The sequence below is a fragment of the Bacillus sp. AFS037270 genome, assembly GCF_002585305.1.
In genome coordinates this window covers 50,274-107,944 of sequence record NZ_NUNF01000028.1, presented here as the reverse complement: position 1 = coordinate 107,944, position 57,671 = coordinate 50,274, and the positions used below count along the sequence as shown (strand labels likewise).

63 protein-coding genes (1 of these 63 only partly in view) are annotated in these 57,671 nt (G+C 42.8%); 16 read left to right on the top strand and 47 right to left on the bottom strand.

Going from position 1 to position 57,671, the window contains the following annotated elements; genetic code table 11:
* Nucleotides 1-45 carry the 5' end (the start) of an MFS transporter gene (locus COD92_RS14395; protein WP_098527843.1) on the bottom strand. It extends 1,122 nt beyond the left edge of the window, so the window shows 45 of its 1,167 coding nt (coding positions 1-45); its start codon is at nt 43-45; its stop codon lies beyond the left edge, outside the window.
* Between the two features lie 519 nt (nt 46-564).
* Between COD92_RS14395 and COD92_RS14390 the strand changes: the two genes are divergently transcribed.
* Nucleotides 565-1,569, top strand: coding sequence for a peptidoglycan recognition protein family protein (locus tag COD92_RS14390; protein ID WP_098996425.1), 1,005 nt, complete (start codon nt 565-567; stop codon nt 1,567-1,569).
* A gap of 253 nt (nt 1,570-1,822) precedes the next feature.
* A complete protein-coding gene (locus COD92_RS31590; protein WP_141561108.1) occupies nt 1,823-2,041 on the top strand; it encodes a spore germination protein in 219 nt (72 codons plus the stop codon).
* Nucleotides 2,042-2,232: 191 nt separating this feature from the next.
* Here the strand turns inward: COD92_RS31590 and COD92_RS14380 are convergent, their stop codons facing one another.
* Nucleotides 2,233-3,399, bottom strand: a complete 1,167-nt coding sequence (locus tag COD92_RS14380) for a 3D domain-containing protein (protein WP_098527840.1) — start codon at nt 3,397-3,399, stop codon at nt 2,233-2,235.
* A gap of 201 nt (nt 3,400-3,600) precedes the next feature.
* Entirely contained in the window at nt 3,601-4,032 is a 432-nt protein-coding gene (locus COD92_RS14375) for a hypothetical protein (RefSeq protein ID WP_098996424.1), read from the bottom strand.
* Between the two features lie 217 nt (nt 4,033-4,249).
* On the opposite strand from COD92_RS14375, the gene COD92_RS14370 reads away from it, so the two are divergent.
* Nucleotides 4,250-4,663: a helix-turn-helix domain-containing protein gene (locus tag COD92_RS14370; RefSeq protein ID WP_098527838.1), complete on the top strand. Its 414-nt coding sequence runs from the start codon at nt 4,250-4,252 to the stop codon at nt 4,661-4,663.
* Nucleotides 4,664-4,925: 262 nt separating this feature from the next.
* Here the strand turns inward: COD92_RS14370 and COD92_RS14365 are convergent, their stop codons facing one another.
* A complete protein-coding gene (locus tag COD92_RS14365; RefSeq protein ID WP_098527837.1) occupies nt 4,926-5,150 on the bottom strand; it encodes a hypothetical protein in 225 nt (74 codons plus the stop codon).
* Nucleotides 5,137-5,511: a single-stranded DNA-binding protein gene (ssb, locus tag COD92_RS14360; protein WP_098527836.1), complete on the bottom strand. Its 375-nt coding sequence runs from the start codon at nt 5,509-5,511 to the stop codon at nt 5,137-5,139. Before ssb ends, COD92_RS14365 begins: the two co-directional genes overlap by 14 nt.
* 245 nt (nt 5,512-5,756) lie before the next feature.
* Between ssb and COD92_RS14355 the strand changes: the two genes are divergently transcribed.
* Together COD92_RS14355 and COD92_RS14350 are read left to right on the top strand one after the other, a co-directional pair.
* Nucleotides 5,757-6,188, top strand: coding sequence for a YwpF family protein (locus tag COD92_RS14355; protein ID WP_098527835.1), 432 nt, complete (start codon nt 5,757-5,759; stop codon nt 6,186-6,188).
* 93 nt (nt 6,189-6,281) lie between these two features.
* Nucleotides 6,282-6,542: a hypothetical protein gene (locus COD92_RS14350; protein ID WP_098527834.1), complete on the top strand. Its 261-nt coding sequence runs from the start codon at nt 6,282-6,284 to the stop codon at nt 6,540-6,542.
* 32 nt (nt 6,543-6,574) lie between these two features.
* On the opposite strand, the gene COD92_RS14345 is transcribed toward COD92_RS14350, so the two are convergent.
* From COD92_RS14345 to spoIIID, 5 genes are all read right to left on the bottom strand, one after another.
* Complete coding sequence (locus tag COD92_RS14345) at nt 6,575-6,907, bottom strand: hypothetical protein (RefSeq protein WP_098527833.1); 333 nt, start codon at nt 6,905-6,907, stop codon at nt 6,575-6,577.
* Between the two features lie 105 nt (nt 6,908-7,012).
* Nucleotides 7,013-7,447: a 3-hydroxyacyl-ACP dehydratase FabZ gene (fabZ, locus tag COD92_RS14340; RefSeq protein WP_098527832.1), complete on the bottom strand. Its 435-nt coding sequence runs from the start codon at nt 7,445-7,447 to the stop codon at nt 7,013-7,015.
* A gap of 74 nt (nt 7,448-7,521) precedes the next feature.
* Nucleotides 7,522-7,824 carry a DNA-directed RNA polymerase subunit beta gene (locus tag COD92_RS14335; RefSeq protein ID WP_098996423.1) on the bottom strand — a complete coding sequence of 101 codons (303 nt, stop codon included), beginning with the start codon at nt 7,822-7,824 and terminating at the stop codon, nt 7,522-7,524.
* A gap of 260 nt (nt 7,825-8,084) precedes the next feature.
* Complete coding sequence (gene mreB / locus COD92_RS14330) at nt 8,085-9,086, bottom strand: rod shape-determining protein (protein WP_098527830.1); 1,002 nt, start codon at nt 9,084-9,086, stop codon at nt 8,085-8,087.
* 265 nt (nt 9,087-9,351) lie between these two features.
* Nucleotides 9,352-9,624, bottom strand: a complete 273-nt coding sequence (gene spoIIID / locus COD92_RS14325) for a sporulation transcriptional regulator SpoIIID (protein ID WP_040207082.1) — start codon at nt 9,622-9,624, stop codon at nt 9,352-9,354.
* Between the two features lie 648 nt (nt 9,625-10,272).
* Between spoIIID and COD92_RS14320 the strand changes: the two genes are divergently transcribed.
* Together COD92_RS14320 and COD92_RS14315 are read left to right on the top strand one after the other, a co-directional pair.
* A complete protein-coding gene (locus COD92_RS14320) occupies nt 10,273-10,584 on the top strand; it encodes an MGMT family protein (RefSeq protein ID WP_098527829.1) in 312 nt (103 codons plus the stop codon).
* Nucleotides 10,585-10,973: 389 nt separating this feature from the next.
* On the top strand, nt 10,974-14,039 hold the full coding sequence (locus COD92_RS14315) for a rhamnogalacturonan lyase family protein (protein WP_098996422.1): 3,066 nt from the start codon (nt 10,974-10,976) through the stop codon (nt 14,037-14,039).
* A 413-nt stretch (nt 14,040-14,452) separates the two neighbouring features.
* Here the strand turns inward: COD92_RS14315 and COD92_RS14310 are convergent, their stop codons facing one another.
* The 4 genes from COD92_RS14310 to spoIID all read right to left on the bottom strand — a co-directional run bounded on the left by COD92_RS14310 (nt 14,453) and on the right by spoIID (nt 20,634).
* Nucleotides 14,453-16,438, bottom strand: coding sequence for a penicillin-binding transpeptidase domain-containing protein (locus COD92_RS14310; RefSeq protein ID WP_098996426.1), 1,986 nt, complete (start codon nt 16,436-16,438; stop codon nt 14,453-14,455).
* Between the two features lie 350 nt (nt 16,439-16,788).
* Complete coding sequence (spoIIQ, locus tag COD92_RS14305; RefSeq protein ID WP_483295675.1) at nt 16,789-17,604, bottom strand: stage II sporulation protein SpoIIQ; 816 nt, start codon at nt 17,602-17,604, stop codon at nt 16,789-16,791.
* A 545-nt stretch (nt 17,605-18,149) separates the two neighbouring features.
* A complete protein-coding gene (locus COD92_RS14295; protein WP_176541058.1) occupies nt 18,150-19,121 on the bottom strand; it encodes an NERD domain-containing protein in 972 nt (323 codons plus the stop codon).
* Nucleotides 19,122-19,593: 472 nt separating this feature from the next.
* A complete protein-coding gene (gene spoIID, locus COD92_RS14290) occupies nt 19,594-20,634 on the bottom strand; it encodes a stage II sporulation protein D (RefSeq protein WP_098527823.1) in 1,041 nt (346 codons plus the stop codon).
* On the opposite strand from spoIID, the gene COD92_RS31970 reads away from it, so the two are divergent.
* Nucleotides 20,612-20,773 carry a hypothetical protein gene (locus tag COD92_RS31970; RefSeq protein ID WP_176541056.1) on the top strand — a complete coding sequence of 54 codons (162 nt, stop codon included), beginning with the start codon at nt 20,612-20,614 and terminating at the stop codon, nt 20,771-20,773. The genes spoIID and COD92_RS31970 overlap by 23 nt on opposite strands.
* Before the next feature lie 156 nt (nt 20,774-20,929).
* Here the strand turns inward: COD92_RS31970 and murA are convergent, their stop codons facing one another.
* The 5 genes from murA to COD92_RS14265 form a co-directional block, all read right to left on the bottom strand.
* A complete protein-coding gene (gene murA / locus COD92_RS14285) occupies nt 20,930-22,240 on the bottom strand; it encodes a UDP-N-acetylglucosamine 1-carboxyvinyltransferase (protein WP_098527822.1) in 1,311 nt (436 codons plus the stop codon).
* A 32-nt stretch (nt 22,241-22,272) separates the two neighbouring features.
* Nucleotides 22,273-23,139 carry a YwmB family TATA-box binding protein gene (locus tag COD92_RS14280; protein ID WP_255286536.1) on the bottom strand — a complete coding sequence of 289 codons (867 nt, stop codon included), beginning with the start codon at nt 23,137-23,139 and terminating at the stop codon, nt 22,273-22,275.
* A gap of 254 nt (nt 23,140-23,393) precedes the next feature.
* Complete coding sequence (locus COD92_RS14275) at nt 23,394-23,627, bottom strand: DUF1146 family protein (RefSeq protein WP_098527821.1); 234 nt, start codon at nt 23,625-23,627, stop codon at nt 23,394-23,396.
* A gap of 185 nt (nt 23,628-23,812) precedes the next feature.
* Nucleotides 23,813-23,992 carry a hypothetical protein gene (locus COD92_RS14270; protein WP_098527820.1) on the bottom strand — a complete coding sequence of 60 codons (180 nt, stop codon included), beginning with the start codon at nt 23,990-23,992 and terminating at the stop codon, nt 23,813-23,815.
* Between the two features lie 66 nt (nt 23,993-24,058).
* Entirely contained in the window at nt 24,059-24,385 is a 327-nt protein-coding gene (locus tag COD92_RS14265) for a YflT domain-containing protein (protein ID WP_098527819.1), read from the bottom strand.
* Between the two features lie 144 nt (nt 24,386-24,529).
* Between COD92_RS14265 and COD92_RS14260 the strand changes: the two genes are divergently transcribed.
* On the top strand, nt 24,530-24,877 hold the full coding sequence (locus COD92_RS14260) for an IDEAL domain-containing protein (RefSeq protein ID WP_098527818.1): 348 nt from the start codon (nt 24,530-24,532) through the stop codon (nt 24,875-24,877).
* Nucleotides 24,878-24,954: 77 nt separating this feature from the next.
* The gene (locus COD92_RS14255; RefSeq protein ID WP_098527817.1) at nt 24,955-25,209 is read left to right on the top strand and encodes a GlsB/YeaQ/YmgE family stress response membrane protein; all 255 of its coding nucleotides are present in this window, start codon (nt 24,955-24,957) and stop codon (nt 25,207-25,209) included.
* 72 nt (nt 25,210-25,281) lie between these two features.
* Here the strand turns inward: COD92_RS14255 and COD92_RS32825 are convergent, their stop codons facing one another.
* The 4 genes from COD92_RS32825 to COD92_RS14240 all read right to left on the bottom strand — a co-directional run bounded on the left by COD92_RS32825 (nt 25,282) and on the right by COD92_RS14240 (nt 30,746).
* Nucleotides 25,282-25,413: a hypothetical protein gene (locus COD92_RS32825; protein ID WP_255286535.1), complete on the bottom strand. Its 132-nt coding sequence runs from the start codon at nt 25,411-25,413 to the stop codon at nt 25,282-25,284.
* Nucleotides 25,414-25,509: 96 nt separating this feature from the next.
* On the bottom strand, nt 25,510-27,009 hold the full coding sequence (gene cls, locus COD92_RS14250; protein WP_098527816.1) for a cardiolipin synthase: 1,500 nt from the start codon (nt 27,007-27,009) through the stop codon (nt 25,510-25,512).
* Nucleotides 27,010-27,096: 87 nt separating this feature from the next.
* Entirely contained in the window at nt 27,097-27,960 is an 864-nt protein-coding gene (locus COD92_RS14245; protein WP_255286534.1) for a CheR family methyltransferase, read from the bottom strand.
* Complete coding sequence (locus COD92_RS14240) at nt 27,957-30,746, bottom strand: CHASE3 domain-containing protein (RefSeq protein WP_255286532.1); 2,790 nt, start codon at nt 30,744-30,746, stop codon at nt 27,957-27,959. The genes COD92_RS14245 and COD92_RS14240 overlap by 4 nt, the downstream gene beginning before the upstream one ends.
* 212 nt (nt 30,747-30,958) lie before the next feature.
* On the opposite strand from COD92_RS14240, the gene COD92_RS14235 reads away from it, so the two are divergent.
* The gene (locus COD92_RS14235; protein WP_098527814.1) at nt 30,959-31,414 is read left to right on the top strand and encodes a Dps family protein; all 456 of its coding nucleotides are present in this window, start codon (nt 30,959-30,961) and stop codon (nt 31,412-31,414) included.
* Between the two features lie 376 nt (nt 31,415-31,790).
* Here the strand turns inward: COD92_RS14235 and COD92_RS14230 are convergent, their stop codons facing one another.
* The 4 genes from COD92_RS14230 to COD92_RS14215 form a co-directional block, all read right to left on the bottom strand.
* Nucleotides 31,791-32,936, bottom strand: coding sequence for a PP2C family protein-serine/threonine phosphatase (locus COD92_RS14230; RefSeq protein WP_098527813.1), 1,146 nt, complete (start codon nt 32,934-32,936; stop codon nt 31,791-31,793).
* Between the two features lie 73 nt (nt 32,937-33,009).
* Complete coding sequence (gene sigB, locus COD92_RS14225; protein ID WP_098527812.1) at nt 33,010-33,792, bottom strand: RNA polymerase sigma factor SigB; 783 nt, start codon at nt 33,790-33,792, stop codon at nt 33,010-33,012.
* A complete protein-coding gene (gene rsbW / locus COD92_RS14220) occupies nt 33,758-34,240 on the bottom strand; it encodes an anti-sigma B factor RsbW (protein WP_098527811.1) in 483 nt (160 codons plus the stop codon). The genes sigB and rsbW overlap by 35 nt, the downstream gene beginning before the upstream one ends.
* A gap of 14 nt (nt 34,241-34,254) precedes the next feature.
* The gene (locus COD92_RS14215) at nt 34,255-34,569 is read right to left on the bottom strand and encodes an anti-sigma factor antagonist (RefSeq protein WP_098527810.1); all 315 of its coding nucleotides are present in this window, start codon (nt 34,567-34,569) and stop codon (nt 34,255-34,257) included.
* A gap of 200 nt (nt 34,570-34,769) precedes the next feature.
* On the opposite strand from COD92_RS14215, the gene COD92_RS31965 reads away from it, so the two are divergent.
* A complete protein-coding gene (locus COD92_RS31965) occupies nt 34,770-34,940 on the top strand; it encodes a hypothetical protein (protein ID WP_176541055.1) in 171 nt (56 codons plus the stop codon).
* A 115-nt stretch (nt 34,941-35,055) separates the two neighbouring features.
* Here the strand turns inward: COD92_RS31965 and COD92_RS14210 are convergent, their stop codons facing one another.
* Nucleotides 35,056-35,538, bottom strand: a complete 483-nt coding sequence (locus COD92_RS14210) for a hypothetical protein (protein ID WP_098527809.1) — start codon at nt 35,536-35,538, stop codon at nt 35,056-35,058.
* 187 nt (nt 35,539-35,725) lie between these two features.
* On the bottom strand, nt 35,726-36,661 hold the full coding sequence (locus COD92_RS14205; protein ID WP_098527808.1) for a magnesium transporter CorA family protein: 936 nt from the start codon (nt 36,659-36,661) through the stop codon (nt 35,726-35,728).
* Between the two features lie 121 nt (nt 36,662-36,782).
* On the opposite strand from COD92_RS14205, the gene COD92_RS14200 reads away from it, so the two are divergent.
* Nucleotides 36,783-37,049, top strand: coding sequence for a hypothetical protein (locus tag COD92_RS14200; RefSeq protein WP_255286531.1), 267 nt, complete (start codon nt 36,783-36,785; stop codon nt 37,047-37,049).
* A 147-nt stretch (nt 37,050-37,196) separates the two neighbouring features.
* Nucleotides 37,197-37,919, top strand: a complete 723-nt coding sequence (locus tag COD92_RS14195) for a TrkA C-terminal domain-containing protein (protein ID WP_098527807.1) — start codon at nt 37,197-37,199, stop codon at nt 37,917-37,919.
* Nucleotides 37,920-37,969: 50 nt separating this feature from the next.
* Here the strand turns inward: COD92_RS14195 and COD92_RS14190 are convergent, their stop codons facing one another.
* From COD92_RS14190 to COD92_RS14150, 9 genes are all read right to left on the bottom strand, one after another.
* Nucleotides 37,970-38,647, bottom strand: coding sequence for a transaldolase family protein (locus COD92_RS14190; protein ID WP_098527806.1), 678 nt, complete (start codon nt 38,645-38,647; stop codon nt 37,970-37,972).
* Between the two features lie 93 nt (nt 38,648-38,740).
* Entirely contained in the window at nt 38,741-39,106 is a 366-nt protein-coding gene (locus COD92_RS14185; protein WP_098527805.1) for a PTS glucitol/sorbitol transporter subunit IIA, read from the bottom strand.
* A 129-nt stretch (nt 39,107-39,235) separates the two neighbouring features.
* Nucleotides 39,236-40,249, bottom strand: a complete 1,014-nt coding sequence (gene srlE, locus COD92_RS14180) for a PTS glucitol/sorbitol transporter subunit IIB (RefSeq protein ID WP_098527804.1) — start codon at nt 40,247-40,249, stop codon at nt 39,236-39,238.
* 19 nt (nt 40,250-40,268) lie between these two features.
* Entirely contained in the window at nt 40,269-40,820 is a 552-nt protein-coding gene (srlA, locus tag COD92_RS14175; RefSeq protein ID WP_098527803.1) for a PTS glucitol/sorbitol transporter subunit IIC, read from the bottom strand.
* A 16-nt stretch (nt 40,821-40,836) separates the two neighbouring features.
* The gene (locus tag COD92_RS14170; RefSeq protein ID WP_176541054.1) at nt 40,837-41,286 is read right to left on the bottom strand and encodes a transcriptional regulator GutM; all 450 of its coding nucleotides are present in this window, start codon (nt 41,284-41,286) and stop codon (nt 40,837-40,839) included.
* Between the two features lie 24 nt (nt 41,287-41,310).
* Nucleotides 41,311-43,236 carry a BglG family transcription antiterminator gene (locus COD92_RS14165; RefSeq protein ID WP_098527802.1) on the bottom strand — a complete coding sequence of 642 codons (1,926 nt, stop codon included), beginning with the start codon at nt 43,234-43,236 and terminating at the stop codon, nt 41,311-41,313.
* A gap of 138 nt (nt 43,237-43,374) precedes the next feature.
* Nucleotides 43,375-44,175, bottom strand: a complete 801-nt coding sequence (locus tag COD92_RS14160) for an SDR family oxidoreductase (protein WP_098527801.1) — start codon at nt 44,173-44,175, stop codon at nt 43,375-43,377.
* A 156-nt stretch (nt 44,176-44,331) separates the two neighbouring features.
* Nucleotides 44,332-45,639, bottom strand: coding sequence for a hemolysin family protein (locus COD92_RS14155; RefSeq protein ID WP_098527800.1), 1,308 nt, complete (start codon nt 45,637-45,639; stop codon nt 44,332-44,334).
* 225 nt (nt 45,640-45,864) lie between these two features.
* Nucleotides 45,865-47,373 carry a mechanosensitive ion channel gene (locus COD92_RS14150; RefSeq protein WP_098996421.1) on the bottom strand — a complete coding sequence of 503 codons (1,509 nt, stop codon included), beginning with the start codon at nt 47,371-47,373 and terminating at the stop codon, nt 45,865-45,867.
* A 138-nt stretch (nt 47,374-47,511) separates the two neighbouring features.
* On the opposite strand from COD92_RS14150, the gene COD92_RS14145 reads away from it, so the two are divergent.
* Both COD92_RS14145 and COD92_RS14140 read left to right on the top strand, forming a co-directional pair.
* The gene (locus COD92_RS14145) at nt 47,512-47,748 is read left to right on the top strand and encodes a hypothetical protein (protein ID WP_098527798.1); all 237 of its coding nucleotides are present in this window, start codon (nt 47,512-47,514) and stop codon (nt 47,746-47,748) included.
* Between the two features lie 44 nt (nt 47,749-47,792).
* A complete protein-coding gene (locus COD92_RS14140; protein ID WP_098527797.1) occupies nt 47,793-47,963 on the top strand; it encodes a CsbD family protein in 171 nt (56 codons plus the stop codon).
* 203 nt (nt 47,964-48,166) lie between these two features.
* Here COD92_RS14140 and nuoN read toward each other — a convergent pair whose 3' ends face one another.
* The 9 genes from nuoN to COD92_RS14095 all read right to left on the bottom strand — a co-directional run.
* Nucleotides 48,167-49,654 carry an NADH-quinone oxidoreductase subunit NuoN gene (gene nuoN / locus COD92_RS14135; protein WP_098527796.1) on the bottom strand — a complete coding sequence of 496 codons (1,488 nt, stop codon included), beginning with the start codon at nt 49,652-49,654 and terminating at the stop codon, nt 48,167-48,169.
* Nucleotides 49,655-49,660: 6 nt separating this feature from the next.
* On the bottom strand, nt 49,661-51,169 hold the full coding sequence (locus COD92_RS14130; RefSeq protein WP_098527795.1) for an NADH-quinone oxidoreductase subunit M: 1,509 nt from the start codon (nt 51,167-51,169) through the stop codon (nt 49,661-49,663).
* Nucleotides 51,166-53,037 (bottom strand): NADH-quinone oxidoreductase subunit L, encoded by a 1,872-nt coding sequence (nuoL, locus tag COD92_RS14125; RefSeq protein WP_098527860.1) that lies wholly within the window; start codon nt 53,035-53,037, stop codon nt 51,166-51,168. Before nuoL ends, COD92_RS14130 begins: the two co-directional genes overlap by 4 nt.
* A gap of 141 nt (nt 53,038-53,178) precedes the next feature.
* Nucleotides 53,179-53,493: an NADH-quinone oxidoreductase subunit NuoK gene (nuoK, locus tag COD92_RS14120; RefSeq protein WP_098527794.1), complete on the bottom strand. Its 315-nt coding sequence runs from the start codon at nt 53,491-53,493 to the stop codon at nt 53,179-53,181.
* The gene (locus COD92_RS14115) at nt 53,490-54,011 is read right to left on the bottom strand and encodes an NADH-quinone oxidoreductase subunit J (protein ID WP_098527793.1); all 522 of its coding nucleotides are present in this window, start codon (nt 54,009-54,011) and stop codon (nt 53,490-53,492) included. The genes nuoK and COD92_RS14115 overlap by 4 nt, the downstream gene beginning before the upstream one ends.
* A complete protein-coding gene (gene nuoI / locus COD92_RS14110) occupies nt 54,008-54,427 on the bottom strand; it encodes an NADH-quinone oxidoreductase subunit NuoI (protein ID WP_098527792.1) in 420 nt (139 codons plus the stop codon). The genes COD92_RS14115 and nuoI overlap by 4 nt, the downstream gene beginning before the upstream one ends.
* A gap of 106 nt (nt 54,428-54,533) precedes the next feature.
* Nucleotides 54,534-55,538, bottom strand: a complete 1,005-nt coding sequence (gene nuoH, locus COD92_RS14105; protein ID WP_098527791.1) for an NADH-quinone oxidoreductase subunit NuoH — start codon at nt 55,536-55,538, stop codon at nt 54,534-54,536.
* Complete coding sequence (locus COD92_RS14100; RefSeq protein ID WP_098527790.1) at nt 55,538-56,638, bottom strand: NADH-quinone oxidoreductase subunit D; 1,101 nt, start codon at nt 56,636-56,638, stop codon at nt 55,538-55,540. Before COD92_RS14100 ends, nuoH begins: the two co-directional genes overlap by 1 nt.
* A 3-nt stretch (nt 56,639-56,641) precedes the next feature.
* Nucleotides 56,642-57,671 (bottom strand): NADH-quinone oxidoreductase subunit C (locus tag COD92_RS14095; RefSeq protein ID WP_255295276.1); only part of this gene is annotated, 1,030 nt, incomplete at its 5' end.

Genomic DNA, 57,671 nt, shown 5'->3' with positions numbered 1-57,671 from the left:
TACTACAAAAGACACAATGGCTAAAATATATACTCTAAAATTCAACTAACCAAACCTACCTTTCACGAAATTATCAATTGGTTACTACCACAATAGTAACCTCTATTATATTCTTAATGCAAGAACTTTTTTTCTATATCTAAAAAGAAAAACCAGCTGAGTGCAGCCGGTCCGTTGTTGATAAAATAAAGTTATAGTTACAATCTTAGGTGTCACTTCAAGCAGTCAATGCAGTAAGAATCAATACTATTTTTCATTAACCAAGTTGCTGGCTAAATTCCTTCTCCTGAACCAATTCGCGCATCCTTCTAATATTTTTATATAAGCTTAATGATTTGTTCATAGTTTGTTCATCTATGGGGTGTAAGATAAACCTATGAAATTGATTTTACCTCTTTTTCATAAATGACCCCCTTTTAATATATTTTTTGGATCCAGCTGCTCGTCGGCTGGATTTTTTTTGCCCATTTGACCAAGCATTCTCCTGTGGTTGCCAGGTAGCCATGCACCGCCCACTCAAAATTGCATAGTTTAACATATGTTGATTAAAGGAGTGGAAAACAAATGGCATTTGAAATTCTCACGGTTGACCAAGTTATTCAAAGGTTAAAGGGCAGGAAGTACAAATATACTCAGGTACATCACACTTGGGAACCTAGTCATAATGATTTTAACGGCAAGAACCATCTCCAATTACAACAATCTATGAGGAATTACCATGTTAACACGCGTGGTTGGGATGACATTGGACAACATGTCACACTCATGCCAGATGGTTTATTTGTCACTGGCAGACCTTTTAATGAAACACCTGCAGGTATCGCAGGCTACAATGAAGGGGCATTTATGACCGAGATGTTAGGTAACTTTGATATCGGCCATGATGTACTAGAAGGCGCCCAGCTGAATTCAATGTTAAAATTGCAGCATTATCTTGTGACTGCCTGCGGGGCTAAAATTATGTTCCACCGCGAGCATGCTAGTAAGACGTGCCCTGGAACATCGATCAACAGAGACGAGTTTGTTAGCCGGGCAATCAATTATGATACCCTTCATCCTACCCTTGTTGCCGCTGCACATACGGAAGTACCATCATCCACATCGAGAACCACATCGAAAGCCACATCAAGAACCACTTCAAGCCCCAATCTGTTAAACTTAGGCGATAATGGGCCTGATGTAAAAAAACTGCAACAGTACCTGATCAAAGCTGGGGAAAAGCTCCCGAAATATGGGGCAGACGGTGATTTCGGAAAAGAAACAGAGGCTGCAGTAAGATCGTTTCAAGCAAAGCATGGGCTTGCTGTCGATGGAATTATCGGTCCGAAGACGAAGGCCAAACTTGAAGCAGCGGGGACTGCGGCGGCAAACCGTCCTTTTCCAGGTCACCTCATTAAAAGGGGCTCAAACGATGCCGTGAATATAAAACTGATTCAAAAAAGAGTTGGAGTAGCCCCAGATGGGATTTTCGGTCCTAAAACTGAAGCAGCCGTAAAGGCTTATCAAAAGAGCCATGGTTTAGCAGCGGATGGAATTGTCGGTCCTAAAACCTGGTCGGTTATGTTTTAGGGAGGAATTATATACTGTCAGCTTGTTGGAAGGCTGATAGATAGAGAAAAGACCTGCTGAAGCCGCAGGTCTTTAGTTATTTTATTTCTATAGGCATTTGATACATAGGTCCATTTTGTCGGGTCAATCACAACCAAGTAGTTCTTACTTCGTTTTTTACAAAAATTAAATAGGTCTTACCATTCTTCTTTTAGGTATTTGGACAATCATTGTGGTGAGCAGGCAATAAGATGAATTAGGACGGTGAAAAAATATGAAATTCTTCATCAATATCACTAATTTTATCGTGGACAATCTTTCTAATAATGCCAACATTAATTATGGGCCCACCTATCAAAATAGCCATACAGCCAACTCTACCATCATTGGCAGCAATATAAATATTGGTGATAACGGCACGATTGTCTCTAAAATCATCAATAAAGGTAACCAAACCACGCTTCCTAAGGAAAGTGACAGTGAGCAAAACTAATCCATATGAAACTCGGTGAATATTACCATAAATCCAGTGCACACACCAATAATGGTGACAGGCACCATTTCTCCCGTAAAAAAGAGACCTAACAGTTTTATTTGTTAGGTCTCCGGGTATTGAAATATTATTAATAAATTTTTAAGCTTCAGCTAGTAAGCTAGGTTCTAGGAAACTAGCTCTTTCACAAACTAATTTAAGATGATGACTTTTACGGTTTTTCTTCCAAAAGCCAAGGCTTGTGCTTTTGTTGGCATTAAAATATCGATTCTGTGGCCCTTAATGGCACCACCTGTGTCACCAGCAATCGCTTGGCCATAGCCTTCTACCCAAACTCTGCTTCCAAGAGGAATAATTCTTGGGTCTACCGCAATTACTTTCATATTTGGATTCGCTTTAACATTAAGACCCGTAGCTGTACGTCCTGAGCAGCCCGCACAATCGGGAGTATACGCAGTTGCCGTCACATATATTTCTTTACCTTGCGCAACACCTTGTGAAGCTCCGCTATTTTTTACTGGAGCCGCCGCCGGTCTAGCTGTTGCTGCGCTTGATTTTGCTGCGGCAGCAGCTGCGGCCGCACGAGCTTGTGCCTGTGCCTGCTCTTGTTGGATCGCTGCTTGAAGGTTCTTCATTTGTGACTCAATTCCCGCTTTTTCCTGCTGAGCTACTGCTACCTGCTGAGAAATTTGCGCGAATTTCTGTTGCATAACGGTTAAAGATTGTTGTCTTTTTTGTATATTTTGATCAAGCTGGGCCTGTTGGTCTGCAAGCGCTTTCTGATCTTCTTCTAAAACCTTCTCTTGACGGTCAATTACGGCTTTATCTTCTTCGATTTGTTTTAGATCCTCTTGCTGCGCTGTCAAAATATCTTTGTCTGCATCAATTAATTCTGATGCTGCACTAGCACGCTGGATAAAATCTGTGATACTGTTAGATTCAAAGAATATGTTAATCATTAAATTGACATTGCTGTTTTGCTGCATTGCTACTGCCCGCTTTTTCATCACATCTTCCCGAGCAAGCATTTTATCCTCAATCACAACAATTTCTGCCTTTTTCTCTTCGATTAACTTATTGGTTGCATCGATTTTTTCCTGTGTCTTTGCCATTGCATCTCTGTTCTTAGCAATTTCATCGGCAAGGGATGTTAATTCTGCTTGAATATTTTCTATTTCTTTATTAACCGTTTGTTGTTCTTGTACTTTTTGTTCTACTACTTGTTGCTTCTGCTCCAGCTGGGCTTCGGCGTTATGTAGCGCTTCAGTGTTTGTTTGTGCATATGTAACCATTGAACCTGATACACATAACATAGTTGTAAGTAACACGAGAATTATACGCTTTTTTGTCGTTGGCATACGCTTCTCCCTCCTTAGTTACTATATTTATACCAGACTAATGTAACAGTCATGTTACAGAAAGAATAAAAGTGTATCACAATTTGTCTTATTTCTATAAAAGTTGTCTAATCTGTGGCATAACAGTGTCAACTTTTGGGCAACGTGGGTATATTATCAAATTCAATAGTTTAATATAGTTAAATACAGTGAAAATACCATTTACGGTGACAGGCACCGGCTTGCTTCTAATTTCTTTTCTACGGCAAGGATGCGCTCTTTTTTCTTTTTTCGCGGCCGTTTTTTGCAATAGGGTGAGGTCCCTAAATAGGTACTCCTGTCCCCTTTCTTTACAATAAAGTTGGTGAATACTTCTATAACTTCTTCTTCCGTAAGAATTTTGCTGCTTTCTGCTATTTGCAAGGAATTGTGCTGGTAGGAGAGTATGATATGGTAACAATTAATATGGATCGAAATATTTGCTTGTTCTTCTAGTGGGACTGATTGATAGGAAAGGTTCATAGATGATGGGAAGGTTGAGAATGACTTTTCTGATAATAAGAATACATCGTAAATGCTCGGTTTCCTCGTAATCCGTATTTCTTGGTTATTAATAATTTCCCCAATAAACATCAATTTGCTATTATTCTCCAAACACAAAACCCCCAGTAATGACAATTATTTACACCAGCTTTTATTATTCGACAATAATATCCTTTATTCCTGCAGTCCCCCTTTCAAAAAACATCAAATTTCCCCATTTGTTCATGATTTCCACGTTAATAAATGTGCACAACGTTCACATCACAGTTTTTCAAACTATTAAACCGTTAAGTTAAAAACATGAATTGTTTTTACAGCGGTGAAAGAGATGGCTTTATCTGAAAAATTAAGGGAACTGCGTGATAAACAAAACTGGTCGCATGAAACACTGGCAGACATGATGAAAATGCACCGATCAACGATTAGTCGTTACGAAACAGGTAAAGCGATTCCCAACTACCAAACAGTCATACGATTTGCGGAAATCTATAAGGTGGAAAAAGAGTATCTAGTAGATGAACTCAATCAGCTCCTGCCAAATGTAGAGGCGCCTGGGTTTGTGTTAAAGGAAAAACTCGAGGATCCGGATGTTGGCATGATTCTTCAGCTTTTGCAGGATGAGCCTGATTTAAAAAAGGCACTTCTCGAGCTCCACCTCATGCACCCTAAACGCAAAGGTTTCTATTCCGACGCCATTACTACGTTTATAAAAGTAAATAAGAAGCATAAAGACAAAATGTAACACTAAAAAAGCCGCTGATACAAGTTCAGCGGCTTTTTTTTTAAAAAAACAGGGGGGTTTTTCAACTAGTTTGCCCTGACCGCTGAATTCTATACATTTTATTATTCAGAAAAATTATAAAAAAATCGGCATCATAAAAGATGCCGGAAAAATGGGGATACATCGGGGAAATGGTTGATTCTTTATACTAAGGGAAAATGAATTTATATTTTAAACTCGCTGTTACACGAGCCCCAAAGGGTAAATTTCAATCAATTGTAGGTCAAAGATGTAATGAAAATTTTTCAGGAGAATGGTGATGATGCCTTGGGTAGATTACTAGGGGGTCTCGTTCCTTGATGATATACTGCTGTTCCCGAATCAGACATTCTAACTGACGGACCCGGACTTGCAGGCTGTCCACATTTTTATTGGCCTTACCAACCATCTTAATTAAACTCTCAAGCAGCTGCTCTAGATTGTTAAGGTCGTCCTCATGAAATCCCAACGGCTGTCTCCTCCTTTTTTGGTTCCGGTACCACATCGTGCGGCTTGGCACTTAGGAAACGGATGGTTTCCGCCACTACTTCCGTGACATATACCCTTTTCCCCTCCTTATTATCGTAATTGCGCGATTGCAGTCTGCCGGTAATTCCTACCACCGCTCCTTTTCGACAGTATTGGCAGGTGTTTTCTGCCGCCCTCCGCCAGATTGTACACTGAACAAAGTCCGTCTCAAACTCGCCATTATGATTACGAAACGGGCGATTCACAGCAAGCGTAATTTGCGCCACAGCCGTTCCATCCGTCGTCTTTCTTAATTCTGGATCTCGGGTTAACCGGCCGACAAGTGTGACTTGATTGATCATGCTTTCACTCCTTCACCATTTGATGGCTTTATCATAGCGCTTTTGTTACACTGGTGTAAAATGGCGATAAGTCAATTATCAGGACTGTTTTTGTCATGAATTTCAATTTATCCTCCCTGTTTTCGTCATTCATCTACCCGTTTTTCCCTGTTAACCAAGATTAACCAAGTTTCGACAAAAACTTTTCGACATTTGCTTTCTCACGACATATGTTATAATTAGGAAAAATGATATAGGAGGTAGCGATGAAATCTTTTAAATTATACTCATTGGATGTAGTGGATGATGGAAATTCAGTGGAAATCCCATTAGTGGATGGCTTAATTTTGAACAAAGAAGACGAACACTCCACCTGGCTGCTTGAAGCTTATACAGACCTGTCCCTCTATGATTATTTTAAAAAAATCTCCGAGGAGGACCGTGATATCATCATTGAAGCGGTTATCACCAAGAAAGAGAACGCCCCTGCCTATTTTCAAACCAAGATTTGCTCGCTGATTAAATTCGAAAAACATATAAGCGTCCTGTTTCAAGGCCAGTTGCGCCGGAATAAGAGTGATTATTCTGAGCTATTGCTAGACAGCCTGATTGAAAAGGGGTTCAAAGGACCGGAACTGCTTAAAGAATTCAAGGAAAAAATGCAAAGTAAACCAAAAATTAAAGTGAAGAATCCTTAAAAACCAGCCCAAGCTGGTTTTTTTATTTGTGAATTTTTTGTTGCCTTTTTGGGTATTTTTAGGCGATACTTAAATGACAAAGGGGGAGTTTTTTTGGAGAGTTTAATTGGGTTTCTTATTAGTTTAGCATTTGCCATTTTTTTATTTATTGATGCACCTAAGCATAACAAGAGCCGCTGGTTGTGGGCCATTTTAGGTTTTATTTTCGGTCCGATTGCGTTGGGGATTTATTTTATTAAAACAGGCCGTAAGGTAGCAGGATGGATCATTACGATACTAGCGATTCTTGTTTATGTTGTGATTATTGTCCTGATTGCTTTAGCTGCGGCATTAATGGTCAACGGATTTTCTTGAGGAAAAGGACAGGCAGCACGCCTGTCCTTTTTTTATCGATCTATGTTGTCTCTGTCATTTCGATCAATGTCATCCTCAATGATTTCTTCTGGCTTCGTGTTCAGATCTTTCGCAGGGTCTTTATCAGTGTCGGTGTTTGTATCATTTTTATAGTCGTTTACATCATCGTCGTCGATATTATTGTTATCGATCAGATTATCGTTGTTGTCATCCCTTAGGTTGTTATCCGCAGGATTTTGGATATTATTCCTAACTTTGTTATCGGTGATTGGCGCATTTTTATCATCATCATTGTTGTTACAGCCGACTAAAACCACCCCTGACAAGATAGAACCAATGAGTAATTGAAAAAGCTTTTTCTTCAAGGTAAGGTCCCCTTTCGTAAATTGATTTGCCTTCTTAGGGTACCCTCCATTTGATTATTTTTATCCCAAAAAAACGACTGAGATCCCCCCAGCCGCTGTTGTAAACTATTCCTTTTTTTCTCCAAGTGCAAACGTGATTTCTGCTTCACAAGCAATCTCGCCGTCAACCGTCGCAACTGCTTTACCCCTGCCGATAGGGCCGCGCAAACGAGTCATTTCCACTTCCAGGCGAAGCTGATCACCAGGTTTGACTTGCTTTTTAAAACGGCAATTGTCAATTCCTGCAAAAAAGGCTAAGCGGCCTCGGTTCTCTTCTTTTTTTAACATCGCGACAGCCCCGACCTGTGCAAGTGCCTCAACGATGAGTACGCCAGGCATAACAGGATAATCTGGGAAGTGACCGTTAAAAAACTCTTCATTAGCAGACACATTCTTTATACCGACCGCTCTCTTGCCTTCTTCCACTTCCAAGATACGGTCGACAAGTAAAAATGGGTAGCGGTGCGGGATGATTTCTTTAATTTGTTCGATATCCAACATATTTAGTACCTCCTCCTAGTAACTGATTCCATTCTACTATATAGAAATAGGAAGGGCAATTGCTCCCTTCCTGGTTATTTCTTATCGACTAAATCAATTATATGTGTCCATGTTGATCCTTTAAATACATCTCCCACATCTCCGCCGCCAAGCATACCATATCCAACCGCTGCTCCCGCTGTCACACAGATAAATACACTAACTACTAAAAGAACAAGACGAAGCCAGATCGGAATCAAACGAATCCGAACTCGTTTATTGGCTTGAGGCGCTGGTGCGGAATCTGTCTTTTCCACCACTTTGGTTGTTTGCAGTACCTCTTCTTTTGCCTTTTTATGTTCTTCTCTCGTTCTGACTTGCCCATTATTTCCTGTCATTCATTAATTCCCCTTTAACCAAATTCCGCGCTTTCCACGAATTTGGCGAGTTAATACATATTATAACCGGTTTAATATCTCTATTATAAAAAATTATTCCGAAATACTCATTATTTTTTTTCTGGAAGGAGCATGAGGAGCATGGGGACGGTTCCCATGCTTCTTTGGAAGCGCAAGAACCGTCCCCATGCTCCCAAATAAAAAAGCCCAATGACGTGAGGCTTGTCCAGCCTGGTTCATTAGACTTTTGTTGGTGATGTTTATCCTAGTTTGCGGTTTGGAATACGGTCAATGTTATCAAGCATGATGCCTGTGCCGATTGCTACGCAATCCATCGGGTTTTCGGCAACCAATACCGGTACCTTAAGTTCTTCAGCAAGGAGCATGTCGATGCCGTGCAGCAATGCACCGCCTCCGGTTAGAATCACTCCGCGGTCAATAATATCCGCAGAAAGTTCTGGCGGGGTACGCTCAAGTACACTTTTTGCTGCTTGAACGATAACAGCCACTGATTCACGCAATGCGCCTTCGATTTCTTCAGAATAAACGGTAATGGTGCGAGGCAGTCCGCTCACCATATCACGGCCGCGAATTTCCATTTCCTCTTTGCGGGAACCTGGGAAAACGGTACCGATGTTAATTTTAATATTTTCAGCCGTGCGCTCCCCGATCAATAGCTTATACTCGCGCTTGATGTGATTGAGGATCTCCATGTCGAACTTATCGCCGGCCATTTTGATGGAGGAAGAAGTCACGATATCGCCCATTGAAAGTACGGCCACATCTGTTGTTCCTCCTCCGATATCTACTACCATGTTACCGCTTGGCTGGAAGATGTCCATTCCGGCACCGATTGCCGCCACCTTTGGCTCTTCTTCCAAGTAAATCTTTTTACCGCCGCTTTTTTCAGCAGCTTCCCTGATCGCCTTTTGCTCAACGCTAGTGATGTTCGTTGGACAGCAGATTAGGATGCGAGGCTTCGATAAAAAGCCTTTTACGTTCAATTTATTTATAAAGTGCTTTAGCATCGCTTCTGTCACATCAAAGTCAGCGATTACGCCATCTTTAAGCGGTCGGATCGCCACGATGTTTCCAGGTGTACGGCCGACCATGCGGCGTGCTTCTTCACCTACAGCTAAAACCCTATTTGTATTTTTATCAATCGCCACGACGGAAGGTTCATTCAGTACAATTCCACGGCCTTTTACGTGAATTAGCACGTTGGCCGTTCCTAAGTCAATCCCAATATCCCTTGCAAACATTCTCTTTTCTTTCCTCCTTGGAAACAAAAATCCAGATACTTTCCCTAATTGACAATTGTACCATATTCCTTAAGTTTTCCATAACAATTTAATGTAATTATAATGTCTTTTTGAAGGATTTTTGTTGAAGTTTAGGAGTTCTGGATAAAAAAATCGAACTGTTTGCATGAAAAGAGCAATCTGGGATCAGATTGCTTGTTTCACCTTTTTTAGGTTTCAATGGAAGGTCCAGTTAAATGAGGTTCCTTTGGAAAGTGGCTTAAACTTACTTTACAGCCTCGCCTTCCTTTTCTTCTTTCTGATATTTCATTTTTGTCGCCTCTCCACCCCTGAGGTGACGAATTGATTTATGGTAATCTAGAATTTCCTTTACCTCATTTGCCAAATCTGGATTAATCTCAGGAAGTCTTTCTGTCAAATCCTTATGGACCGTACTTTTGGATACGCCAAACTCCTTCGCAATGACGCGAACCGTTTTCCTCGTCTCCACGATATACTTTCCAATCTTGATAGTTCTCTCTTTGATGTAATCGTGCACACTCTCGCCCTCCCTAATTTGGATGTGAGAAGTGTGAAATGAGACCCGCTTATCACTTCGACGAATTCTACTTCCGTGTGTAGTATTAATGGTGACAGGCACCACAAAAAGACATTATCCACGCTAGGCGGACACTGGTTGCATATTTGTTCCACACGGCAGAAAGTGGTTACCTTCTGTCAATACAATGAATAATCATGTCCCCGGCTAAATACCCGCTATCTTCAAACGACTCCTCACCTCAAACACTCTCTTTGTAAAGGTTTGTAACCATTTTATTAGCTTGGATAAGGGTTTATGCACAAAATAGACAATCGGGACAAGGCGGGTCAGGAAATTTTTTGAAAATAGGACAATTTCATTTTTTTCGACACTCGCCGGAAACCCACGTCTCCCAAGGGTTTCTCCCCTATTCAAAATTAGAATGGCTTAATGACTTGTGAGGAATTTTGTCGAAGGATTTTTTTAAAAAAATGTTATTTTAATGCAATTTGTTTATCAATTTTTGCGAAGGAGAGCTTGAAAAAATTTAAATTTCTCCGCTCGTCCAGCCCCGGGAAGACTCTACTTGCCTGTTCAAAATATTATATAATGGTCCTATCACAAATTATTCTCCCTTTAATAATCACTTGGAAAGGAACTCACTTCATGACCCCATTTACGGAAAATGTCATAAAAATTATTCGCAGCATCCCGGAGGGCAAGGTCATGACTTATGGCCAAATCGCCGCGCTCGCTGGAAGCCCCCGTGCCGCCCGCCAGGTTGTTCGTGTCCTTCACTCCATGAGCAGGAAATATGAGCTTCCCTGGCACCGTGTTATCAACAGCCAAGGCAAGATCGCCCTCTCAGAAGACGAATCTTACCATGAGCAGCTTTTCTCCCTCGAAAGTGAAGGTGTTAAAATTGGCCTGAATGGCATCATTGATTTGAAAAAATATCAATTTAACCCAGAGGAATAGAGAAGATCTGCTCTTCCAACAGACCCTATCAAACATAGGAGGAATTTCTCAGAACCCCCCGCGCGGCCGAATCCAAAGAACTACATTCCAAAAAAGTAACATCACAGAAAAAAAGTCCAAATCTCGTGAAAGCCTTGAGCCCCAAGGCTTTTTTTACTGCAAAAATGTATCATAGACGGGCTGATCAGCCTGGTGCTAACATTCATAACGTTATGGATGTTTTACTAGGGTTTTATTTTTTTGAAATCGTTTGCATCAACTTAGTAAACACACTCTCTATAAAGAGGAGGCGATCCATTTTTAAATTAATCTTAAGCATCATTCTCAGGAGAGACCTTCACCATGAGATACTTCTATCCTTGGTCCAAAAAACAAAGGAGTGAAACGAATTGGGGAAAACAAAAATCTTTGCTATTGCTACCACATTAGGCCTTATTTTTTCAAATCTTCCATATGCAAGTGCCATCACAGACTACAAAACTCTATCAAGTACCGATTTTGAAAATAACGATCCATGGGGGTTCACAACCGCTAATGCAACCCTCTCCATTAATAAAGATAATGTCGGCGGCAACACGACCTCCAAGCTCCAATACAGCATTGTCGACCAAAAAGGCGGCCGCGTGGCTACTAAGAATCTTGACTCAGCTGCTAAAGGACAAAATATCCTTGTAAAATTCGACTGGTATCCAGGCAAAATCAATGATAAAGGGTCCACGCCCGATGAAAACGGCGGCGAGTTTAGGCTTCTGGACAGTGCAGGCAATATTGTCTTTACGCTAAACAACACCAATAAGTCTCCGCTGACCTATTTCGCACGCGGTCAGGCCCCAACGAAAACAAGCATCGCCAATCCGGAGGCCTGGTACCATTTTGAAGTTAATTTTGATATCAGCACCAATCAAGTAAGCTTAAAAATAGCCGATCAAAATGGCACTGCGATAGAAGAACATACTTCACCTATTGATAGCTCCCTATTTGATGGCTCCGTCGCCAGCATGAGGCTCGTCGGTATCCGGACAGCTGGAAACAATGAAACATGGAACACCTATCTTGATAATGTCGAAGTTTCTAATGTCCCTGTATCTAGCAACACCCTTTATTTAGTGGAAAAACTTCCCTACCAACGTGTTTATGTAAATAAAACAACAAATGACATCTCATCGATTGGTCTTCCAAAAACCGTTAACGTCACGCTTGCCGATAATAGTAAACGGGAAGTGGCTGTAACTAAGTGGGAACCAGTTGGAAATGCGTGGGATCCTAGTAAGGCTGGCGTTTACGAGTTCAATGGTACCCTTGCTGAAACAGACGGCATCGTGAATTCTTTTAACAAAACGGCAAAAATCTATGTTTACAATCGCCTGACTCCTCCTGAGAACGAAAGACAAACTGAGTTTCTTGACAGGGGCGTCATCGCGCTTAAATCAGATGACGGCATCTTTGTGAGCTGGCGCTTGCTTGCGGATGAATATGATAAAGACGTGAAATTCAATGTGTACCGCAATGGCGAAAAATTGAATACCGATGCACTCGATGTTACCAACTACCTTGATGCCGCAGGTTCTCCGGAGGACACTTACACCGTGGAAACACTAGTAAATGGCAAATCCACTGAGAAAAATGAAGTGAAAGCGGCAAGTAAGGATTATCTATCGATCCCAATGCAAAAACCAGAAGGCGGCACCCTTTCCAATGGTCAAGCCTATACCTACTCGGTGAACGACTCCGGTGTTGGCGATTTAGACGGCGACGGCGAGCTGGAGGTCATTGTCAAATGGTACCCATCGAACGCGATTGATAGCTCATTTGCCACTCCGACAGGGCCAACCATTTTTGACGCCTACAAATTGGATGGCACCCTTTTATGGCGGATGAATATGGGCTATAACCTTACATCTGGCGCCCATTATAATCAATTTGTTGTCGCAGATTTTGATGGCGATGGAAAAAGTGAATTCCTCATTAAAACGGCAGATGGCACGAAAACCTATGGTGCTACTGATGGCAAGTTTGATAGCAGTAAGGTCGTCAGTGCAATCGGTAACCCAGAGGATGATGGCAAATATGTTAACTCCGGCGGCCATGTCTTTGGCGGACCTGAATATATGTCCGTTTTCAATGGTGAAACAGGTAAGGTCATTGATACCATCGATTACGCTTTCCCTGTTGGCGAAGAGGACGGCGGCGCTTCATGGGGTGACACGTGGTTTAACCGTTCGGACCGCTTCTTATCCGGTTTAGCTTACTTGGATGGTAAAAAACCAAGTGCGATTATTGGAAGAGGTTATTACGAGCGTACCACCTTTGCCGCTTATAGCTTAGTAGATGGCAAACTTAAAGAGGAATGGACTTTTGACTCTGATAAAGAAGGCCGTGGCGGCGGCTTAGGTTTCCACAATTTAGCCACTGGTGATGTGGATAACGATGGCTATGATGAAATCATCGCAGGTTCCCTGACGCTTGATCAGGATGGCAGCATTCTTTATGCCATGGACGGAAATATGGGCCGCGAACAAGGCTCCCACGGTGACGCGTCACATGTTGGAGCATTTGATCCTGACCGCGAAGGTCTTAGTGTCTTTGAAGTCCATGAAATCCCGGCTGTTGCCTCTGAGGAGCTCCATGACGGGGCAACAGGGGAAACCTTGATGTCGTACTACGCTTCTGTCGATGCAGGCCGTGGGGTGGCGGCAAACATCACTTCCAGCCCTGGTTATGAGTTCTGGGGAGCTGCTGGCTCGACGGTTGCAACTGGCGGCGGGATTTACAATGTCAAAGGCGGTGTCGAAGCAGACAAAAAGCCAAGCGGACTATCGACTAACTTTGCCCTTTATTGGGATGGCGACCTGTTGCAGGAATTACTAGATGATACATCTATTACGAAATATAACGAGAACACAGGTAAGGTGGATCCTTTAAAATCTTTTGCAGGTGTTCATAGTAATAACGGCACAAAGGCGACACCAACGCTGCAAGCTGACATCCTTGGCGACTGGCGTGAAGAGGTTCTCCTGCCAACAACGGACGATACAGAGCTTCGAGTGTTTAGTACGACCATCCCGACTAACTACAGACTTTACACCTTGATGCAGGATCCTTTGTACAAAAACGGAATCGGCATGCAGAATAGCGCCTATAATCAGCCGCCGCACATTGGTTTTTACCTTGGTGAGGATATTAAAGACACTGTCTCGGCCGGTAAAATGAAGGCACCAAGTGTGGATTACACACCAAGCCTGCAAGCTCTAAAACACACCGTAGACCTTGAGTTAAATACACCTGTTTTAAAAAATAAACTAGATCAAGCTCAGCATCAGTTAGACATTGGCAGATCTGATCAGGCTGCGAAATTTATGGAGGATTTTATCAAGCAGCTCGGTAACGTGGACGATGCTCTGAAGACCAAATTAACGGCGGATGCTCAGGATTTGATTGTGGAGTGGAATAAGTAAGTTTTGAGGATGAGGTTAGGCAGAAGGTTGCCTAGCCTTTCTCCTGTTTTTGGATCATGGGTCGGTGAATTTTAAATTTGGTGGGTAAATCCCAATTTCGGCAGGCAATTTTTTAAAATGGCTGGTAAATCCACAAAATCAGCAGGTATTTTCTAAAAATGCAGCGGTAAAACCAGATATCTTCAGGTATTTTTAAAATAGCAGGTAAACTTACAATTTTGGCAGGTATTTTTTTATAATGGCAGGTAAATCTCCAATTTCGGCAGGTATTTTTTTATAATGGCAGGTAAATCTACAAAATCGGCAGGTAAGCCCTGGTCCCACTAATTTCCCTGCTCCCAAAATCACGAGTCCCCCCTTTTTACCCAATAAAAAAACACAAGTGACATAAAAATCTCACTTGTGCCTCCATCTTATTTCCATTTCTCATACACACTCTTCACTTTCTTCACCGGCACCTGCGATCCGCCCCGGTCTTGGACATTCTCGACCATCATTGCCACCATCAAACTCGGATTATCCGAATTATAAGCAATAAACCAGCCATTTTCCGTGCCCGTTTCCCCTTGCTTCTGCTTGATCTCCGCCGTCCCCGTCTTGCCCGAGAGCGGATATCCAGAAATCTCAGCAGCATGCGCCGTTCCGACTGCATCGCTCACAACCTTACGTAGGTCCGCAGCAATTATTCCGACATTATCAGCCGAAACCACCGCTTCCTTCCAAACCTGCCCCTGCTGCTCATCCGCCAGCAAAATCGGTTTGATCATATTGCCGCTATTCACAAAAGGCGTATAGGAGGCCATCAAATGAACAATACTCATCTGCACCTGACCCTGGCCGTAGCCTGAGTCAGCAAGCGCGATATCATTTCCCATCGAACCGGTCATCGACTTCTCAAGCGGGTACGGATATCCGAGCTCCTCTTCAAAGCCAAACTTCTTTAATCCATCAACAAACTTATCTTTCCCGATTTTCAATGCTGCCTGCGCAAAATAAATATTATCTGAATACACAAGCGCCTTTTCCAGGTTCACAGGATCCGTTCCGGCATGAACCCTCGTCACAAAGTAGTTGCCCCAGGATTTATTCTTTTGCCATTGCTTGCCGATAATCGGCACCGCCTCACCCGGCACAAGTGTACCATTCGCCAAACCGACCGCGGCCGTCAATGGTTTCATCACCGATCCCGGTGCATATGCCTGTTTAAACCGAGTCGTCAACGGCTTCTTCGGATCATCCTGAAGCGTCTTCCATTCTTCCGCAGAAAAACCGAGCTCCGCCTGATTCGGGTCAAACGACGGACTGCTGACAAGCGCGAGCGTCTCACCAGTCAACGGGTTCATCGCTGCCGCTGTCCCGGCCTCCCCGCCCATCTCAGTAAATACCGATTTCTGCATCTCAGCATCAATCGTCAGCTTGACATCCTTGCCGTCAACCACCGGCTTCTCGGCCAGCACCACATTCGCTGCCCCGGCGGCCTTCTTCTTGATAACAATCTTCACGCCGCTCGTCCCCTTCAGCTGCTCATCCAGCACCTGTTCAAGGCCGCGCTTTCCAATCACATCACTACTCGTGTAGCCCTTATCTTTGAGTTTCTCAAGCTCATCCGCTGTAATCGCCCCGACATAGCCGACAAGCTGTGCAGCAGACTGCCCATAAGGATAAACCCGCGCTTCTACCTTACGCGTTTGTACCGGCTCCAACGCCACCAACTGCGCGATCCGTTCCTTGTCGTCCATTGACACCTTTGCGAGCGGCACAAACTGACCTGGCTTCACCCAGCTCGCCCCGAGGGCCTTCGTAATCTGCTCCGGCGTCATTTTTAACAATGGTGCTAACTGCGCAATGACAGGATCATCTGCCTTCCCTGCAACCACTCCGACCTCGTACACCTGGCCATTCACCGCCAGACCCGAGCCGTTACGGTCAAAGATCTCACCTCGTTTCGGCGCAGTCGTACTCACGCCAATCGTGTCACCTTCCTTTAATCCTTTAAAAATAAACTCGGTATTCCAGTCTACATACCAGTTCTTGTTACCGTCTCTTTTTTCTTCTTGCAATCTAGCTTGCTGTGTATATTTTATCGGTCCAGCCATACTATCCATGCTGGTGGTAAAAGAATATTGGGCTTGTTCCTTGTCGCCCTGACTCTCTTTCGGCTTTTTGAAGTCAATCTTGAGGTTGTTAATCTGAAGGTCATCGTAGAGTTTTTGATAGCGACTTGCAAACTGTTCCTTGGTGATATTCTTTTTTGCATCACTAGAAAGATAATCATACATTTTCGTAAACTTTTGCTGGTTCCATAAGGCTATGTAATCGGAGAATCGTTGTTCTGGGGTGGGTTCCTTACTGCAGCCTGCAAGAGCTGTAATGATGAGCAGGAGCAGGATCCCTATCATTTTTTTCAAAACCAAATCCCTCCTTTTATTACCATTTTAACATATATGCACAAGGAAACGGTTTTAATGTAAAAAATGTATCCAAGCCCCATTTACATCGAAAGTCACATTTAAGAAAATATTAATCGTTTATTAATAGTTTGTTCATATCTAGGCGCTATACTATGTTTATTCACACTTATTCAAACCCCCTTTGATAATCCGGCCTTTGTGCCGGATTTTTTTTTGCTCAAAAAGTGAGCGCGGGGACGGTTCTCATGCTTCGGAAGCATGAGAACCGTCCCCGCGCTCACCTGCACACATAAAAAAAAAGAGGAAAGTATTTATTCCCCTTCCCCTTTGTTACGCTATTATGAGTTGCTATTATCTGTAGAGTTGCTTGAATCATTTGTAGCCGGATCTTCAATTTTTTGTTGATCTTGCTTTACGTCCGGAGTTTTTGATGATTCTTTACTATCATTCGTAAGGGTGTCTTCTTGCAGTGTGCTCAACGATTTTTCGAAGTAGTTTGTTGGGTTTACTGCTACACCGTCTTTACGGATTTCAAAATGTACATGGGTTCCAGCTTTTTCATTGAACAAGCTTTGTCCAGCCTTGGCAATAACTTGATCTTGTTTTACTTGGTCGCCAACCTTCACTTTTATGTCTTTAACAGATTGGTATTGTGTAACAATTCCATTGTCATGATCGATTTCAATGACATTGCCTAGGGTTGCATCTTCTTCGACACGTGTAACGGTTCCGCTAAGTGATGCGGTAACATCAAAGCTTTCGCCTTTTTTCGTTGTGATGTCGATACCAGTGTTCGGTACATACGTATTATTGTAGAATACTAATGCCGATTCCTGGTCTGCTGCTTTACCTTGGAAATCATAGAATTTAGTTTTTACGACAGCATCATCGGCGCTTGCAACTGGCATTTTGAAGTTTTCAATTGCTTTGTTGACTTCAACTGCTGGAGCGTCGTTCTTTTTACCGGAAAGGTCAGTGGCCTTGTAATCATACTTATTTGTGTTGCTGCTTGATGATTGATACCATAGAACCCCGGTTAAAATGATTGCTGCACTTGCGATATAAATGGCTGGAAATACCCAACGCTTTTTGAAAAAGCGTTTTACACTGGAACTTTGAGAAGATCGCTTGTTTTCTTCCTCTCTCATTTTCATCACCTCAGCAATCATTCTGAACAGATAAGTAGAATTATATACACGGCGATAAAAAAATTTTTAAAACTTATTTTTCGACAGTGAGGAAGTTTTTATGCATTCTTTTTGTAAAAATTTTTCAGGGGGAGGTTATGGGGCTGGGGCGTTTGCATATGTTGTGAAAAAAGAGCATGGGATCCCCAAGCTCTTTTTTGACGTTATAAATAGGAGCGGTAGTAAAAAAGCATGCTGGCGAATGATAGGATTGTATAGGCCAAAGAGGTGATGAATACTAGGCTGGGTGAAAACTCAAACTTTTCTCCTTGCGTTTTAACCCCAGTTGAGCCCTGGATGCTTCCATCAACGATTCTGGTGGTTACGCCCCCCTTGGAGGTGAAGAACCAGATAACAACCGTTGCCGCCAAGCCCACTACAAAGGCATAATCAATGAATTTGGAATTCGTATAGTGAGTGATTCCAAAGGTAAGTACCATTAACACGATTAAAGTAATCATTATCGTTAGTAATTTTTTAAAAATCTCTCTCCCCCCCTTTTTTCTATATATTCACATAATAACACAATTTTGGAAATATTTTCTGTCCTTGTAGGATCCGGTATAGGCTAATCCCAGCTGGCGCAGAATTCGGTGTGCGGTCTTTGGGGAGTCGATCTGAAAAAAATGGCGCAGCTCTTGATTGCTTATGGTCGGCTTACATAAGAGAAAGTAGTGATTAATGGCTTGGATGTGAGCGGTTTTGGATTTATTTTTACAATGAGGGCATAGCCACGTGCCGTATTTGTAGCTCATGGCTAGGCAACCGCACTTAGGACAGTGCACGCCGGTGAGGATTTCATCTTGGGATAGGTTGAAATGGTCGAGGATGTCAGTTTTATCAGGAGTATGGCTCGCTAAGAGGAGGCGCTTAAGTTTGCGGAGTTCTTTTTGATTCAGCCTTTCCTTTTGATTCATATTTGCGGTTTGGTTGATTTTTTCGACGAGTCCCTCGCTGTTACAGATAAACCGGAAAATCTGTTCGTTCCCCTTCTCGACTCTAATGAGTGCTTTTTCATTGCTGTTAACAAATTGGTAATAGATTGGGTATTCACCAAAATGGTGCTTCTTGAGCCATTTGCTAAGCTTTAGGGCCTGGAGTTTTGCTTGCAGTACGGGATTTTGAATTCGCTCTTCTTTACCGGGTGTTTGAATTGTGGTCTGATTGAGGTATTTTTTAAACTGATATTCACCGATTCTATTTTTGACTTCAAGTATGAGGCCAAAGGTGGTAGTTAGTAGGAGGATATCAATCTGAAAATAGTATTTGGCTAATGGAAGGCGCAGGTTGTGGAAAAAAGAAGAGTTTTCCTCAGGGAGCATGCTCAGATAGAAATCTAGTGATTTTTCACCCTTGTATCCCGCTAGTCGATTTTTGTACTCATTTATAATTGCGGGTCGAATGGGGTGGTTGGGGGTAATCCGAGTGTCGAGTGCTTGGATTTTTTGAATAAGTACTGGAAGTGTGAGTTCTTTCGCGAACAAATACATCAATCCTTTCTTTTTTTATAAAATTTCTTTACTTTTACCCGATATCCTGCACGAATTATTTGTCGATTTTATGAATTGTTTGGGAGATGGTGGATTATGGGGATCAAAGTGTTACCTTTTCTAAAAGAAAGGATTCTTTACCTGCCACTTTGAACGAAATACCGGCCATGTTTCAAAAATTTTCGAAAAATACCTGCCGATTTTTATTTTTACCGGACACTTTTCACTATTTACCGGACACCTCTCGAAAAAGTACTCCATACGGTACCCTCTCTTCTCCTGTGGAAGTTACCATTTTTAATAGAAAGGACTCTTTACCTCCCACTTTGAACCAAATACCTGCCGTCTTCCAAGAATACCTGCCAATTTTCATTTTTACCGGACACCCTTTACAATTTACCCCCAACACCTCCCGAACAACCACTAAACACCAAAAAGCCAGGCGCACCACCTGGCTCTGAAAACATTATTTCTGCGCAGTTAAAGTTGATAACATACTCTCGGCAGAGGCAATCTCTACCCCTTTATAATAATGCTTCACAATCTCCTTATAATCCGACCCATCCTCAGCCATACCGTTCGCACCGTATTGACTCATGCCGACACCATGCCCGAAGCCCTTCGTCGTAATTACAATATTATTACCCTTTCGCTGCCAAGAAAAATCGGACGACTTCAGATCCAATTTTTCACGAATATCCTTACCCGTTAACACCTTTCCATTAAAGTTTACTTTCGCAACCCTTTTTCCAGTGGTACGGGCGACAATTTTTCCGATCGTAGAACTTGCGCCAATCTTCACACCGAGCTTCGCTTCAAACGCTCTCACCGTTATCACCTTTTGATTAGAAAACTTCGGTGACTCTTTATCCCATGGACTCGCGACACTCCGTAAATAAGGAATACTGCCTGCCCAGTAATCCTCTGAGTCTTCGGTATAACCATTCCCAGTTGAAAAGAAGAGTGCATCAATCGGTTTTCCAGCATAGGTTAAAATCTGGCCGCCCGTCGAGCGAACTGCTTCGAGGACCTTTTTCTTTTTCCAAGCATAATCCCGGCCCCAATCTCGCCTCATTTCGGCATCATTCATATAAACCTGGTGGATTTGCGTATCCGTAACCTGCGCACCCTTTGGCACACCCATCGTATCCTTATTTACCAATCTGTTTACGATATATGTCCGTGCCGCCAGTGCCTGTGCCTTGAGTGCCTCTTCCTTAAAATCTGCAGGCATTTCGGCTGCCACAACCCCAACAAGATAATCTTCAAAAGGTACTTTTTCAGTTACCCCCTTAGCTGACCGAAAAACGGATACGGTTACGCCCGTCTGTGAGTCCACACCTGGGGCTGTTTTCGTTTCTTTGGCTGAGGCCTTCGTTAGGTCTTCTCCTAGCTTTCCGCTCGTCTGATGCGCACCTGAGAATGGTAATACAACAACACAGGGGATAATGATGGTTAAGGCAATGAGGAGCGATGCTAGTACGATGAGTGGTTTGATTTTATTCATGATCGTGCCTCCAGTTTGTAAAATTTGCAGCCAGCACAACCTGCCGGAATACATCTCCATTCATACATATGGAAGCGGACAAGCATTTATTACAGATTTTTCAGCGAAACATGTTGAAAATGGTGACAGGCACCGATAGCAGTTTATCCAATGTAGAAAACTACTAAACGGTGCCTATCATCCCCTTTTCACCACCGCAAAATAAAAGAATCCCTTAGTACCGCAGCCGTCGGATATCAGACGACTGCCTACTAAGGGATTCTTTCACTTAAATTTCACTCTATTTTATTAAGCTTTAAGCATTCATATCAGAAACATATTTCTTTACTTCGACAAATGTTTCATCTGCTTCTTTGACACGTTCGATATCTGCGCCTAACCCAGCTAACTTGCCGTGGAAGTCTACATAACCGCGGTCTAAGTGTTTCAACTCAGTCACGCGTGTCACACCTTCAGATACTAAACCAGTCAGAATCAACGCTGCTGCTGCACGAAGGTCAGTCGCAGACACTTCTGCACCCTGCAAATTAGAAGGACCATTTAAAATAACAGAACGGCCTTCAATCTTGATATCGGCATTCATGCGGCGGAATTCTTCCACGTGCATAAAACGGTTTTCAAATACCGTTTCAGTAATCATAGAAGTACCTTCAGCACGAAGCAATAACGCCATCATTTGTGACTGCATATCTGTTGGGAAACCTGGGTGCGGCATCGTTTTAATATCGACTGCCTTTAAACGATCAGGACCGATGACACGAACACCATCCGCTTCCTCATGAATCTTAACGCCCATCTCTTCCATTTTCGCAATCAAAGAAGATAAGTGTTCAGGCACAGCACCTCTAACCAATACATCTCCGCCCGTAATCGCCGCAGCTACCATAAACGTACCCGCTTCAATCCGGTCAGGAATAATTGCATGATCGGCGCCGAATAATACATCCACGCCCTCAATACGTAAAGTACCAGTGCCTGCACCCTTCACGCGAGCGCCCATTTTATTCAAGAAATTAGCTAAATCGACAATCTCAGGTTCTTTCGCAACATTCTCAATAATGGTCGTACCCTGTGCAAGAGATGCTGCCATCATGATATTTTCTGTTGCACCTACACTTGGGAAATCTAAATAAATCTTTGCACCTTTTAAGCGGCCGTCTACCTCCGCTTCAATAAAGCCATTCCCTACCTTAACCTTCGCACCCATGGCTTCAAAGCCTTTAAGATGCTGGTCAATCGGACGGGATCCAATCGCACAGCCGCCAGGCAATGCTACCCGAGCCCGGCCATTTCGAGCCAATAGCGATCCCATAACAAGGACCGACGCACGCATTTTTCGTACGTATTCAAACGGCGCCTCTTCTTTTAACACTCTAGATGCATCAACAACAACTGTATTATTGTCAAAAGCCACTTCAGCGTTTAAGTTACGTAGCACTTCATTAATTGTGTATACATCGGAGAGTGTAGGTACATCACGTATCACACTTTTTCCATCACTTGCTAATAATGTTGCAGCGAGAACAGGCAAAACGGCATTTTTTGCACCTTCAACTTTAACCGTTCCATATAGCCTTTGTCCGCCGCGGACGATGATCTTTTCCAAGAGTATTCCCCTCCGCGTCCATTTTCTCTATATTAATATTCAATCGTAATGATTGGGGTTCCAACTACTATGGTAGTTTTACTGCCCAATCCTTCGGAGCGTAAGCCAATTTGTATATTCATGTTATGCAATTTATGATCTATGGAGCCTGTAAAAATTGGCGATGATGCCGAAACAGACATGAAATTCTCCTCTTTTAACGCTTCGATCTCTCTCGCATTAAAACCTGACATGATCCTGTCAGCTTTCTTTGCCAAAGCCGTATCAATCTTATCACTGAAAACGCCTTTCATACAAGAGAAAACTGTAGGTTTGCCTCGAAATATGTCAGAAAGCCTATTCCGGAACGTTTTGGTAGTGAAAAAGCCCTCTGTCGTCTTGTTCCACTCGTTTCCACGAACACTATATACTATATACGCATCTACAGTTTGTTTTGTGTGGGAAGACATCAATTGAAGCGTTTCTTGGTGGTGTTTTGATGTTGGAGATACTGCTGTCACTTGCCACTTCTGGCTGGTGTTCGTTACAGACCATTTCCAATCCGGAAACTTCTGCTGAAGCTTTTTCGCATATTCCTGCACTTCCTCAACACTTTTCATGCCCGTCACATGTTCACGTGCATAAAAAGACCAATCATCGAGCAAAATATGTTCGGCTTGCAAAACAGAGCCTATTTTAGCTAAATCATCGGCGCCTTTTGGAAGAATTAACGAGTCGCTGCCGGTACCCTTCTCCGCTTTTAAAAGATTAGAGCCAAAACGGCCTATCTCTTCAAGTGAGAAAAATCCTTTTCCGGCTGTCTGCCCGCCCATGGCTTCAGTTGTTCGGTTTCCCATCGCAACAAGAATGAAACATACAATCGTAATTATATATAAAAAGTTCATTAAATGTCTTTTCATTTCTCTACTCCCCCTTACTACCATTGTTGCCAGGCAGCCAGAGAGCAATACTTTCGAAATGTCGTCACTTTTTGACAAAGATGAACTTTTTTGGGACATACTTATCTTTCCACATAAACTCGATTGTACTCAAAATATCACCAATTGGGAACATGCAAGAAGACCTAAATTTTTTCCAATTTTGTCGAAGGAAGCAAAGGGACGGTTCTCATGCTTCCGATTCCACTTACTCCCGTATGATTTCCTCGCGTCTGCTATTGCAAAATCAAGGGCAGCTGTTTTGACCATTGGAGGTAATCAAGGAAAAAGTTACTAACAGATGAACCGATAAAAATAGCTAATAATATGTATAGTAATCGCGCCTGGAACACATGGTTCGGCTTCAACAGCTTCTCTAAGCGAATGGCCTGCAGTGCATACCAAGCAATCGCAATAAAGACGATATGTGACAGGATACTAACAAGCGCTATTTGTCCAAGATCATCCATCGAACGGTCCTCCTTTTTTAGGTCCAATGAATATTCTATCATATAGACGAGTGAAAACCAGAAAAGATTCACCGATTGGAAATTTTAGTAATTTTCAGAATATAGAAAGGGTTTTCAAACAAACTATTGCCCGCCTAAACCGTAATCCTCATTAGAAGACCATTGTTTAAACAGGCAATTCGAAATTATATTTCATTCCACACCCGGTCTATATTTAATGGAACAAATACTCTGTCCCCCTGAATCTCCTTGTGAATGATCGGATTCTCAAAATACTCCTCCAAACTGCGTTTCTTACTTCTTTTATGTCTTACTATTCGGTGGACACCTAATAATGTTTCTAAACTTTGCTTCGAAAATTTCATCTTCCTCACCTCATTATTTTTATAAAACCGATAGGAAACCTTAGCTTCCTATCGATTTCTTCTATATTATGCTGATTTTGATGCCACGACGATGACCTTGCCATGGTCCAATTCTTCTTCATATCGTTCTGCATCGTTACTAGTTAACCCCAGTGACTCTAATTTGGAGCGGAGTTCATCTCCCCGCGTCCGGAATACATTTGCGATAGAATCGAGGACGCCTTGTTCCTGAACACTAATATCATTAATATCCAGTGAATCAGTTAAATCCTCAGAGCGGTTTCGATCATGTGCCAACAGGTAAATTTCTTCTTTTGTATAGCCTTGCATGATCAACTGTTCAATTTCCTTCTTTGCTTGTACACCATTTTCAACGATTCTAACTGTTTCCATATCGTTTCCTCCTTTTTTCAACTTATGTTACGTATATAACCGCTCTAACTAAATTGAAACCTATTTTTCTAAAAATCTACTAAGTTTAGGAACCATTTCAATGTGGGTATATAGAAAACACCTATTATTAGTGGAGGTGCATATATGAAGAAATTAATTTGTAGAAATTGCGGGAACGAAGAGTTTAAGGTTCTAAATGTAGGCGAAACATTATGCAAGTGTGGACGGAGATTAACCAAACTAAGTGATTACCAATGGGAAAATTCACAAAAATGGAAGGAAGATCAAAGACGCCGCGCTGAAATCATTTCAAAAATCAGTCTGTTGAAGCGGGAAATTGACCAATGCCTTGATGAACGGGATGAAGAAGGCTTTAAAAAGCGAACGTTTGAATTAAAGCTTTGTCATCATTTCTTAGACAACGCACTGCATGATTCCCAGCAGCGCTACAAGAAGCACATCAAGCAAAATCAAAATAAGTTTAGTTTTTAAGTTTAATTGTCGAAACTCGCGGGTATTTAATTAGCATAACTCAATGAATAAATGAAAAATAGAAAGGAGACATTTTCATGGGATTTATTTGGTCATTAATTATTGGAGGAATCATCGGTTGGTTAGCTGGACTTATTCTTGGACGTGACGTACCAGGAGGAATTATCGGTAATATTATTGCAGGATTTATAGGAGCATGGCTTGGATCATTGATATTAGGCGGATGGGGGCCAGTGATTGGCGGATTCTATATCCTCCCTGCCTTAATCGGTGCGATTGTCCTCGTGTTTGTCTTAAGTCTTATCCTTAAAGGGATGAGAAAAACTGCATAACCAAAAGGAATTAGTGAAGACTGCCTTACCGGCGGTCTTTTTATTTTGATTGTAGGTCATTGATTTCCCGTTTTACCTTGGTTCTCCTTTTTGCGGGCAATGAACTGCCTTTTCATTTACCCTTACTGCTCGTTTTTCCTTCTTCCGGGCAATGAACCGCCCCCTCATTTCCTCTTTCTGCTCGTTTCTCCTTCTTCCGGGCAATGAACCGCCCCCTCATTTACCCAAAAACCTTTTTCCACTTTGGTAGGTAATGAATCCTACTCCTAAAAAAAAGGTACCCGCCGCAGCGAATACCCCCTACAATACCCCAGAAAACAACCTAGCAAATGATTCCTTCCATTTAACCGCCAAGCCTCTTTTATAAAACTCTACTGGACGGATTCGATGGCACTCCTTCAGGTCCTCTTCGTAATGGGCGACAAGATCATTAATCGAGTCCGTTCCCGTTAAAAATAAATTCACCTCAAAATTCAAATGAAAGCTCCGCATATCCACATTGGCTGTACCAATCGAGGCCAAATCGCCATCAACGATAATCACCTTTTTATGGAGAAAGCCCTTTTGGTAGGAATAAATCTCAATGCCCGCCCGCAAGAGTTCCGGGAAATACGATTGCGTCGCATATTGAGTCAGGAAACCATCATTGGTGTCAGGCACCATTAAGCGCACCTGTATGTTGTTTTGTGCGGCGATTCTAAGAGCGGTTTGGATGGCCTGGTTGGGTATGAAGTACGGGGTGGCTATCCAAATCGATTTTGTGGCGCAGCTGATCATTGAATAGTAATGGTCGCTCATATCCCGTGTCTCCGGACCTGTTGCGACGACGTGCACCAATCCATCACCTGGCACTGGTATCGGTCTTAGATAGCGTTCTTGTTCAAAAAGGATTTCACCACAGGCGTACTTCCAATCTAGCAAAAACACTGCATGAAGAGTTTGAACAGCCTCCCCTTCAAGCACGACATGACTGTCACACCAAAAGCCGAAGTCATCGTCTTCACCAAGGTATTCGATACCCACGTTTAGTCCGCCGACAAAACCTACTTTTCCATCAATGACAATGATTTTGCGATGGTTGCGGAAGTTAAACTTCTGATTGTACCAGCCTCTATTTAGCGGTAAAAAAGGCTGAACGTTGATGCCAGCCTCCTCCATTTTCTTAACAATCGGTTTTGAAAGAAAGAAGCTGCCGACCGCGTCGTACAGCAGCCTCACCTCGACGCCCTCCTCTACTTTCGCCTTTAAAATATCGATTAGTTCCTGGCCAAGTCGGTCATAGCGAAAAATATAATATTCCAGATGAATAAAGTCCTGTGCCTCTACTAACCGCCGTTTAATCTCCTGAAAGGTATCAGCGCCGTTTCGTAGGATCTTGGTTTTCGTATTCTGGTTTTGGTCGGTTAAGGTTACCTTCTCCAAATAGCTGGCAAAACTACGCTGGTGATTATTCAGATTGGATAAGTCCAACTTTTTTTGTTTTTTCCCTAGGACTTCCAGCAACTCTCGGTCACTCATCCGCTTGCTTTTAAAAAGCTCCCCTTTGACTAGCAATTGCCCAGAGTACACATAAAAGATATAGCCTAAGATCGGCAGCAATAGTAATATGTATGTCCATAAGAGTGTCGTTTGGGCAGGGCGATTTTCTAGCCACAAGGCTATGACCGTGTAAAAAATAATCACAGCATAAAGTGTCAAGCACAGTGCCTTCCACCAAAAAGGAACATCCATAAAAAGGACTAAATAGCCAAAGGCTATCATCATGGCTGCAAAAAGCCATTCAAAGCGTTTGATTTTCATGACCGCGATCACCCTTTTTTTCCTATGGAATACCCTTTTCCTAGGCTTATCAAACAAAAACGCCTGCCCCATGGACGGGGCAGGCATTTATATCTTTCGGTAAATCTTCTCTTGTGGATTAAACTCCTGGTATTTCAGACTTTTTGGCACAAACAGAATCGACTCTTTACTGCCGAAACCAACGAAGCCTCCCTCAGCCAAGCTGCTATGAATCAGGTGATGAACTTGCTGCTGAAGCTCGTTATCAAAATATATCATCACATTTCGGCATAAAATCACGTGAAATTCATTAAACGAGCCGTCCGTGACCAGGTTATGCTGCGCGAAAAACAAGTTCTCCTCGAGGCTTGGGTTGAAATAAGCATACTGGTGGTCGGTCGTATAGTACTCCGAGAAAGCCTTCTTCCCACCTGCTTTCAGATAGTTTTTTGTATACTGCTGCATTTTCTTTAGAGGAAATGCCCCCTCTTTAGCGGCATACAATGCTTTTTCATTCATATCGGTGGCATAGATTTTCGTTTTTTTCGCCAATCCCTCTTCCATCATCAGAATTGCCATCGAGTAAACCTCCTCACCTGTGGCACAGCCAGCATGCCAGATGCGGATTTCTGGAAGATCCTTCAAAATCGGCACGACTTGGCTGCGGAAAGCAGCAAAGAAGCTAGGGTCACGGTACATTTCTGTCATCCGGATTGACAAATCATTTAACAAGCGCTCCAAATAACCTTTTTCGTGCAGAACTTTTTCCAAGAGGGCAGTAATCGTTGGTAACCGCTCCGCTTTCATGCGGTTTAGAATCCTTCTTCTTAAGGAAGCCCGTACGTACCCTCTAAAATCGTACCCATACATTTGATAAAGTCCTTCAAGGAGCACGTTGATTTCAACTTCCTGCAATTCGTTGGTAGGTTCTTCTTTTTCTGTCAAAAATTCAATCGTCGTGTCGTTGTTCACTCCTGGTTCACCTGCTCTGTCAGCCATACCCGCATCAACGAGAAAAGCTGATCGATATTCAATGGTTTCATAATATAATCAGAAGCACCGGCTTCCATACACTTATCACGTTCACCCTTCATCGCCTTGGCCGTTAACGCAATGATCGGCAGATTGTGCATTCCAAGATCCTCACGAATGATCTTCATTGCCTCATAACCACCCATAACCGGCATCATGATATCCATAAAAACAAGGTCATAATCGGACCGGTTTTGCAGCATATCTAATGCCTGCTTACCGTTTTGCGCAACGTTAACGGTCACACCCTTCCGCTCTAAGGCCGAAACTAGAGCAAATACATTGCGGCCATCATCTTCAACTAGAAGGACTTTTTTCCCTCTAAACAATTGCTTATCAGAGTATTCCTCTTCGGCTTGGCCATCCTTCGGCTCCTCGCTTATCCATGCCGGTTCCTCGATTACTTCACTAGCAGCGGCGGCTTCCTCCAGCGCCAGTTGGGCATCAAGAGGCAAGGATTCCTCCACATCCAATCTGCTCGGAATATAAAGCGTAAACGTGCTTCCTTTCTGAGGTTCGCTCTGAAGTTCGATTGCCCCGCCAAGCAGACGGGTGAATTCACGGCAAATCGATAAGCCAAGACCCGTGCCGCCATATTGCCGGTTTGTCGTCCCGTCCACCTGCTGGAAAGCATCAAAGATAATTTGCTGTTTATCCTGTGGAATACCGATTCCTGTATCGGTCACGGAAATCGCAAGGACAGGTTCCCTCGTTTGTTTATCGAGTACCCGTTGTGCTTTTTCCGGAAGAGCGAGCTCAATTTGAAGCGTAACGCCTCCCTGCTCAGTGAATTTAAACGCATTTGATAAAAGGTTCTTTAATATTTGCTGCAATCGTTGTCCATCGGTCGAGATCACCGGTGGTACATTTGAATCCGTTATGATGTCAAACTGTAAATTCTTTTTCTCTGCTACTGGGTTGAACAAATTCCGCATTGTCTGTGGAATCTCGGTAACGTTGACTTCATCTGTTAAAATTTCAATTTTCCCTGCTTCGATCTTCGATAAATCAAGGATATCATCAATCAGCCGCAGCAAATCTGCTCCGGAAGTGTTGACGACCCGTGCGTATTCGGCCACTTCCTCCGCGTCCATATCTTCATTACTCTCCATTAGCATTTGCGACAAAATAAGAATACTGTTTAATGGTGTCCGGAGTTCATGCGACATGTTTGCAAGGAAATCGGTTTTATATTGTGAACTCATCTGCAATTTCAAGGAATAATCCTCTAGCTCGTCCTTCGCTTTTTTGAGTTCCATCGCCCGCTGCTCCGCATATTCCTTCTGTTCTTCCAAATATTCATTCGAGAGCCGCAATTGTTCTTGCTGCATTTGTAATTCTTCCGATTGTGCCTGCAGTTCTTCTGATTGTGCCTGTAATTCTTCGGTTAGGACCTGCGATTCCGCTAGGAGCCTTTCCACTTCCATACGTCCTGCTACACTTGACATTGATGAGCCAAATTTGTCCTGAAGTAAATCCAGCAGGGTCAGATGTTGTGAATCGAACGGCTGAAGCGCGGCAAACTCTACTACTGCTTCTACTCGATTTTCAAATAGGATGGGAGCAATTAATAGATTACGTGGGTTCGACGCGCCTAATCCAGTTGTTATTTTAAAATGATTATCAGGTATTTGATCAATGAGAAAAATTCTTTTATCAAGGGCTGCCTGACCAATGATTCCCTCGCCTAGACGAAAACGCGTCTTGACAATGTCGTCATCCGTGATGGAATAACCGGCTACTTTTACAAAGTCAATCTCGCCGCCTTGTTCACGGCGAAGATAGACGACCCCATATGTTGCTTGAAGCAATGGCGCAAGTTTGCAAATAAACAATCGGGTCAGTTCATTGGTATCGGTGATGCCTTGATATAAAGTGGAAATGTCCGCCAGACTTTTTTGTACCCAGTTGTGCTTTTCGAGACTACTGAGCAAGTCGTTCATCGCCTCAGCCAGTTCCCGCGACTCGTCGCGTGTGTTCACTTTTATCCGTGCCGTCAGATCGACATTGGAATTTGAGTCTGTTATTCCTTTTATCGTTGTTATTACCTGTTTTATGGTTTTAACAATCGAGTTCGATAAGATCACAGCGATGGCAATCGTAAAGGCTGTTACTAAAATAATGAGTACGTATAAAATTAACTTTAGATTGTTCGTATGTTCATTGAGCTGATTGATTCGTTCCGTTGTCAATTTTTTTTCCGTGGCAAGAAAGGAATCAAACTGCGTACGCAGTTGGTCCGTGATTTTTTTTCCTTTATTTTGAGCGAAATGCTGTCTTAATAATTTGGTATTATTGTTCTTTTTGGCATTGATCGTATATTCGCCGGAATTTGTAATCCAGTTTAGTATTAACGGTTTCATCTCTTCCAAATTTCGCTGTTGGCTTCCGTTATCTGCCAACAGGGCATGTAGTTTATTGTAATTATCCTGCCAGCTTCGGCTCCCTTGTTCATACGGTTCCAGATACTGCTCATCTCCCGTTATGACGTAACCCCTCATGCCGGTTTCCATATCCAGCACATTTTTTTGAATCTGATTGGCCAGGTCGTGTATTTCTATATCGTGTTCGGCAACAAAGTCTATCTCATCCTGCAAATCTGTCATTCTATTAATTACGGTTAATAGTGACAGAACCAAGCAAAGTAAGATCGTTAGGTATCCGATAATAATTTTTGCATGGATGTTGAAGTTAAAGCCCTTAATAGTAACCGCCCCCCTAATCAATATATTCTTATTCTAACCTGTAAAATTCTAGGTTTCACCAATTTTTTACCATTTTGATACTATAGTAATAGTTTTATTTCCAGTCCATTTATCCTACTTCTATTACCCCCTTTTTAAATTTTTTAAACCTCTTTTTTTAAAATTATTAGTGTTTCGTTTGATTGAGAGACGGGTACTACATTGTTATCACACAATCTTGGAGGGATAAAAAGATGGCGAAAACAAAAGAAAAAGTTAAAGTAACAGAGGTACTAAACCAACAGGTAGCAAACTTCTCCGTTCTTTATATGAAGCTGCATCATTATCACTGGTATGTGAAGGGGGAAAACTTTTTCACCCTTCATGTTAAGTTTCAAGAGTTGTATACGGAAGCAGGGCTGCATCTGGATACGATTGCGGAAAGAATGTTGTCACTTGGCGCGTTACCAACTGCGACTCTTAAGGAGCAGTTAGAACTTTCTTCGATTAAGGAAGCTAGTGGGGATGAAACAGCTCAAGAAATGGTTCAGGCGTTGGCTGATGATTTTGATAATGTCTGCAAGGAGCTTACTGAAGGGATTACGGCATCAGAGGACAATGATGATCAGCCGACGGCGGATATGTTTATTGCGATTCGGACTTCATTAGAGAAGCATGGCTGGATGTTGAAGGCTTATTTAGCAGAATAAGAATAAAAAGGGTGCAACGGTAAGTGCAAGCCGGCACCCCTTCTTAATTGTTGGACCCAAACTAGATAGCTATTTTTAAAGGGCACTATGAATCTCCCATAGTGCCCGCTCTGATTATTTTTTCCCGCTCACGGGCACTATCATCCTCTCATAATGCCCATACGGAACATTTTCTCCTGCTCACGGGCATTATCAATCTCTCATAATGCCCGTCCTAATCTTTTTCCCACGCTCACGGGCACTATCATCCTCTCATAATGCCCATACGAATCATTTTCTCCTGCTCACGGGCATTATCAATCTCTCATAATGCCCGTCCTAATCTTTTTTCCACGCTCACGGGCACTATCATCCTGTTCAAATTCTTTTTTCCCGCTCACAACCCGTTTGTCGAGACCATCACCAAACACATATCATCCTTCGCATCCTGCAGCATCTCCGAACTCAGCTGCAGCCGTTCAAATAACTCCTTTGGATCATCCATCCCCTGCTCTTGCAAACTGCTGACAAGTTTTGAGATGGCATCCTCATATTCCTCCTCAAGCCCCTCCGACAGACCATCTGTAAACAGCAAAATTCGTGCTCCCTTTTTATAAGGAATCACTCCCTTGGTCACATCAATATCCTCAAAAAAGCCAAGTGGACAGCAGCCATTCGCCATCAACTTAACTTCATCATCTACAATCGCAATCCCAGCCGGATGGCCGGCATTCACGTATTCAATCGTCTGCTCAGCTGTATCTAGCACAAAATAAATCGCCGTAAAATAGTAGTTTTCTAGTCTATCAGGCATATGGAGCTGATTCATCCTGCGATTGAGTTCTATCATCACTGCCTCAGGGTCGCCTAAACCTGTAATTGCATCCTTTAACGTCGAATAAATGTACATACAAACAAGCGAAGACGAAATCCCATGTCCCATCATATCAAGCAAAATCACCCCATAACGCCCCGGGCTAATTTGATACCAGGCATACAGATCACCAGCAAGTTCAAAGGAAGGCTTGTAGACAGCTGAAATCGTTACATCCCCCTGTACAATCGGATCACTCAGCATGCTGAGCTGGACCTGTTTGGCCAGGTCTAACTCATGCTGAATCCGCCTATCCCGTTCCTTACGTAAGTCCTTTTCATACTTTAACCGCAGAACAGACCGAATCCGTGCCAGCAGCTCAACCTTATTAATCGGTTTCATCACATAATCAAGTGCACCGGCATCCATGGCCTCCGCCATCTTATAAGAATCCCCCATGGCGGTGACAATAATAATCGGCAAGTCTTCGTACCGCTCATTGGCAAGAATCGTCCGGCAGGCTTCTAGACCATCAATCTCAGGCATCATCAGGTCCATTAAGATTAAATCCACTGGGATTTCCACAGAACTAGACGCATCTAACTGCAGATAATCATATAATTCCCGGGCAGAAGATAACAAAACTAATTGATCATAGCCTGCTTTCTGCAGGATTTTCTCAATAATCATCAAATTAGTTATATTATCATCCACAATAACAATGTTCATAAACATTCCCCTTTTGAAAAAGGTGCCTGACCCAGAATGGGTGTCAGGCACCTTTAATACTATCAAACAATGTTTATCCCTCGATGGGCATTGTTGCAAGTTCCTTGCGCAGCTTTTCAATGGCCTTTTTCTGCAGGCGGGAAACATGCATTTGCGAGATTCCCAATTGCTCTCCAGTTTCTTTTTGACTTTTATTTTCCACAAATGTGCAATGGATAATTTCTTTTTCCCGGTCTGATAAAACATGCAGGGCGCTTTCTAGCAGCAATTTCCGGTCTACTCTTTCAAAACCATCATCAGGAGAACCGAGTATATCCAAGGCCGTTACCACATTCCCCTCCGAACCCGTTTCTATCGGCAAGTCGACGGATGCGGCTTGATAGCTTTTCCCCATTTCCATTGCCTCCAAAACTTCCTCTTCAGATAGTTCCATGTATTCGGCAATTTCATGGATCTTAGGAGACCGCTGGTATTGATTGGTCAGCTCGTCCACTACTGTTTTTAGCTTGGGCCAAACTTCTTTGACGCGTCTCGGCACATGGACGCTCCATGTTTTATCACGTAAAAACCGCTTTATTTCTCCGATTACAGTTGGGATTAAAAAAGATTCAAACGCCCTTCCGGCACCTTGGTCATACCTTCGGATCGCGGCCAATAAGCCAATCATTCCGACTTGCATGATATCTTCATGAAAATCTCGTCCCTTTGAATATTTCCTCGCAAGGCTCCCGACTAAGGCCGTATAATGTTCTACTAAAATCGTTTGGGCTAGGGGGTTTTCATTTTGTTGAAATTCCAATATCAGGGCGTCGATTTCTTCCTTAGTTCGCCTCATGGGTTGTGGCTGCTGTCCCATTATTCTCACGCTCCCCACTTAGATACTTCGCCATGAAGACCGCTACACCTGAATGATTCAAAACACGGACTTCGTCCATGAGTGTTTCAATCAGAAACAGACCTAACCCTCCCTCTGAAAGTTGTTCCACCGTACTTGACTCCGTATAAGGGCCCAGCTCGTTTCTGGTCTTGATAAAATTAAAGCTCACCCCGCTGTCGGCCACCATGATTTCTAGCTTGTCCTCATAGATGCCGAAGCCTAAGGTCACTTCTCCGCCTTCCTCGTCTCCGTACGCGTGTTGAACCGCATTGGTACAGGCTTCACTTACAGCAATTTTAATATCCTCAATTTCCTCGTATGTATAACCCATGCGGCTGGTAATTCCGGATAATGTCAATCGAATCACACCAACATATTCTGGTTTTGCAGGAATTTTCATTTCAATATAATCCATCACTTGTTTCATCGTCCCCCACCCTCTTAATTTGCAGAAATATTCATTATATTCCCCAGGCCTGTTATCTCAAAGAGCCTTTTCAGTCGATCGGATAACTCAATCAGCCTTAATTCACCGCCATTTTCCTTCAATTTTTTAAATAAGCCGACAAACACACCAAGACCGGTACTGTCTAAATAAGAAACGTCCTTGAGATTGATAGTCATGGTTGTATTTTCCCCTTCGGCGAGCGGTAATAATTCCTCTCTAAGGTTTGGTGCTGTAAAAGCATCAATCTCGCCTGCCAGCATCACGGATACTTCCTCGTTTTTCTGATGTACATCTATACTTAGATTCACTCCATCATCACCTCTGAGATATTTATAGTGTATATAACCAAGTTTTAAAAACTCTAAACCTATTTTTTAAAAAAATTTTTTGGTGGGAGCAAGGGGACGGTTCTCATGCTCCGACCTGTTCCCCTTTTTATTATAGCAAATGTTTCAAACTCTATTAAATGGGTATATAAAAGCTACTTATATATAAAGGAGAGAGTGCAATGGATGAAATGAATAAACTAAAGACAAAATTGAAGGTCGAGGGCAATAAAAACGGCTCGATGACACAGGATTTTGATGATGTTAAAAAACTTGGCAAGGAAATGAAGAAAGCCAAAACAGGCTCCGAGCTTGAGAAAGAAGATAACAAAACTCCCGATCCACTTCAATAAAAAGCGGCCATTCAGTACGGCCGCTATTTTTTTCGCCTTATCATCATGTCAAAAGGGGCCTGCACCCATGCCCGAGTGCAAGCCCCCTATTTATGTTAAATATCGATTCCATTGATTAGATTTGTTTATCAATCGGGTCTTCTTGACCATATCGCTGATAAAATTCATCCACCTGCTTTTCAGGATGGGAATCTCCATTCTTTTTTCGTAGTTCTTCATTGCCTTCTTGTTGAAGATCTCGGCCATCACTCTTGGCAATGTTATAACCGGAGAGCTGCTGACCCGGTTCCCCGCGGTCCCGCTGTCCACTTTGGGACCCTTGCCCATTACCCTCTTGTCCGTTCTGATACCGGCCATCATTTTGCCAAGTTTGAGTCTCGCCCGATTGTCCATTTTGCCTAAACTGTTCCTGCCGTTGTTGGTTTCCTTGTTGAGAACTCTGCCTATCCATTAACGGAAGCTCATCGTCTCTATGCCCATACTTTTGCTTTATATCACACTCGTTGTTCCTTGTTGTCTGCTCGTTTTTATAAAGAGCGTCCTCGGTTTTCATACCTGCTTCTTCCATATTCTGAGGTTCTGCATAATTCTTCGCCATGTTTAGTTCCTCCTTTTTATATCCCAAGACTGCTGTTTTTCATCCCTAGTCATTCAACAGGTTTTACCGAACAAGCAACCACATATTTCAACCACCCTCTTTCTTTTCTAAGCTAGACTCTTCATCCTGGTTAGCTTTTTGCTAGCCATGTTAATGTTGTACCACTTAACCTTTATGCTCAAACCCCTTATTTAAAAAACGATCCTTTCTTTTTCCCCTTCAACAGGTCGCCTGTCCAGCCTTTATTTTTTATAAAATAATATAAGAGGGCGGTTGAAATGATGATTAAAGCAATCGAGAAAATATAGCCATACCGCCATTCGAGCTCAGGCATATTTTTAAAGTTCATGCCCCATAATGCCCCAAAAGCCATAATCGGGGTAAAAATGGTCGTCAACACCGTTAAGGTTTTCATAATTTCATTTCCGCGATGGGAGGAGATGACCTCTTCTAAATTGATGAGTGAGTCAATTTCATGTTCATACTCATTAAGCAGCACCATCGCCCGCTCAATCCGTTTGCATGTACACGAGAAAAAATCTCCGTCCTTAATATCGGGGAAATTGACTTCATCTATTGCCATTTTTACCTCGTTGATCGGAATTAACAGGTTTTTGCAAATCAACAATTGATGCCGGCGTTTATAGACAAGTTCAAGGATTCCAATTTCATTTCTTTTTCGAACACTCCATATCAGTGTCTTGAGTGTCTCCTCAAACTGATCAATCTCCACTAGCATTTCATTCATCAGTTCTCCGAGAAAAAGTAAAAAGCCTTCAACTGCATTATTTGTCCGCGCTAATTGGCGATTCAACATGTCCGGATGAATAGAGATGATTTCCAGGTCAGCCGTGATCAATTGATCACATGTTAAAAAGAAATGAAAAATTTTATAATCCTTTTCATCTGTATAGCTCTGTTTATAAATGAGGGAGCCGTTGATAACCTTTTCGCCGTTCTCTAAGCTGGTTACCCGCAAACAATTGGTTTTATCTTTTCCAACCTGATTCAGCCAAGCGGTCATAACAGGGTCCTCTTCGTTGGTGGATGACTGGGTGAGCTTCATCTTATCGCTGTTCCACTCTACCCACTTCCACTGGTTGCTGCCAATATATTTTTCCAAAAGAATCCCTCCTCTTAGACCTTATCCCCGCTTATCTGCAAATTTAAACGTTTCATCTTAAAGGAAGTCGGGTATTAAATAAACTAGGGTAGGTTGTTCAAATCTTAAGGAGGTAATTTAAATGAAACGTGTCTTAAGTATGAGCTCACTATTAGCTGTTGGGGTTGGCGCTTCCGCAGTGTGGCTGAGTAATAAGCCCAATCGGATTAAGGCAGGAACGTTATTAAAAGATTGGAAACGCAAGATTCTGCCAACGGTCTATCAAAAAAGCGAACAGCTTCCGATTCAAAAAGGCGGTCATCCGCATCCACATGATATAGAAGATAACAAAATGGTCGATGAAGGTGCGATGTACTCGGTTCAGTTTTATAATGAGAAAATGCAATAACAGCAGTAGGTTGGGGCTTTTAATGCCCCAACTATTTTTATAAGATAAGAAAGTATAAAAGTTTTTGACTTCGAGAATTGTCCAGCNNCGTCTTGTGCTTGTCGCCGATAGGCGGGCGCCTTGCGCTTTTCTTATGAGGTGATAGCAATGAATCTACTTTTTTTGTTCATCTACATGGTGATTATTATTGCTGTGATTGAAATATTTGTGATTTTATTCCGGTTAACCGGGCTGAAGGTAGAGGTTTCGCGGTTTCAGGTGATTTCGATGATGACAGGGACCGGCTTCACAACTTGGGAATCTGAGCTGATTTTGGGTCATCCGATTCGCCGTAAGCTGGCCACCTTTCTTATTTTGTTCGGCGCCTTTTCCCTTGCCGTGATTATTTCATCGATTAGCCAATTTCTATCAGAGGGTTTGCGCGCAAAGGAAATCTTTATCGCTGCGGGAGCTGTAATCACAGCTTTTGTGGTGTTAAAAACGGAAAGAGTCCGGCGGCGGCTTGCTAATGTTTTTAATCGCGAAATGAAGCAGAACATTGAACTGGCGGATTTACCGGTGCGGGATGTTTTTTTGAAAAATAATGAAGATGTCCTGCTCAATCTTCATATTTATGAGGACTCTACTCTGGTCAATCACACAATTAATGAAGCGGTCAAAGAGCATGAAGAGTTGGAGCTGGTCGTCTTGTTTATTCAGCGCGGTGATGTCAAAATCCGTAAACATTTGTATGACACGAAGCTTCACGAGGGTGATCAGCTTTTGGTATATGGTGTAAAAGAGGTTGTCTTAAAGGTCCTTCACGAGGATATATCCATTATGAAAGAAAACCAAAAGAACCGCGCACTTCCAACAGATAATATACTATGATTATGGAAGCTAAAGGCGGTTCTTTTTCATAATTCCCTAGGTTCTGTATTTTAAGAGTTTAATAAAACATTTTCCACACCGTACATGTTTTGCCACTCTTGTTTAAATGCGTCTACATCTTGAGTGGTAGCAGGGAAGTCGATAAATTTCTTGATAAGGTCCGTCCCCACCGTGACACCTTCCGCGCCTGAAAGGCAAACATCATGGACTTGCTGAACATTTTTAAAGCTGGCCGCTAGGATTTGAGTTGGTAATTGATAGGCAGCAAATAGGGCCGCGATTTCCGAGACAACTTTGACACCACTGCCTGTTAAATTATCGATCCGGTTCACATAAGGAGCCACATATTTTGCTCCTGCCATCGCTGCAATCAGAGCTTGAAAAGGGGTATAAATGGTCGTGGCCAATGTTGGAATGTTTTCTGCTGTCAATCGTTTAATGGCTTTAATGCCTTCTTCCGTCACCGGGACCTTTACAACGACCGCTCCTGAAAGTTGACGGCTAATAAACTTTGCTTCTTCAACCATCTCTTCCGCTTTTTCCCCAACTACCTGAACAAATAGTTCCTTGTCCTCCCCAATAACTTCTCGAATATCCTTTAAGAGATCTAAATAAGGGCGATTTTCTTTCACTATAATGGATGGATTCGTTGTAACACCAGAAATCGGATAGTACTCTTGTAGATAGGCAATTTGTTTTAGATCAGCCGAATCAATATACAATTTCATTTACATATACCTCCATAAAGCCAAAGGCTTAATCTATAGCAGATTAAGCCTCGGACTAATAATTGGTTTATTTATAGACTGTTAGCCTCTAGGCTATTCACTTACAATCTTTAGTTCAGAACCCACCTCTATAGATGGAACCTCTTTATCTTCTAAATATAGAGTCCCCGGTAATTCCGGTGTGGCTGATCCGTCAAACCTTAATGTAATATGTCCCAATGTAGTAAGGTTTCGTTGAACTACATCTCCTACTGAGGTAATTTTAAACTTTTCATTATTGATATAAAGGGTTTGCCCAGCTTGAATATCCTCGTCAACATTCACAACTTCGATATTATAGCAAAAATCTTTTAAATCCTGCGGAGCTGCATCGCCAAATAAGATTAGCATTTTTTCCTCTAAAAACGAATTCGCCATTGCACCGATACTTCTTACTTGATTCTCATAAATTGTTTTCATATTCTCATGGCATTGACAACTGCGTTGCCGTGCCCCATACCTCCAATACATTTTTCTAAGTTAGTATAAATAAAAAGCTATTTTCTTCCGTAACTAATCCCTAGGAATAATCGACACAATTTCCATGTCTTACTCGTATAATCCAAAGCTAGCCAGCCAAGCGACAAGGACCCTTGGCACCCCTATTAAGAACCGCGAGTAGAGAACAGAAGGTACTCCCACTTCAACTGTTTCAGACTCAGCCTCAGCAAGCCCTAAACCGACAGGAATGAAATCACATGCACTTTGGGTATTGATTGCAAATAATGCTGGCAGCGCTAGGTTTGGTGAGATATTACCCTTCCCAATTTCAACTCCAATCAGTGTACCAATAACCTGGCCGATAACAGCACCTGGGCCAAGTAATGGGGATAGAAATGGTAAAGAACAGATAAAGCCTATTAAAACTAGTCCCCAGATATTACCTGCGAGCGGTGACATCATCTTCGCAAATAAATTACCAATTCCAGAGCCTTGGATGATTCCAATTAGTAAGGATACAAAGGCCATAAACGGAATAATCGTATTGATCATGGTTTGGACTGCATCACGACCTGCTTGATAAAAAGTATTAATAACCTTACCAGCACCAAGTCCAAATTTAGTTATGATGCTTTTATTCTTTTTAGCTGCCAACGTTTGGGAGATCTTTTGATTAGTACTATATTTATATTCTCTTTCTGGATCAGGTAATTTTTCTGCTGCAGCAGCTACTTGTACTTCAGCCCCATCAACTAGTTGGATCTGATCAACATCAACTGCAGAAACATAAATATCTTCCGTAATAAATTTAGCTAATGGACCACTTTTACCTGTTGGCATAATATTAACAGTTGGAATACCTTTTTGCGGATAGATTCCACAGCGTAAGGTACCCCCGCAATCAATGATCGCCAGTGCAATCTGATCATCCGGAACCGATGTTTGGAAGCCATTTACCGCCTCAGTGCCCGTTAGTTCCACAATCTTATCTACAATAGCTGGCTTAGCGCCTCCGCCTGTTATATATACGATTTTATTTTTAGCCGCAGTTGGAGTAATCGTCAACGGACCTCCAAACCCACCGCTTCCTTTTACAATTTTAATTGAACGATACTCAGTCATCTTGAACCCTCCCTACATCCTAGTGATGTAACTTCACTTCTGTTTTCAATTTAATACCTTGTTGTTTTTCAACCAATTTTGTTGTAAAGTCGGTAATCCAGCCCGCAAAGAAGTTCATCACTAATCCGACTAGCAAGTATCGGACAGCCAATTCTGCAGTACTAAATCCGAGCTTTTCAATCCCAGCGGCGATCCCGAGGAAAATAAATAATTCACCTGGATTGATATGTGGGAATAATCCATTGCTTGTATGACAGAAATAAGAACCAGAAGCATAATAGCTTGGTTTATATTTTTCTGGTAAAAAGCGTCCTAGTGATAACGCCATTGGATTCCCTAACATGAACGACCCAATAAATGGGAGCACTAAATATCTTAATAGTGGGTTCTTGCTTGAAGCCATCGCAAGCTTGTTAATCCGTTTTTCTCCAATCAACTGAATCAACGTATTCATCGCCACCATTAATAATAAAACAACTGGTACGATTCCTTTCATCCATGAGATAAACGTGTCTGCACCTGTTTGGAATAATTTCATAAAGCCTTCGGCAAATACAACGATATAATCCATTAACAATCACCTTTTCTTATTTTTTTACAGCAGCCACACGTTCTGCTTGCAGCATCATTCTTTTAAAGAGACTATTCTTTTCAGGAATTTCGCCCCCGCTCATAATCACCTTATAATTATGGACCGCGTCTAAAATAGCCAATTTTAGCAGTTTATTGCATTGTGTCAGATTTTTTTCTTCTAGTGTATTAATATTTTTGTCCTCAAAGCCTGGCATATCTTTCACTTTCGCCATGACCGTAACCCCCTGAATCTTCTTTGCTTTCAGGATTTTACCGCTATTCGTAACAGCAAACATGACAATGGTTCCGGAGCGAATCTTTCCAGGCTTCTTGCCAATGGCTACTTTTCCGATTCTTCTCAGCTCTGCATACGCTTTCGAAAAATGCTTTATTTGCAGATACCCTAATGCCATTTGAAAAATAAATGCACCCGCCATAAAAATCATGATGATAAAAATTTGCATTGTTTCACGTCCTTACAAAATAATTCAGGAGGTCCTGCTTGCTTTTTCGAGAAATTGTGATAATTCTTCATAGCTGGTAGTCTCGGATAATTGGTTGACAAGCTGTTGATTACCCGCAATCCGTATTATTTCATCGTAAATTTTCACTAAGAGACTAGCATCATAATCAGTCTGTTCGGGTATTCCTAACAAGAAGATCAATTTGATTTCTTTTCCATCGGCCATTACCATCTCAGGAAATACACCCAATGCAAGCTCAATTTTATTAGAATTATGGTTTACGGTATGGGGCAAGGCTATGTACCGATCAAATACCATCGATCCTTTTTCTGCCCGAACCTTAAGCCGTTCTTTAAACCCCTCATCGAGATAGCCTTTCATAACTAAATCTTCAATCATCAACTTTACATTTTCTCGGTAACCCTTCTGGCTGTCTAAAACAAAAAATTTATCTTCATTGGTTAACATCTTGACGATGGAATGATTGTTTCCTGTATCTTTTAACTTAAATTTCTGTAAATAGGTCACTCTTTCAATTTGCTGTGAAATACTTTTTTCATCAAAAATTTCATTGATTGATATTAATGGAGCATCCGTTTCAAATGTAAGCTGGACGGTTGAAAAAACCATATCATAATCGGCTAACTGCTCTTTTGTTACCTCTGATTCCGAAAACAAGTCAATCTGCGTGTTCTGATTCAAAACTCGCTGAAGTTGAATGGCAACCAATTTAGCTGTTCCCCGGCCGGTTCCACAAATAACGGCAACCTGCCGCAAGCGCTTCACCTTCACTTCATTTTGAGCGATAAATACTCCAAAATAAAAGGCAATGTAGCCAAGTTCATCCTCTGAAACCTTTAGACCATACTCTCTCTCAATCACTTTTCCAGCCATTTCTGCCATTTTGTAAGCAACCGGGTATTTCTCCTTTACGTCAATAAGGAGCGGGTTGGTAATCCTCATACCAAACATCAAACGATTTAACATAAAAGTTAAATGGTATTGCAGGTCTTCAAAGAAGTCTTTATTTTCAAGAAATATCCCATTCTCAAAACCCACTGCTTCCATGATCTTCTCCAAAAGATTTTTCACATCTTCCGTAACGGTTACATCGGCCATTGTCCGATTGTTCGTCGGTGTTCTTCGTCCTGCAATCGGTAACGTAATGAACAAAATTTCCGGTTGCGGAATCTTTATAGGTAAATGCCTTTCGATTGCGGCAGCTATTTCTAACGCAAGCCGATAGTCTTTTGTATCAATTAGTTTATGATGTTTCTCATTTATCTCTGGAAGTGGATGGTCCTTTAACAAACGGTCCAGCATAATGATGACAAAACGGATAAGCCGATTTTGCGTGGTTGATTCCAAATCAAACTGATTCGCAATCCGAATAACCTCATCTTTTATATCTTCATCCAGAGGATACCCGCTATATAAATAATCATAGAGGTTATCCAGGATAAAGAAACGCAGGTTAAGTTCATCCCCACTTAAAAACATGCCGCTGTTTTGTTTACCAAGAATCGAGAGATGATAGGCTTCTAATGCTACCGCGGCTTTCTTCAACTCATTTATGAGTGTTGTCCTGCCAATGTTCATACGATAAGCCATTTCATCGAGAGTATTAATTTCGTCACTGTTTACTAGTTGGTCAATAATAAAAGCAATCCGGCTTTGTGGTGAATCCTGCTGATTTTTCTCTGAATGGATTTTTTCCAACAAGTTCTCAAATAACTGCTCATTCTCAATGATTAGATGATAGCCTTTTCCCTTTTCGTTTACTAATGATGCAATGCCTTCCAAGTCGCTGTTTAACTGTTTACTATAATTTCGAACGGTTCTAGTGCTTACCCCCAATGCTTCTGCGAGATACTCCAAAGAGCAGTAAGTTTTCTTCCTTACAATCTCCATTATTTGAACAACTCGTTCATCCATCATTAAATCAGACATTTTCTTCACCACCTCCTTCTAAAAACCAATGCCAAAATTATATCCGAAAAACAATTGTTTGGACAGTTTATACGGTTAGGGTGTTACTTTCCAATATTGGCATTCAAGAAAAAGTTCGTCACTTCATCTTGCCTTATATTAGCCGCGGGATTTACCACCCGAGATATTGATTGTAGTACCGGTAATATAACTTGAGCGGTCTGAAGCAAGGTAAGAAACCAGTTCGCCTACTTCATATAATTTCCCTTCCCTAGCCAAAGGAATGGACTTGCTATAATCGGTTGCTAACCCGTCGACTGTAACACCACGTGTATAAGCTAATGCTTCATTATAGGCATCTGTCCTCAACCCCGTTGTTTCCATGATTCCAGGGGCCACTGCTGCCACACGGATATTATATTTACCTAATTCTTTTGCCCACGCACGGGTGAAGGAAATGAGAGCTCCTTTTGTTGCGGAATAACAACTTTGACCAGCAGAACCTTCTTGACCTGCCTCTGAAGCAATATTTACGATAACTCCTTTGTTTTGTTTGACCATTTCCTTTGCTGCAGCCTGTGAACAAAGGAAAGGGCCCTTTTGATTTACCGCTACCATAAAGTCGAAATCCTTTTCACATAACTCATATTCTGGCCTTTCCCCTTTTACATCTACTAATAGTCTAGGGAGGTTGATTCCTGCATTATTTACGAGAATATCTACAGATCCAAATAATTCCACTGTCTTTGACACCATTAGGTCAACGCTTTCTTTTCTGGTCACATCACATTTTATAAAATAAGTTCCATCGGCCTGTGGACCTTCTTCCACATTTAGGTCAGAGACAACCACTTTTGCTCCATTTTTTCTTAGTTCATCGGTAATACTTAATCCGATGCCAGATGCACCGCCTGTTACAATTGCTACTTTACCTTCTAATTCAAGCCAAGATGTATTCAATCTATATTCCTCCTAGTCTTTCAATCTATAAAACGTTTTCAATTTATGTATCAAGTATAAAAATTTTCTTCAATCGAATTAATACATACTTTTTCACAGAAAAGTGAAAACGGTTGAACTATTAAAAGTATTCATCTAGGCAATGACAAAAAGCCTCTAATCAGAGGCTTTTTTTACTTCTAGATATTTAATATGATATCCCTCCGCTTCGCTGACCCTAAATTCAAATCCCTCTGCCACTACTACCGCATCATCGTCTATCCGCGTTGACCTTTCTGTTAAAAACCAGCCGCCGAGCGTCTCGATGCCCTCCGCACTTAAATCGATTCCGAGTAACTCGTTCACTCTCTGAATAGCAACTTTAGCATCAATAATATATTGGGTTCGCGGTATGACGGTCCGAATCGCTGGAACTTCATCTCCATCAAATTCATCTCTTACCTCACCGACGATCTCTTCAATGATATCCTCGACAGTTACCAATCCGGATGTACCGCCATATTCATCGAGTAAAATCGCCATGTGGGTCCTTTCCTTTTGCATCAGCAGCAATAAATTATGAATTGGGATCGTCTCAATCGCGGTAATCACCGGCTGAATATGGGATTCGAGTTTCCAATCTTGATAAGAGCTTTTGTTCATAAACCGCTGAGTTAATAACATCTTCACGTTCAGCATACCCAGAACATGATCCTTATCCCTGTCGACAACCGGATAACGGGTAAATTTTTCACTTCGAAGCTTTTGAGCAATCTCTTCGATTGTATCGCCTAGCGATATGCAGCACATTTCTGTGCGAGGTACCATGATTTCTTTAGCCAACCGCTCATCAAATTCAAAAATATTGTTCACGTATCGCCATTCATTCCGATTAATCTCCCCGCTTTTATAGCTTTCCGACAAGAGGATTCGCAGTTCTTCTTCCGAATGGGCCATTTCATGTTCAGAGGCTGGCTTTAGACCAAACATACCGACCAGCAGACGGGCGGAATGATTTAATAGCCAGATAAACGGAAACATGAGCTTATAAAATAAAATTATTGGTTTGGCGAACCATAAGGTAATCTGCTCTGCTTTTTGAATGGCGAAGGTTTTCGGCGCGAGTTCCCCGGCGACAACATGAATAAAGGTAACGACAACAAATGCCAGGATAAAGGATAAGAAATGGGTAACAGTCTCGTTTAAATTAAAAGCTGCCAGAACAGGATGAAACAGCTTCTCCACCGTCGGTTCGCCGAGCCACCCTAATCCTAGCGCTGTCACTGTGATGCCGAGCTGGCAAGCTGATAAGTACTCATCGAGGTGAGTGACGACCCTCTGTGCGGCGGCCGCACGGCTTTCCCCTTCTGCCATCAATTGTTCAATCCGTGATGTTCTCACCTTGACAATCGCGAATTCAATCGCCACGAAGAAACCAGTTAAGACTATCAACAAGACGATGATCAATACGTTTAACCACAGCAAAGATGGAGCACCTCCTTATAAGAAAAGCGCAAGCGCCTTGGTTAGCTCCGACAAGCATAAGACGAGCCGGCCGAAAGGTTGCTTTTTAACCTTTTGGACGGATTGGCTTATGACCCGAGGGGCTAGGCGCTGGAGCTAGACAATTCTCAAAGTCAAAAATTTTTATACTTCCTTATCCCAGAAAATAACAATCCGAAATCCCGCTGGATTCCGGATTGCCATGGTCTATAAATGATTATTCTTGTCCAGCTTGTCATCTAGTTTTTCTAAATATTTAGCGGCGAACGACTTTCCGCCAAGACCAAACGCCAGGCCAAATGCGAGCGCCAACCCGCCTAACACGAGAATGAAGGCTGCATTCACAATGGAGTGTGCCACACCAAGCTGGTCTAATGCCATAAATACTGTGATAGCAAAAATGGTATATTTGGCGATGGCGGCCAAGGTGCGTGAATAGTTATTTTTAATGACATTTTGTAAAATACGCTCCAATAAATGGCCAACATATAACCCTACACCTAAGATTAAAATAGCAGCTAACAGCATTGGCAGATGAGCAATTACTCCTGTTGCCAGCGTTACTAAGAAGTCTAAATGAACAATTTGTAAGGCTTCGACTGCGAATAACAACACAATGACAATTTTAACAAGCAGACCAACAATTTGTGATAAAGTAAACTTCGGTTTTTCTGGTGTTAATGAACCAATCCCTATTTGGTGGAAGATGCTGTCAAATCGTAAACGCCATAGCATTTGGACGACCATTTTTTCAATCCACTTACCTAACCAGATCCCAACTAACATCAGAATGATAGCAACCACCATATTAGGAATTAACGTTAGAATGTGATTTAACATCGCTATAGCAGGTTCAGAGATTCCCTTCAAATCTAGCTTTTCCAATGCAGTAATGATAGTTGGAATTAAGATAAAGATAAACACAATATTCCCGATGATGCTTGATAGATTGGTATCTTCCTTATCTTTGATGATGCCGTATCGCTGCCCGATATGGTCCGCCCCTAGGCTTTTTAGGAAGTTTGTGAGTATATCGCGAACCAGTTTGGCAATCAACCAGCCGATCAATACAATCAATGCTGCGGCAAATAATTTTGGAACAAACGCTAGCATAGAAGTAAGTGCATGTGTGAATGGTCCTGAAATCCCCTCAATCTGTAATGCCCCTAATACTCCTGGTAAAAATAACAATAGAACAAAGTAGAAAACACCTTGTGCGATTCTTTCCACACTATAATGGGCTTCGACCTGATTTTCAGCCATTTTCCATTTAACCAACCGTGATTCCAACTGAAGCATTGCTGCTCCTTTTTTGAAAAGCAAGCGTAGCAGGTTGGCAACCACCCAGGCAAATAATAGAATGAGAGCCGCTTTTATTATATTTGGAATAGCCCCTGTCATCGTTGACATCATATAAACCAATGGTTGGGCGATTAGGCTTAAGTTCAGCATGTTGAAAAAGATGATAAAGACGACCACTAATAACGTATAGTAAACGATTTTTCCAATAATGGTTTCAGATGAATACTTCTTACTATTACCAAGGTTAGAAAACAGCTTATCATCAAAACTTGTTTTCTTTAATAATGATGTAACAGCTTTTCCAATTCCTTTTGCGATTAGCCAGCCTATTAATAAGACCAGAAGGGCTAATAGCAAACGGGGAATCTGATCTGTATATATGTACCACCCTGTTAACATATCCTTTACATTCATAAACATCGCTCCTTTTCATAATTGTTTGCTAGATGATATACCCCGTCTAATTCGTTTCAAACATTTGAAAAAATAGGTTTCACAACCATTTTCCATGGGAATATACTCTGCAACCGAATAACAAAAGGAGGAGAAACGATGAAGAGCAAAACATTGTTAGCTGGTGGTTTAGCGGCGTTACTGACTTTTGGCGGTTTGGCCGGGTGTGGTGATGGCGTCGACCAAGACAATGGCATTAGTGATGGGCAGCAGAAGGACGCAGTCGATACTAGCAACAAGAATTCTGCTAAAGAGAACATAACGGAAGCAAAGAACAATTTAGAAGATATTAAGAATAATGTGGAAAAGGAAATTAAAGAGGATGCTAACAACTAAGATAGACATTACTAGATTTTTAAAAATAAAAGGAGGACATCAACATGAATAAAGATGAATTAAAAGGACGTTTTGATCAAGTCAAAGGCGAAGCAAAAGAACAATGGGGTAAAACGACCGATGACCGCTCGACCGAAGCGGAAGGAAAGTTTGATAAAGTGAAGGGTAAAGTGAAGGAAGGATATGGGGAAGTAAAAGAAAAATTGTCGGAGTGATAGTTATTTATAGAAGCAAAATAAAGAAGAGGCCCCCCGGCCTCTTCTTTTCTATGTTACCCCTTTTATTTGACCATGTTCACCAGTCGGCTGCCTTCCCCAAAGCATCCGACCGGATCGTTATATTATTTCCCGGGGAAATACTCTTTTCCCTGGACAAGCCAAAGTTCAAATTTCTAGCTTGAGTTTCTTTTTTAAAAAAATTACTGCAGATTATTCAAGAAGTCGAGTGCAATGTTTGGTGCCACTCCGAATAGAACCGACCCAACGACTGCGACTAGCAGGACAACCACAATACCGAATGGAATGTTCAGTTTGCGCTCGTCCGCAGCCGGACGGAAAAACATCTGAGTCATGACGCCGAAATAGTAGAAATACGATACGACGGTCGTCGCAATCATGATCGATGCCAGTACATAGTGCGGTGTGCCATAGAAGGCCCCGACAAAGATATTTAATTTGCCAATGAAACCGGCTGTACCCGGGAAACCCGCTAAGGAAACTAAGAGAATTCCCATAATAACAGCAAGAACTGGTGAACGGCGGTAAAGACCGGCGAAGTCGGCAATTTTGGTTGAACCAGACTGCTCAGTAATAAGCTGAATCACGGCGAACGCACCGAGGTTCATTAACATATAGGCAAGCAGGTAGAACCAGATTGAAAAAAGCATGTTCGAGCTCAAGGTTGTTAATGCGACCAATATATACCCGGCATGGGCGATACTGGAATAGGCGAACAATCGCTTAATATCTGACTGCCTTAAAGCGACAACGTTTCCCACAATCATGGTGACGGCGGCAATCACTGCAAGATAATCCTGCATTTTAAAGAGGATGCCTTCACCATTTGCCCCTGTTGGAGCCGCATTGTAGAAGACGGCAATCAGCAGACGAATAACGATTACAAAGCCAGCAGATTTAGAAACTACACTCAAGAAAGCCGTAACTGGTGTCGGCGCACCTTGATAAACGTCCGGTGCCCACATATGGAACGGCGCGGCCGCTAATTTAAAGGATAAACCTACAAAAATTATTAAAAATGAAAGACCGAGCAGGTAAGCATGCTGCGCATCTGTTACCGCAGACAGTGTCTGTGCAATTTGGAACAGGTTAGTTGATCCTGTTAACCCATACACATAGCTCATCCCAAACAAGGTGATGGCGGTGGAAATACCACCATTGATGACGTACTTCATCGCCGACTCATTTGATTGTATGTTGTGCTTGCGGATACCCGCTAAGATATAAGACGAAACAGTTAACAATTCCAACCCAATAAATAACGTGATTAAATCCCCGCTTGAGGTCATCACCATCGCACCGAGCAAGGCGGTTAAGAATAAGTAATAAAACTCGCCGCGGTAGTTTTCCATGCCTTCCTTTGCCTCATAACTGACAGCAAGGAACATGACGAGCCCCGCACCGACAAGCAGGATTAATTTAAAGGCCTTGCCAAAAGCATCCAAGGTGAAGCTGTCGTCTAAAATTGATGTCGCATCCGTATTGAGTAGCGATACAACCGATACAATAGCGGCCAATATGCCCAGGATTCCAATCCAGCCAAGGAAGCGGCGGTCTTGTTTTTTTGGTGTAAATAAATCGATTAAGGTAAGCGCTGCGGCCACACCGAGGATGATGAACTCTGGTGTCATGACACTCCAGTTAAATGATTTCAATGTCGTTAAATCCATCCTTCATCACCCTCCTAACCCTAACATGATGGTTTCCAGTGTTGTTTGCAGCGGAGAACTTAGAACACTTGGATAAACTCCAATTAATATGATTAAAACCATTAGTACCACAACCGGTATGAATTCTACGCCTTTTAGGTCAATCACACCCGTAAATTCGCGATTGTGTTTACCGTATGTGATTCCCAAGACAGCGCGCAGTACGTACGCTGCGGTCATAATAATGCCGATGGTTCCCACGGCGGCAAGCCACGGAAGTTCCTTGAAAAGCCCTAGGAAGGCCATAAATTCACTGACGAACCCGGACATGCCTGGAAGTCCCAGTGAGGCCATCCCGCCAGCAAGCAGAAAGCCAGCTGCGAGCGGCATCCCCTTCGCCATTCCGCCCAGGTTCTCGAGAAGCGACGTATCAGTACGCTCGTACAGGACGCCGACGATGAAGAACAATAACGCCGAAATTAGTCCGTGCGAGACCACTTGGAAAATTGCTCCTTGCACTCCGGCTGTATTCATCGCCGCAAGGCCAATGAGCACGATCCCCATGTGAGAAATCGACGAATAGGCCAAAACCATTTTAAAGTCTGTTTGAATGAATGCCAGGAACGCCCCATATAGTAGGTTGATCACGCCAAGGACGGCAATCAGTGTCGCAAGGGTGTCAAACTGTTTTGGAAAAATTCCCAATCCAAAACGGATCAGTCCGTAGGCACCAATTTTTAATAGAATCCCAGAGTGAATCATAACAACCGCTGGCGGAGCCTGGACGTGCACCTTTAGCATCCAACTGTGCAATGGAAAAATTGGTAACTTCACACCAAAGGCAATCAATAAACCGATGAAAAGGCCCATTTTCAAGTCACCGGAAAGCGGTGCGCTTGGATCTGCCATCATTTGTGTCAGCAGCTCAATGTTGGTAGTACCTGTTTTCGCAAATAGAATCATAATCACGATAAGGAGAACGGCAGAGCCTAACCCGTTGTAGATTAAGAAACTATATGCAGCTTTTTCTTTTTCAAAATAACCCCATTTTCCAATTAAGAAGAACGTTGGAATGAGCGTAACCTCGAAGAATATGAAAAATAAAATTAGGTTTTCAGCGGTAAACACACCGAGCATTCCGATTTCTAAAAGAAGGAACAGCATATAATAGCCTTTCCATTCTTTTTTAACAAACCGTGCGGCGGCAATCGCTGATAATGTTGCCACTATGGCCGTTAACACGACTAGTAAAAGCTGAAAGCCGCTTAGGCCAAGCTCATAGTTGACTGCAAAGTAGGGCTCTTCGGTATTCATACCGCGGAAATGAATCCACTCTTTTGCGACATTGAAGTCTGCCAGGTTCTTGCCCCACTGAAAATGAAGATAACAAGCAAGCGCCAAGAATAGTGCCGGCAAGGTGGCTAGAAAGCCAACGATCTTGATTGGTTTTTCAACTGATTTTGGCATCATGGCCAAGACGATGATACCGAGTATTGGGGAGAATACTAGGATTGAAAGAACAGCTGATAAATTCATCGTAAGTACCCCCCTGTTAATGCAAAAATGACGGCGAGCAGTGCGAGACCGATAAAGGCAACCGCCCCATAAGTCTGTACCTGTCCAGATTGTAATTTGGAGCCTGCACGGCCGAGTCCTTGGACAATCCCGACTACGCCTTTGACAAGTCCCTCCACGAGGAAGACATCAATGAACCGCAAGAAGTAGCTGAGTGCTTTAGAAGCTGCGACAACGGTATATTGATAGAACTCGTCAACAAAATACTTATTAAATAAGATACCGTGCAAGGTGTCCCCTGTGCCGCTTAACCAGTTACGGGCAAGTGAACGCTTATAGTACATCAAGTAGGCAAGATAAATTCCCGCTAATGATACAAGCGTTGCGGCGATCATGATCCAGGCAGGACCTTCAGTATGTCCATGGTGGGCAAGCGCTGCATTGCCGTCAACAAGCCAGTCGCCAAGGAATGTGCCGAACCATGGTGTGTTCACGTAACCAGCAATGACTGCGAGTACGCCAAGGATTACCATCGGCAAGGTCATATTGGATGGCGATTCGTGAACATGCTGTTGGTTGCCGCGCGCTTCCCCGGTAAAAACCAGGAAGAACAAGCGGAACATATAAAATGCTGTCATGAAGGCCGCAATGAGTGCCAGCAAGAATAGGATTGGATGCCCGCCTTCCCATGCAGCCGCGAGAATTTCGTCTTTTGAAAAGAAGCCGGATAGTAATGGTACCCCGCTGATCGCGAGTGTTCCAATTAAGAATAACGGCCCAGTTAGCTTTAATTTTTTCCAAAGTCCGCCCATTTCCTCAATGTTTTGCGTGTGAACCGCATGAATGACCGAACCGGCTGCTAAGAATAGCAAGGCCTTAAAGAAGGCGTGTGTCATTAAGTGGAATACACCTGCCACATAGCCGGCTGAGCCGAGGGCTAACATCATGTAGCCAAGCTGTGAGACAGTTGAGTAGGCAAGAACACGTTTGATATCGGTTTGCACTAAACCAATGCTTGCCGCAAAAATGGCGGTAAACGCGCCAATGACTGCAATTGTGAGCAGCGCTGTTTTGCTGGCTGAGAACAGCGGAAATAGTGCCGCGACTAAATAAACACCAGCGGCAACCATTGTAGCAGCGTGGATTAAGGCCGAGACAGGTGTCGGACCTTCCATCGCATCTGGAAGCCAGGTATGAAGAGGGAACTGACCGGATTTTCCGACTGCCCCGATAAAAATCAGAATCGCTATCAGGGTAATCATCGATGTTGGGATAGCGCCGGTTTCGACTGAATGGAAAATGACGCTATATTCGAAGCTTTTGGTTTCCCAGAAAAGAAGGATCATCCCGATAAATAGGCCGACATCGCCGATACGGGTCATGATGAACGCCTTTTTGGCGGCCGCTTTCGCTTCTTCCTTGTAAAAATAAAAACCGATCAATAAGAAGGAACCCACACCAACTAGTTCCCAGAAAATATAAGTTTGCAGCAGGTTTGGTGAAATAACCAGCCCCAGCATCGCAAAGGTAAATAATCCCAAATAAGCATAGAATACATGGAACCGCTCGTCGCCATGCATGTACCCTTTGGAGTACGTATGTACCAAGAAACTAACGAGCGACACGATTACCAGCATTAATGCATTTAATTGATTGACTTCGAAGCCCGCTGTAAGATGCAGATCCCCTATCGTGAGCCATTCAAAATTTGTCCCGTAGGTTGGCTCTGAAAAGCGCTCGAATAAGACCAAAATGGAATATATCAGCGATGCGAGCGTGAAGAGAATCCCCACATATGCGCTCGCCTCCTTCAGCCGCTTACCGAATAGAAGAAGGATCAAAAACGATAATAGCGGGAAAAGCGGGATAAGCCATGCATTTTCCAATATTATCAACCCCTTGGATGGTGCTTTTAGACCATCCGAATTTTGTCGATCCGACCGATGGACGGGTGTGCTTGTCACTGCCCGAAGTTTGGTCGAATAACCTCAGGCGCTGCTTGTTACTGCCCGAGGTTTGCCTGAGTCCTGTTAGTGTTTCATTGTATCCATTTCGTCGATGTCGACGGTTTTCTTGTTGCGATAAAGGGCAATAAGAATCGCCAGACCTACTGCTGCCTCCGCTGCTGCCACACTGATGGCAAACAAGGCGAAGATTTGACCTGTAATCGACGGTGTCATGCCATATTTGCTGAAAGTGACCAGATTTATGTTAACGGCATTCAGCATTAGTTCAATTGAAATCAAGATGATAACGGTATTTTTCTTTGTCAAAGCACCGTATAAGCCAATGCAAAATAGGATTAGTGCCAGTGCCAGGAAGGCTGAAGCGGGAATTGAGCTCATTCCTTATCCGCCTCCTTCTTCTTATCATTTTTTGCTAAGATAATCGAGCCGACGAGTGCAACCAATAGTAACACAGAAGTTAACTCAAATGGAATAATATACTTTGAGTAGAGCGCCTGCCCAATTTGTAATGTGTTATTTTCATGGAGCTTAGTCGGAACCTGCTCAATATTGAAATTGTAGATGCCAATGTAAACCGCAAAGGCAAAGCCGACTACTCCAAGGAACAAGAGGAACTTTCGTAATCTTCCTGTTTTGGGTTCGCTCTCATCGTTATGCCTCGTTAACATAATGCCGAAAAGCATAATGATCGTGATGGCCCCTGAATAGATTAAGATTTGCACTGCCGCAATAAACTCTGCAGAAAGCAGTACATAAATCCCCGCGATCGCCACGAATGTGAAAATAAGAGCGACAACCATATGGATTACCTTATTCAAGTTTAACAGCAGCACGCCGCCGATAATGGCAACGAGTGCGAGTCCCATAAATGCGAGGAATTCGCCTGAGAATGTCATGGTTTATTCACCTGCCGTACGTTTTCGTCGTTTTCATCCAGCCATTCCAGATTTTTAAATAACATGTCGCGGCTGTATGCGGCGAGCTCGAAGTTATTCGTCATGACGATTGCTTCCGTCGGGCAAACCTCTGTGCACAGGTCACATAAGATACAGATTTCGAAGTTAATATCGTATGTGTCGATGATCTTCCCCTTTTTCGTTGGGTCCGGATGCTTCTTACCCGTTAAATTAATACATTCTGTCGGGCAAATATTCATGCATTGATTGCAGACAATACACTTTTCCGGATAAAACTTTTGGATGCCGCGAAAGCGGTCCGGCAGCGGAAGCGGCTCATTCGGATAATCGTACGTAACCTTCTCGCGCGATAATTGTTTAAGGGTATATTTCAAGCCTTTAAATACTCCAAGCACGTTTTTCACCCCTTTAGACAGTTTAAATATTGTTATTGGTGTCAGGCACCATTTCCACCGCTATCCCAGTGTTGATGTGAGTTTTGGTGTCAGGCACCAAATGTAATTAAAAGAATAATGATTTGATGAGAGCGGTTAGGAAGATGTTTCCTAAGGCGATTGGCAATAGGACTTTCCAGCCGAATTCCATCAATCTGTCGACGCGGAAACGCGGCAGCGTACTCCGAATCCAGAAATAGATAAAGACTATTAAACAGAATTTAAGTGCAAACCATACTGCTCCAGGAATAAAGCTAAGGAACGCAAATGGCGCCAGCCAGCCTCCTAGGAAGACGACCGTAATCAGCGTCGACATTCCAAATACATATACATACTCTGAAAGCATAAAAAACGCCCAGCGAAATCCAGCATATTCAACGAAATAACCGGCAACAAGTTCGTTCTCCGACTCTGGCAAGTCAAACGGTGTCCTGTTTAATTCCGCAATTGAAGCGATAAAGAACACGATAAAGCCAATTGGCTGCAATAGGATAAACCAACCATGCTTCTGCTGCATGACGATATCATTTAAATTTAAACTTCCTGCTAACAGGATAACCCCTAACACGGACATGACCAGCGGGATTTCATAGGAAATCATCTGTGCCGCCGCACGCATCCCGCCTAAGAGTGCATACTTATTATTTGATGCCCAGCCGCCCAGCAGCATCCCAAAAACAGTTAAGCCTGAAATAGCAATGTAATAAAGTAAGCCGACACCAATATCCGCAAACTGAAACTTATCGGTAAATGGTAAAGTTGCCAGCACCATGAATGACGGCGCAAATGCAATGATCGGTGCCAAAATAAATAATGGCCGGTCTGCTGCTTTCGGAATAACATCTTCTTTTAATAATAGCTTTAATACGTCCGCGACAGTCTGCAATAAACCCCAGCGGCCGCCAAGTTGATTTGGGCCGTGCCGCAATTGCATATATCCCATTACTTTCCGTTCGGCTAAGATTCCGTAAGTTACGAAACCTAAAACGACTAAAAGCAAGACAACACCAAGTAAAAAGAATATTCCAAAGTTAACTAACCCAGGACTTGATTGGAGCAAATCTTGAATCATTAGCCGTCGACCTCCCCAAGGACAATATCCACTGCCCCTAAAATGGCAATCAAGTTTGCAATATTTTCACCTACAAGTAATTTCGGCAGAATTTGTAGATTATAGAATGATGGTCTTCTAAACTTTAAGCGGTACGGTTCTTTCTTCCCGTCACTGTAAATATAGCAGCCAATCTCGCCGCGCGGTGATTCAATTCGGACAAACCCCTCACCTTTTGGCACTTTAATGATTTTTGGAACTTTAGCCATAATGTCACCTTCAGCAGGGAATTGCTCGACAGCCTGCTCAATGATTTTTAACGATTCAGTGATCTCAGCAAGCCGTAAGTGGTAACGAGCTAGACAATCACCGTCCTCAGAGGTCGGTACATCAAAGTCAAAGCGATCATAAATCGAATATGGCTCATCTTTACGAAGATCCCACTTCACACCTGTACTGCGTAGATTTGGTCCGCTGAGCGAGTATTGAAGCGCTTCTTCCTTCGTATATTTACCAACACCTTTTACCCTGTCCAAGAAGATTTCATTTCCGGAAACAAGGTCGTGGTAACCCTTCAACTGCTCATGCATATACGGAACAAAATCCCTTACAGTTTCAATCCAGCCCTCAGGAGCATCCCACTTCACACCGCCGACACGCATATAGTTGAAGGTCAGGCGGGCACCTGATAACTCGTTTAGCATATTAATAATCATTTCACGATCCCGGAAGGCGTAAATAAATGGACTCGTCGCACCAAGGTCAAGGACATAAGTTCCCCAGGCCACAAGGTGACTTGCAACCCGCCCTAGCTCCATCGCAAGTACGCGCAGGTATTCGGCGCGGTCAGGAATCTGAATTCCCATCATCGTTTCAACCGCATGACAGATGACGTAATTATTGGTCATTGCCGATAGGTAGTCCATCCGGTCTGTATAAGGGATAATCTGTGTATATTGCAGATTCTCGGCTAATTTTTCCGTCCCACGGTGTAAATAACCGATGACAGGTTTTGCTTCGGTTATGATTTCCCCATCAATTTTAACAACCAAGCGGAAAACTCCGTGCGTACTTGGATGCTGGGGACCGACGTTTAGTAACATTTCTTCTGTTCTGATCACCCGCTACACCTCCACATCATACTGTTCATAATCTTTACGCAGTGGATGGCCAACCCAATCTTCTCCAAGCAGGATCCGATGTAAATCGGGGTGTCCTTTAAATTTAATTCCTAGTAAATCGTATGCTTCACATTCAGGCCAGTCCGCGCCGGCCCATAGTGGCTGCAAGGATTCGATTGTTGGTTCATCTCGGTCAATCTTCACTTTCAATGCCACCGATTGCCGGTTTTTGTATGAATATAAGTGAACATAGACTTCCATATGTGTTTCAAAATCTGTTCCATGCAGCTCTGACAGATAATCAAAACCGAGCAGCTCATTATATTTTAAAAATTGAGCTACTTTGAAATATGTACCATGCTTCGCCACAAGTGTCGGAACATCTTTGGATAGTTTATTAATATAAGAATCTTCTAAAACATCCGAACCTAAGTGTTCTGCAATCACTTTTACATACTTATCTAAGTATGGCTGATTGACAGATGGCTTCACTTCGGCTGCCGGTTCAGCTGCGGCACCTGTCTTCCCGCCCGCTGCGGCTTTGGCTTTGGCTGCCGCCGCTGCTTTCGCCTTCGCTTTTGCGGCTGCGATGGCTTTTGCCTTTTCGTCATCGCCGCCTGCAACTGCATCGGTTCCACTTGCTTTGGCCTTTGCAGCTGCCGCGGCCTTTGCTTTTGCTGCCGCCGCTGCTTTGGCTTTCGCCGCTGCGGCTGCCTTTGCCTTCGCATCGTCCCCTGCTGGAGCATCCGCTTCAGTGGCGTTACCGCCTGCTAATTCCATTGCCTTGCGTTTCGCTGCAGCTGCCGCTTTCGCCTTTGCCACTGCGGCCGCCTTTTTCTTCGCCAGGTCGTCGTTATCATCGCCTTGCTCGGATGAGGTTTCTTCAGCTGGTGCCGTACCGCCCGCAAGTTCCATCGCTTTCTTTTTCGCTGCTGCCGCTGCTTTCGCTTTTGCCACTGCGGCCGCCTTTTTCTTCGCGAGATCGTCAGTATCATTTGCTGAAGTAGTTTCAGCGGCCTGCGTTGGTGTTTCC

What these genes read in the sequence shown, in the direction of transcription:
- COD92_RS14390 (WP_098996425.1), top strand. Translation starts at nt 565, where the DNA reads ATGGCATTTGAAATTCTCACGGTTGACCAAGTTATTCAAAGGTTAAAG.
- COD92_RS31590 (WP_141561108.1), top strand. Translation starts at nt 1,823, where the DNA reads ATGAAATTCTTCATCAATATCACTAATTTTATCGTGGACAATCTTTCT.
- COD92_RS14380 (WP_098527840.1), bottom strand. Translation starts at nt 3,399, where the DNA reads ATGCCAACGACAAAAAAGCGTATAATTCTCGTGTTACTTACAACTATG.
- COD92_RS14370 (WP_098527838.1), top strand. Translation starts at nt 4,250, where the DNA reads ATGGCTTTATCTGAAAAATTAAGGGAACTGCGTGATAAACAAAACTGG.
- ssb (WP_098527836.1), bottom strand. Translation starts at nt 5,511, where the DNA reads ATGATCAATCAAGTCACACTTGTCGGCCGGTTAACCCGAGATCCAGAA.
- COD92_RS14355 (WP_098527835.1), top strand. Translation starts at nt 5,757, where the DNA reads ATGAAATCTTTTAAATTATACTCATTGGATGTAGTGGATGATGGAAAT.
- fabZ (WP_098527832.1), bottom strand. Translation starts at nt 7,447, where the DNA reads ATGTTGGATATCGAACAAATTAAAGAAATCATCCCGCACCGCTACCCA.
- COD92_RS14335 (WP_098996423.1), bottom strand. Translation starts at nt 7,824, where the DNA reads ATGACAGGAAATAATGGGCAAGTCAGAACGAGAGAAGAACATAAAAAG.
- mreB (WP_098527830.1), bottom strand. Translation starts at nt 9,086, where the DNA reads ATGTTTGCAAGGGATATTGGGATTGACTTAGGAACGGCCAACGTGCTA.
- COD92_RS14320 (WP_098527829.1), top strand. Translation starts at nt 10,273, where the DNA reads ATGACCCCATTTACGGAAAATGTCATAAAAATTATTCGCAGCATCCCG.
- COD92_RS14310 (WP_098996426.1), bottom strand. Translation starts at nt 16,438, where the DNA reads ATGATAGGGATCCTGCTCCTGCTCATCATTACAGCTCTTGCAGGCTGC.
- spoIIQ (WP_483295675.1), bottom strand. Translation starts at nt 17,604, where the DNA reads ATGAAAATGAGAGAGGAAGAAAACAAGCGATCTTCTCAAAGTTCCAGT.
- COD92_RS31970 (WP_176541056.1), top strand. Translation starts at nt 20,612, where the DNA reads ATGAGTGGTTTGATTTTATTCATGATCGTGCCTCCAGTTTGTAAAATT.
- spoIID (WP_098527823.1), bottom strand. Translation starts at nt 20,634, where the DNA reads ATGAATAAAATCAAACCACTCATCGTACTAGCATCGCTCCTCATTGCC.
- COD92_RS14280 (WP_255286536.1), bottom strand. Translation starts at nt 23,139, where the DNA reads ATGAAAAGACATTTAATGAACTTTTTATATATAATTACGATTGTATGT.
- COD92_RS14275 (WP_098527821.1), bottom strand. Translation starts at nt 23,627, where the DNA reads ATGGATGATCTTGGACAAATAGCGCTTGTTAGTATCCTGTCACATATC.
- COD92_RS14270 (WP_098527820.1), bottom strand. Translation starts at nt 23,992, where the DNA reads ATGAAATTTTCGAAGCAAAGTTTAGAAACATTATTAGGTGTCCACCGA.
- COD92_RS14265 (WP_098527819.1), bottom strand. Translation starts at nt 24,385, where the DNA reads ATGGAAACAGTTAGAATCGTTGAAAATGGTGTACAAGCAAAGAAGGAA.
- COD92_RS14260 (WP_098527818.1), top strand. Translation starts at nt 24,530, where the DNA reads ATGAAGAAATTAATTTGTAGAAATTGCGGGAACGAAGAGTTTAAGGTT.
- COD92_RS14255 (WP_098527817.1), top strand. Translation starts at nt 24,955, where the DNA reads ATGGGATTTATTTGGTCATTAATTATTGGAGGAATCATCGGTTGGTTA.
- cls (WP_098527816.1), bottom strand. Translation starts at nt 27,009, where the DNA reads ATGAAAATCAAACGCTTTGAATGGCTTTTTGCAGCCATGATGATAGCC.
- COD92_RS14235 (WP_098527814.1), top strand. Translation starts at nt 30,959, where the DNA reads ATGGCGAAAACAAAAGAAAAAGTTAAAGTAACAGAGGTACTAAACCAA.
- COD92_RS14230 (WP_098527813.1), bottom strand. Translation starts at nt 32,936, where the DNA reads ATGAACATTGTTATTGTGGATGATAATATAACTAATTTGATGATTATT.
- sigB (WP_098527812.1), bottom strand. Translation starts at nt 33,792, where the DNA reads ATGGGACAGCAGCCACAACCCATGAGGCGAACTAAGGAAGAAATCGAC.
- rsbW (WP_098527811.1), bottom strand. Translation starts at nt 34,240, where the DNA reads ATGAAACAAGTGATGGATTATATTGAAATGAAAATTCCTGCAAAACCA.
- COD92_RS31965 (WP_176541055.1), top strand. Translation starts at nt 34,770, where the DNA reads ATGGATGAAATGAATAAACTAAAGACAAAATTGAAGGTCGAGGGCAAT.
- COD92_RS14210 (WP_098527809.1), bottom strand. Translation starts at nt 35,538, where the DNA reads ATGGCGAAGAATTATGCAGAACCTCAGAATATGGAAGAAGCAGGTATG.
- COD92_RS14200 (WP_255286531.1), top strand. Translation starts at nt 36,783, where the DNA reads ATGAAACGTGTCTTAAGTATGAGCTCACTATTAGCTGTTGGGGTTGGC.
- COD92_RS14195 (WP_098527807.1), top strand. Translation starts at nt 37,197, where the DNA reads ATGAATCTACTTTTTTTGTTCATCTACATGGTGATTATTATTGCTGTG.
- COD92_RS14190 (WP_098527806.1), bottom strand. Translation starts at nt 38,647, where the DNA reads ATGAAATTGTATATTGATTCGGCTGATCTAAAACAAATTGCCTATCTA.
- COD92_RS14185 (WP_098527805.1), bottom strand. Translation starts at nt 39,106, where the DNA reads ATGAAAACAATTTATGAGAATCAAGTAAGAAGTATCGGTGCAATGGCG.
- srlE (WP_098527804.1), bottom strand. Translation starts at nt 40,249, where the DNA reads ATGACTGAGTATCGTTCAATTAAAATTGTAAAAGGAAGCGGTGGGTTT.
- srlA (WP_098527803.1), bottom strand. Translation starts at nt 40,820, where the DNA reads ATGGATTATATCGTTGTATTTGCCGAAGGCTTTATGAAATTATTCCAA.
- COD92_RS14170 (WP_176541054.1), bottom strand. Translation starts at nt 41,286, where the DNA reads ATGCAAATTTTTATCATCATGATTTTTATGGCGGGTGCATTTATTTTT.
- COD92_RS14165 (WP_098527802.1), bottom strand. Translation starts at nt 43,236, where the DNA reads ATGTCTGATTTAATGATGGATGAACGAGTTGTTCAAATAATGGAGATT.
- COD92_RS14150 (WP_098996421.1), bottom strand. Translation starts at nt 47,373, where the DNA reads ATGAATGTAAAGGATATGTTAACAGGGTGGTACATATATACAGATCAG.
- COD92_RS14145 (WP_098527798.1), top strand. Translation starts at nt 47,512, where the DNA reads ATGAAGAGCAAAACATTGTTAGCTGGTGGTTTAGCGGCGTTACTGACT.
- COD92_RS14140 (WP_098527797.1), top strand. Translation starts at nt 47,793, where the DNA reads ATGAATAAAGATGAATTAAAAGGACGTTTTGATCAAGTCAAAGGCGAA.
- nuoN (WP_098527796.1), bottom strand. Translation starts at nt 49,654, where the DNA reads ATGGATTTAACGACATTGAAATCATTTAACTGGAGTGTCATGACACCA.
- COD92_RS14130 (WP_098527795.1), bottom strand. Translation starts at nt 51,169, where the DNA reads ATGAATTTATCAGCTGTTCTTTCAATCCTAGTATTCTCCCCAATACTC.
- nuoK (WP_098527794.1), bottom strand. Translation starts at nt 53,493, where the DNA reads ATGAGCTCAATTCCCGCTTCAGCCTTCCTGGCACTGGCACTAATCCTA.
- COD92_RS14115 (WP_098527793.1), bottom strand. Translation starts at nt 54,011, where the DNA reads ATGACATTCTCAGGCGAATTCCTCGCATTTATGGGACTCGCACTCGTT.
- nuoH (WP_098527791.1), bottom strand. Translation starts at nt 55,538, where the DNA reads ATGATTCAAGATTTGCTCCAATCAAGTCCTGGGTTAGTTAACTTTGGA.